This is a genomic window from Litchfieldella rifensis, from assembly GCF_042646605.1.
Classification (GTDB): Bacteria; Pseudomonadota; Gammaproteobacteria; order Pseudomonadales; family Halomonadaceae; genus Litchfieldella; species Litchfieldella rifensis.
Genome location: NZ_JBHRUG010000050.1, coordinates 27,321 through 71,631, shown reverse-complemented (window position 1 = coordinate 71,631; position 44,311 = coordinate 27,321). Strand labels below are relative to the sequence as shown.

The window sequence follows — 44,311 nt, the reverse complement described above, 5'->3', positions numbered from 1 at the left end:
AGCCAATCACGATGTTGAAACCATCGACTGGAGAGCCGTGTGCGGGAGAACCGCATGCACGGTTCGGAGGGCGGGGAGGCTATGCCTTCCCGACCCCTATCCTCGGTATTGAACATTGATGGAGGAATTCGAGATGAACCATTGCCTACGCATCGGCGTCGGTGGCCCGGTAGGCTCCGGCAAGACCGCACTGCTGAAACAGCTCTGCCTGGCCCTGCGCGACCATTACGATATTGCCGTGGTCACCAACGATATCTATACCCGCGAGGATGCCGATTTCCTGCTCAAGCACGAGGCGTTGCCGGCGGATCGTATTCTTGGCGTCGAGACCGGTGGCTGTCCGCATACCGCCATCCGCGAGGATGCCTCGATGAACCTTGCCGCCATCGACGATCTTCAGGCCCGGCACCCCGATCTGGAACTGGTGCTGGTGGAATCCGGTGGCGACAACCTCTCGGCCACCTTCAGCCCCGAGCTCTCCGATCTGACGCTCTACGTGATCGACGTTTCCGCCGGCGACAAGATCCCCCGCAAGGGTGGGCCGGGCATCACCAAGTCGGATCTGCTGATCATCAACAAGATCGACATTGCCGAGCAGGTTCACGCCTCGCTGGAGGTCATGGAGCGTGACTCGAAGAAGATGCGTGGCGAGCGGCCCTTCGTATTCACCAACCTCTACAACGGCGTCGGTGTCGAGGAAATCATCCGCTTCATCCTCGACCGCGGCATGCTGTCGGACCGCCGGCCCGAGGTGCAAGCCGCCGGCTGATCGCTTTCCGCTACGCAACTACCACGACCAATGGCAAGGAGAAACGCATGCAAGCTCTCGAAACCTTCACGACTTCCCGCGTCACCCGTGTGGCCGTGGCGCTGGCGCTGCTGCTGGTGGCCGGTGCGGCCCTGGCCCATCCCGGCCATCAGGGAACCTCTCACAGCGGCTTCGCTTCCGGCTTTGCACACCCGCTATTGGGGCTGGATCACTTGCTGGCCATGGCGGCTATCGGCCTCTGGAGTCTGCGCCAGTCCAATCCGATGCGCCGCGGGACACCTTGGCTGGCCGCCGCTGGCATGCTATTCGGTGCGGGCCTTGCCTGGGGAGGGTTGGTCGTGCCCAGTGTCGAGACCGGCATCGCATTATCGGTCTTGCTGGCCGGTGTGTTGATCGCCGCTGTGGTCAAGTTGCCTACTCTCCCGGGTGGCCTCCTCGTCGTGGTCTTCATGCTGTTCCATGGCCATGCCCACGCTAGCGAGATTCCCTACGGCGCCTCGATGATGGCGTATCTCGCCGGCTTCCTGTCGGCGACCCTGGTCATCACCTATGCCAGTCGTGTGCTGGGCGGCTATCTGATGGCGCGGGAAAACCGCATCGTTCGCGCTCTGGGGGTGGCGATTGCCTTGGTGGGTGGTTTCTTCACTTTGGCTTGACTTGGTTACGCCTTACTTTCATGGTCAATGGTATTAATATAAGCATAACGCGTGATTCTTACGCTGTTGATACCAATTAGGGTGGCATCCATTGACCTCTCCCATCGACGAGCCTGAGGAAAAGCGCTCACGCGATCAGCAGATTGAGGGCCTCAACCGTGCCCTGGCGTTTGCCTGCCGCTGTAACGATTCCCTGATCCATATGCGTGATGAGGTTACCTTGTTGCGCGATATCTGTGCTCTGGCGGTAGAGGTGGGGGGCTACCGCATGGCCTGGGTGGGCTTCGCCCAGGACGATGATGCCAAGACCATTACCCCGCAGGCGCATGCCGGTGCCGAACTGGGATATCTCGACGAGGTGCAGGTCAGCTGGTCGGAGGATATCCCCAGTGGGCAGGGAACGGCCGGCATGGCCATCCGCCAGGGCAAGCCACAGATCATCACCGACCTGAATGACGATCCCTGTTTCCAGCCTTGGATCGAGGCGGCCAACCGTCGAGGGTACCGCGGCATCGTTACCTTGCCCTTGAAGGATCTGCAGGGGCCCTTTGGTATCCTGACCCTGTTTCAGGAAGAGGTAGACCCGATCACCGACGAGGAGCTCAAGCTGCTCCAGGGGCTGGCTGATAACCTGGCCTTCGGCATCGTCACCCTACGTACACGCTGCGAACAACAGCGGGTGCAGCAGGCGGTCTTGAGCATTGCCACGGCCGTTTCGGCACGCAGTGGCGATGAGTATTTCGACCAACTGATGCGCCACATGGCATGTGCGATCGGCGCGGATGCCAGTTTTGTCGCCTTGCTCGACAAGAAGACCCCTGATGTGACGCATACGCTGGCAGTCCTGATCGATGGCCAGGTGGTGGACAGTTTCAGCTATCACCTGCCCGGCACGCCCTGTGAACAGGTGATTCTTGAAGGTGAATGCATCGTCAAGGACCGCGTGGCCGAGCAACTTGCCGGCGTCTTTCGCGAGCCGCTGAACTGGGCCAGAGGATATGTGGGAAAGCGGCTGGCCAATGTCGACGGCGAGCCGACCGGCCTGCTGGTGGTCATGTTCCGTGAACCGTTGCTGGAAGTGGACTTCGTCCGTTCGGTCCTGCAGATCTTCGCTGCCGGCGCCGCCGCCGAGCTCGAGCGCCAAAGCGGCGAAGCGCAAGTGCGTCGGTTGGCCTTCTATGACCCGGGAACGGGATTGCCTAACCGGACCTTTTTCATGCGGCGGCTACGCGCTGCTATCGACGATGCCGATCGGGATGGCACCAAGCTGGCGTTGATGTTCCTGGGCTTGAACCACTTCCGGGATATCAACGAGACGCAAGGACATGACATCGGTGACAAGGCGTTGGTCAGTGTGGCCGAGCGCTTTGCCACGACCCTGCGGGGCGATGGCTTTCTCGCTCGGCTGGGTGGCGACGAGTTCGTGGTGATGTTCGAAAATGCCTATGGCGCACGGGTCGAACGCACGGCGCTGCGGTTGCGGCATTCGTTGATACAGCCGCTGGCCGTTCGTGGCCAGTCCTTCAGTCTCGGCGCGAGTGTCGGAATCGCTTTCTATCCCGAGCATGGCCGTACGACCAGAGAGCTGCTCAAGAGCGTCGATATCGCCATGCGCCGCGCCAAGGAGAGCGGGGAGGGACACTGCTTCTTTGCTACCAGCCTCGGCGAGAGGGTGTCGCGGCGCCTGACATTGGCCAAGCGTTTCATTAACGCACTCAATACCGGACAGTTGCAGCTCCACTATCAGCCTCAGGTCGACTTGAACAGTGGTGCCATCATCGGGGCCGAGGTCCTGTGTCGATGGCACGATCCGGAATGGGGGTGGGTCAGTCCCGTCGAGTTCATCCCGGTGGCGGAGGAGCGCGGACTGATGTCGGCACTCGGTGCCTGGGTCACCGAAGAGGCGTGTCGCCAGCTACTCCTCTGGCAGCGCCAGGGGCATCCCTTCTCGGGGTTACTGGGGATCAACGTTGCCGCTCAGCAACTGGAAGACATCCGTTTCGCCGAGCGTCTGCATACCGTCGTCTCCTCGGCGGGGCTGGCGCCTGAGACGATCGTGCTGGAGCTGACCGAGGGCGGCTTCATGGCAGATCCTGACCAAGCCATGTGGCTTATGCGGGAACTCAAGCGGGTCGGATTTGGCCTGGCCATCGACGACTTCGGTACCGGCTACTCCTCGCTGGCTTATCTCAAGCGCTTCTCCGCGGATACGCTCAAGATCGACATGTCCTTCGTGCGCGATATGCTCACCGACAGTCATGACCACACCATCGTCACCACCATCATCGCCATGGCCAAGAGCCTCGGTATGAATACCGTGGCCGAGGGCGTGGAAACCCGAGCCCAGGCCGAGGCGCTGTGGGCCCTGGGATGCAGCCAGGGACAGGGCCATTACTTCGGGCGCCCCACGGATGCGGAAAGCTTCGCCAGGCAGTGGCTGAGGGCATCTCCCCTAGCGAAGCGCTGAGAGTCGGGCGTCAGCGGTGAAGTCGCACGATCGACTCGAACTTGCCGCTGTCGCTATAGCTCAACCGATAGACGCCATCGACCCCATCGCGACCGACGATGCGTCTCAACGCTGTGGCGGGAAATATCACCCGCCGACCATCCAGGCTATGAGCCAGCACGTTCTGCGCCCGGCCCTCATAGTGGGCCAGGCATTCTTCCTGGGTCAGTCTGATGACCACGTCGATACTGGGCATGAGTGGGGTACGTTTCCGATCTTTTCTAAAGGGTACTTCTCGGGGAGCCGGGACGCGATGCCTTTCCTAGCGTATCGAGACATGCAGCCGGTTTTCAGGTGGCTGTTTCTCAGCTATAATTGACCATGGTTATATGACTATGGTCGTTTGCCGAGACATCTACTATATGAAAACCGAAATATCCAAATCGAAATTCAAGGCCCACGCCTTGGAGATCTTCCGTGAGCTCGAAGCCAGCGACGGCGAAGTGATCATTACTGACCATGGGCGCCCCAGCCTGGTGGTCCGTAAATACAAGGCGCCTACTAGCCAGTCGCCTCTCGAGCGCCTCAAGGGCGCGGTGCTTCACTACGACGCGCCTTTCGAGAGCGTAGCTGAAGGCGACTGGGAAGCGCTTACATGATCGTGCTCGATACTCACATCCTGATCTGGTGGGTGAATGGCGATACCAGGCTGTCACCTACTGCTCGGCAGGCCATCGAACAGGAAATCGACAATCAGGGCGATATCCTGATCTCCGCGATCTCGGTGTGGGAGATCGCCATGCTGATCGAAAAAGGGCGCCTTGTCCTCAGCATGGACCTTGACGAGTGGCTAGAAACGGTGGAGCGTATCGATAGGGTGGCGTATGTGCCCATTACACCGCATGTCGCCGTGCAATCCACTCGCCTGCCGGGAAGCTTCCATCCCGACCCTGCGGATAGGCTGATAGTTGCACTGGCGCGGGAACTCAATGCCTGCCTGCTGACGGCAGACGGCAAGATCCAAGCCTATCCGCATATCAAGTGGCTGTGGTGAGCATCTTCCTTCTTCCAGGCGCGTCGCGCCGCTCTTCTACCTTCCCGCTAGATTTTTTCCCTTTCACCCTAAAGCTTCGCTGACAACTTCCGATAGATAGGGTAACGGCCAACGGCGCCGTTGTGGCAGGCCCCCCTCGCGGTCCGCCAATGGAGCCCTCAAAAATAGGAAGGACATTATCATGTCAGTGATCAATACCAACATCACCTCGATGATCGGCCAGGCCAACCTGCAGAAATCGCAGAACTCCCTGGCTACCGCCATGGAGCGCCTGTCCTCCGGCCTGCGCATCAACAGCGCCAAGGACGACGCCGCCGGTCAGGCCATCGCCAACCGCATGACCAGTCAGATCACCGGTCTTTCCCAGGCGCAGCGTAACGCTAACGACGGTATCTCTGTGGCACAGACCGCTGAAGGCGCGCTCAACCAGGTCAACGATAACCTGCAGCGTATCCGCGAGCTGGCAGTTCAGGCGCAGAATGGTACCAACTCTCAAGATGACCTGAACTCGATTCAGGCAGAAATTGGCCAGCGTCTTTCAGAAATCGATCGAATTTCCGATCAGACCGACTTTAATGGAACCAAGGTCCTAGCTAGTGATCAAGGCTTGAAAATCCAGGTTGGCGCCAATGATGGTGAATCTATCACTGTCAACCTTGAGGAAATCACTGCAGCCACTTTGGGAGTTAGTACTTTCAATGTTTCTGGTCCAGCTGATACTGATACGGTTACTGCCGGGCTTCAGTTAATTGCACAGACGGGTGGGCCTACCGCTGCGATGAAGGAAGCATATGGCGAGTCTACTTCCGTTACCGATACCGCTATGAATAACTTTTCAGCGGATCTTCAGGATTCACTGGGTTTAAGTGGTAATGGTAGTGTCACTATTGCTGATACTTCAACTAATAAGGCCCAAGTCGACGCTAATGGCAATTGGTATGCTGAAGTAAGCATTACTCTTGCAGCAGATGCAGCAGGTGAAGCAGCTGCTCAGACCTTGGCAAACCAAGGTATTGAGATTGAAGCTGATGGTGCTGCTAAGACGTTTTATGTTGCTCTTGATCCGCAAGAGGCAACAATTGCGGCCGGTGTTGCCACATTTGCTGTTGATGGCACTGAGCTTACCGCCGATAGCTTGAAGTCTGGTGCTACTAGCAATCCTCTTGAGAATCTTGACCAAGCTTTGAGCAAAGTCGATAATCTTCGCTCTGATCTGGGTGCCGTCCAGAACCGTTTCGAGTCTGCTATCACTAATCTGCAGACCAACGAAACTAACCTCTCAGCCGCTCGTTCGCGCATCGAAGACGCCGACTACGCAGTGGAAGTGGCCAACATGACCCGCGCGCAGATTCTGCAGCAGGCGGGTACTTCGGTTCTGGCCCAGGCCAACCAGGTGCCGCAGAACGTGCTGTCTCTGCTGGGCTAATAGGCAACATGGCAGAACAGGGTTGAGGGAATTAGCGGCAAGGTTTTCCCAGACCCTGGAAACGAACAGGCTCCCAATTGGGGGCCTGTTTTTTTACCGCAACCAAGTGAAGGTGATGGCTGACGACAAGATATCCGCTCGCGAACTTGTCCACGATCTGCTTCCCAAGCTGCAAGCCACGGAGGATCTTGCCCACAACACACTAGGCGAACTGGTAAACCAGGTAGAATCCGAGGAAGAACGCAACTATCGAAGAAATCAGCAGATCGAATTCGAATTGGAAATCACCATGATCCAAATGAATTTTGACCATCTTCTGAAGCGCTACGCCAGGGAAGTAGAAGAAGCGCTCACTACTAGTGGACGTGCTGGCGTGACACTGAAGCTCGATCAGCATGAGCGCTTCGCAGTCGAAAGCGCTAAACAGCTTTATCGCCGTGCTCAAGTGTTGCAGATATAATAGTGCATGAGGTCAATTGATTCAGAAAATCGGTCATCGAGGAGCGTACTGATATGATGGAGGTTGAACATCAACAAGTGATCGATGAGCTACAGGGTGTGATCGACGACGCCCGTGCGACCATGGAGCGCTTCGAAGCCACCGACATGGATGAGCGGATGCCGGATGACTACGACAAGCTACATGAAATCTATGCCAAAGCAGTGAGGGACCAGTGGCACTATACGCAGGCGATGTTGCAGGGAGGTGAGTGATACTTAACTACGGTCGAAAGATGTCGATTTCCAATCCATCGATATGACGATAATGTCGATCATTGGCGGTAATCAGAATATCGCCTAGGTGCAGGGCAGTGGCGGCAATCAAGGCATCAGCCATTTGCATTCCATGGCTCAAGGCATGCTCTTCCACCAGAAACATCGCTCTAGCGGAAATATCGCGCTCGATGGCGATGATCTCTGCTTCCCAAAAGTGCAATGCCTGCCGCAAGGCACGCATCTCTGCTTTATCACGCAGCCCTTGCAGTAGCTCCATATAAGTGACAGCAGAAATCGAAAAGCCGCGGTGTTCGTCAAGCAGGACGGCCGCATTGTCGTTGCCGCGCAAGTTCCAGATCAGGACATCCGTGTCGATCAACATCAGGTGTCATCCTGTGGCGTGAAGTGGCGCGGTTGGCGTAATTTGCGCACTTCGTCGTTCACGCTGGTTTCATTCCGGTCACGCCAGAGGCCAAAGGCGGGGTTGCGTTGATGGTGCGAGATGCGATGCGTGGTGGCTTCCTCGTAGGCTACCAACTTGACGCAACGCTTGCCCCGATAGGTAATCACGACTTCTTCACCCCTGGCCGTGGCGGCGAGCAACTCACGTGTGCGAAGGCGCAAATCCTTGGTCGTGGCTTGCATGATCTGTCTCGTCGTGGTGTAGGTTACACTTAAAAGTGTAACTTCCGATTGGTGAGTCAGCAAGATGAGCCGAGCCATTGACTGGCGAAATGCTCGGCGGATTGCGGGCGCGAGAAGAAAAACCCTTGTGCCTGGTGGCAACCAAGCGCCTGCAAGGCTTCGACCTGCTCGGCTGTCTCGATGCCCTCGGCAATGGTTTCCAGGTCCAGGTTCTGTGCCATGGCGATAATGGTCTTGACGATGGCGTGATCGCTGGGATCCGTCAGCATGTCACGAACGAAGGACATGTCGATCTTGATCTTGTCGGCAGCGAAACGCTTGAGGTGTGCCAGTGAAGAGTAGCCGGTGCCAAAATCGTCGATGGCCAAGCCGAACCCATGCGACTTGAGGGCATCGGTCATGGAGATAGCTTGCTCGGGGTCGGTCATGAAACTGCTTTCGGTGAGCTCCAATGACAATTGGCGTGGGGCGATATCGTACTTTTTCGCCGCCTGAGTCAGCGTGTGCATCAAGCGTTGATCGTCGAGCTGTTGGGTGGCGACATTGATCGCCAGTTGTCCCGAGAGATGAAGGCCCTGGTATCGCCAGGCGGCGAGCTGTCGGCAACTGGCTTCGATGACCCAGTTGCCGAGACGTCCAATCATGCCGCGCTCTTCGGCCAGGGGAATGAAAACGCCCGGGCTGACCCAGCCGAGTTCGTCATCATGCCAGCGACACAGGGCCTCCGCGCCGATCAGGTCTCCGCTGACCAGGTCCACTTGGGCCTGGTAGTAAAGCTGCAAGCGGTCCTGGTCGATGGCGTCGGCAAGGCGTCTGGCCATGCCTAGGCGAGAGGCCATATTGTGGCCCATGACCGGTTGGTATTGGCAATAGCGGGAGGCTTGTTGCTTGGCTTGGTGCATGGCGATATCGGTGTGTTGCAACAATTCGCTGGCAGATGACGCATGATCGGGATAGAAGGCGATGCCGATGCCGGCTTCCAGGCTGAAGGCTTGATCCCTGACGATGAAGGGGGGGACAAGCGCCGCTTGTAAACGGCGTGCGCATTGAATAGCCGCTTGCGAATCGGTTTCCGTGAGCACCACCACGAATTCATCGCCACCCAGCCGGGCGAGAAACTCGTTAGCCTCCAAGCTGTGTTTCAAGCGCTTGGCGACGTTGGCCAGGATGAGATCGCCGACGTCATGTCCGTGGATGTCGTTGATTTCCTTGAATCGACTGAGATCGAGCAGCAGTAAGGCCAGCTGGTTTGGGGCTTGTAGTAAGGCGCTATCGAGATGTTCCCGGAAAGCCATGCGATTGGGTAGCTGTGTCGATGCATCGGTGTAGGCTAGACGCCTTATGTGAGCCTCGCTGCTCTGACGCTGCAATTCGGCAGCGGCACCCGCGGCGAATATCTGCAGGATCGAGGTGACGAATTCGATGTCTTCGATAGGTTTGCGGAACAAGACCGTCAATAAGCCGATGGGTTCTCCTGAGGAATTGTCGAGACGTTGTCCGGCGTAGGCCTTGACCCAATGCAATGCGTCCCGTGAGGAGGACGACACGTCCTCTACAGAACAGCTATTGACCAGCAATGCACCGTCGCGAAGCGTTCGCTCACAGAGTGTGCCGGTCAGATCGTAACAGGTGTTCTCCACTTGCTTCCCCTCGATTATCGCAGCCAGTGGCTCGACCGCTTGGGGAGGAGAGGCGAGGATGCGGGCCATGAAGCTGGCATCGGCACCCAGCGCACTGGCCATATGCTCGCAGAGCTGAAGGAAGTAGGCATCGCCGCTGCGTGGCGTCACGGCGGTGGAGATCTGCACCACCGCGTGTTGAATGCGCTGTTGCCGCTGTCGTGCACGCAAGATGTCGATACCGAAGGCAAGATCGTTGGCCAGTTCGCTGAGCAAGCGGCGTTCGTCGTCGGTGATGGGATCGGTCGCAGCCTGATACAGCACCAGTACACCGAATGTCGAATCCGAGTTCTTGAGTGGCAGGCTGATGATGCCGTGATAGCCGTGGGATAAGGCGGCATCGACCCAGGGAACGCAACTGGGATCGTTGGCCAGGTCGTCAACGAACTGAGGTTCGCCACTACGTATGGACTTGCCTGACGGCCCTTGGCCATGGGGATGGGTTTCGGACCAGCTCAGGGAAATCCCGTCCAGGTAGTTGTCGACGGCACCAGCACTGGCTCGGGGGGTGATGGGCCTGTGGCCATCATCCTGAGCGTAACCGACCCAGGCCATGCGGTAACCGCCGATGTCCACAGCCAGCCGGCAGATATCCTGCAATAATGTGTCTTCATGATCGGCATGGACGAGCATTTCATTGCAGCGGCTGAACAGGGTCAGGGCACGGTTGCTGGCGACCAGCTCTCGCTCATGGCGTTCGCGCTGTTTTTCGGCATCCTGGTGGGCCAGTTCGGCTCCGCCTCTGGCTGCCGCGATGCGCAGCACTTCCTCGGCGAGTCCCGCGTTATCCATGGGCTGGTCGTTGAGAATCGCCAACAAGCCATGGGGTTGGCCATCCGGGCCAAACATGGGAATGCCCAGGTAGGCTTCGGCCCCCAGTTCCAGGAGGATGGTATCATGGGGGAAGTGTTCGCAGACCCTGCTGGGAAAGAAGCAGGCGCGCTTGCCGATTACCTGCTCACAGGGCGTGTTGGCCAGGGGATAAGTGAAATTGTCGCACTGCTTGTTATGGGACCATACCGCGAGAGTGCTGGCGTGATGCCCGTCGGGCAGTATGCGTGCCACCAACGCATGGTTCACGCAGAGGATGTCGGCCAGACGCTCCACGAGGTGGGCAAAGAAGGCCTCACTGGACTCCAATGTCATGCAGTCGGCCAACGACCGAAACGCTTCCTGTGCTGTCATGTGCATCGCGGGCAATGGCGCTCTATCGGTTGATCGAAGCTGTGCCCTCCCGGGCATCGTAACCGTCATATCGGCGGCTGGTCGGCAAAGTTGAAGATATTCAGCAGGCATTGCCGTCAGCCTATGCTGTGTAGTTAAACATTTTCGAATAAGTGCCGATAATGCCTTATAGCAGTGACAAAGTCTTCGTTCGTTAGCCGTGCCTGCCGCTATCGTCAAAGTGTTGCCATGGTCATGCCGATTGCAGTGGGCTGGACGTCGAGGCATCTCGATAGGAGAGAGCCATGAAAAAGTTTGCCTATGTTCTGGGAATCGCAGTGCTTGCGGCTGTCTTGTTCAGTCTCGCCAGTCAGCCCATGGCAATGGAGGAGCGACTGATACGCATCCAGGCTGCCGAGGCGTTGCCCGGTTATGCCGGGCAGCTCGAGCGTGAGCCGTTGGAAGTGCAGGCAGTGTTGCTGGATTATCGCCATGACGACTTGTTGCGTCTGAAGGCGGAGGCGGCATTGGTCGAGTTTCCTGCCTTGGCACGCGAGATCTTGTCGTTATATGGGGCCGAACCTGAATTCCAGGACATTCTTCGTCAACATGGCTCGGCCATCCTGCCGCCGATCCATTATTTCTTGAATCACGATGTGCATACCCTGGCATTGCGAGAGGCGGCGGCGCATCAATGGCGTTCGGTAAAGGTAGCAGCACAGCGCTGGTGGCAGGACAAGGCCTCGGACAATGGCACGCCAAGGTCGGCTATGGGTGCCGTTGATGCTTCGCCTACCCTGACACCTGAGCAGCGCGGCTGGTATGCAGTCAATCTCATTCGTCGCGAGGGGCATGGTGTTCTGGGCCAGTTCACCGTCGGTACCGAAGGCATGGTGAAATGGATCCAGAGCGAACGCCTGCTCGAGGCTGTCAACTCGCTGTTCGCGGGGGGGATTCGCCAGCTCGAGACGCGGGTGCAGAGCGGCCAGGCAGTGCGAGCAAGCGACATCGGCTGGGGACTCGCCGATGGTGCGGTCATGGTCAGTGCCGTGAAGTTGTTGCGCGTGGGGCGGTCGGGCATCGTATCCACTCGATCGGCCGGGATCGCCGGCCGAAGTGCGGCGTTGTCCGGTCGTTTCAGTACGGCAAGCGGACTGATAAGTGTCGGTCGCTATGCCAAATGGCCAGTCGCAGTTGCCGGTGCTTATCTCGTTGTCCGCCATCCTGCGCTTGTCAACGATACCTTGGCGGCGGTGGCCCGTACCTTGGGATATCCCACCTGGCTTGTACTGCTCCTCGGCTGGACCCTGATCTTGTTACCATGCCTTTATTTGGGCTCCTGGTTGTTGAGGTTGGTCGTGGGCCCCTCTCTCAGCTTGCTGTGCTGGAGTGTCAATGCCCTATCTTGGCTGGAGCGTAAAAGCCGGCATGGCGGCGAGCGCTATCTCTTTCGTTGACATGCCGTGGGATTTCGCAAGGCTTACTTGGGTGTTGTGGCAGGAAAGGAGAGTCTTAATTAAGTTTCGCTTCATTTATTAACATGACATTTTCTTAACATGACGATATAAAAGCATTTATAACAATGAATTAGCGAATTTCCGGGTGTGCTCATAGGGTGCGATGCTGCCCGGTACGAATTGCTGACGTAGGGAAGAAAATGAGATGTTTCAGCGCCAAGAACGCCGTATTCTTGAGGTTACGGTCTGGACGGTGGCTGCGGTTTTGGCACCTTACACGACATTCGTCATCAGTAAATACAGTGACACTGTCTTCATTGGTGCGCTGTTCCTGAATATATTGCTATTTGCCGCAGGCATGTTGTGTACAAGAATCAATAATACTCTGGATGTCGTCCTCGAAGATGAAGGGGCAGATCATCGCGAAGTCGGCGATGCAATGGCTCTCGAAACGGCTCAAGTCGGAGGGCTACGGGTATTGCGCGTTGCCGGGAGTAGCCCGTTACGAGGACAGGCCATGGAAAAGGGAATCATCCGCTCGATCAATGGCGGTTTTCCGACGTCAGCCGAAGAGGCGAACCAGTTGTTGGTGCCAGGCAAGAACGAGATCGAATGGGTGGCCCGAACCGGCAAGCCGATGACCTCGACCATTTTCACCAAGGAAAGTGACCTGCAGGTGCAGGTCGAGCAGATAACGCCTCGTAAAACCTGAATCGGCGGAGTGGGTCGGAACTTTCATAACGACCAGAGCCCAGCCTTGCAGACCGGGCTCTGGTTCCAAACACCCCCGTCAGCGCTGGGCGTGTTTCTTCTCCCCCTGCCACTCAGGAAGCATTCCCTTCTTGGGTATCAGCATCATTACCCTCGGCAGGATCGCGCTCATCGCCCGCTTGGGTGCCTTCACTGCCTTCGACGGCTGGAGCACCGGCCTCGCCGGGCTCGGCAGGATCGCGCTCATCGCCCGCTTGGGTGCCTTCACTGCTTTCGACGGCTGGAGCACCGGCCTCGTCCGGGGCGGGGTCCACCCTGGTACTGTCATCCGTACCTTTGCCACCTTCGCCCTGGTGCTCCTCTTCTTCCCACTTTGTTTCCTGCCCGGTGGTGGTGTCGATTGCCTCCTCCTTCTCGGTATCCTCGGCGAATGCTAGCGGGCTGGCCGTCAGGCCTAACACCACGCCTACTACCCCAATTCGCTTGAGAAACTCTCGAGACATCATGTCCAACTCCAGTTCGAGTGCGCCAACGCAACACTCTTTTCCGCGGTACGCCACGCTGCGCCGTACCGCTTCATCCATATCAGGCAACGCGGCGGGAGCGTTATCCACTCGTCCGGCGCCGGCGTTGCCACCTCATCCGCCACTTCCCGCACCCCATCTCGCGGTGGTGAAACATCAACGGCACAAGCTACGCTGTGCGTGGGCCAGGAGAGCTGGCGGTTTCTTGTTAGATGGTTCGTGGGCTAGTGAGTTTCTTGCGTAAGCGGGAGGAATCGGAAGAGGGGGCAGCATTCGTCGTATCGGATGGCGTGCCGCTGGAGGCGGTGAATTGGCCGGGTCACAATCCAGTCACAGCGGATAACCCAGTGTATCGAATCGACGAGGCGAGAAAGGAAAAATGCCTCAGAAATCAATTGGTGCGGATGGGGAGACTTGAACTCCCACGCCCGAAGGCACTGGAACCTAAATCCAGCGTGTCTACCAATTCCACCACATCCGCAATTCTAGATATCCTCTGCCTCGATTCTCATCTTGGCAGGCCGCCCATATTTTACGGATAGCCCCGGGCAAGTCAACGAGTTAGTCGGGTAGTCGCAAGTGGTCGGCGGCATGCCGGGCAAGGGCGAGGGAAGGCATGTCTCCAAGATAAGGCACGATGCCCAGGCAAGGAGCCGGCAGATGCCGGGCCAGGGTAGCCAGGTTGTCGTCAAGTGCGGCGATGGCCGGGTCGATCTGGTTGGCGACCCAGCCAGCGATATGCAGCCCTTGGGCGGCGATGGTATCGAACGTCAGGCGTGCGTGATTGATGGCCCCTAGGCGCAGGCCCACCACCAGGATCACCGGCAAGTCGAGTCGGGCGGCCAGGTCGCTGAGGTCTTCGCTGTCGTTCAGCGGGACGCGCCAACCACCGGCCCCTTCTACCAGTGTGAGATGGCGCCGTTCGGCCAGAGACGGCTCGAGGACGTTTGCTAGATCATCGAGTGTCAGGCGAATGCCGTCATGCCGAGCGGCGAGATGAGGAGCAATGGCCGGGGCGAAGGCATAGGGGTTGACGGTGGCATAGGCGACGGCCGGATGAGAGTGCGCCTGCAGGGCCAGGGCATCGGCGTTGCGCAGGCCAGCCTGCGTCGCTTCACTGCCTGAAGCCACGGGCTTGAGGCCCAAGGTGGTCAATCCCTGACGTCGAGCGAGGGCCAGCAGGCCGGTGCTGATCAGTGTCTTGCCGGCGTCGGTATCGGTGCCGGTCACGAAATAGGCGGGCATGGCGGGCGTCCTTTATCGAGAGAGCGTCAGCGTCAGGCGCTGATAGGTCACCGGCAGGCCGTGGCCTTCACGCAGGGTCTCGAAGCGCTGCGCGGCTCGTGCCAGGTCGTTGCGCGTCAAGGGCGCGCGGGGCCGGTTGGGAGCGAGTTGGGCGCCCACACCCTTGATTGAATTCATGACGGCGGCTAGGTCGGGATAGAAGAAACGTTCTGGTGCAGCGTCGAGCCGAACATTCCTGAAACCGGCCTGGTGGGCGAACCGCCGTAGCGTTTCGGGGGCCAGGAAGTCGAGTACGCTGGCGGGACGACCGGGGCGCGACCAGGCATAGTCGACTTCGGCAAGGGTGCCGGGGCCCAGGGTGTTGATCAGTGCCCGGCCGCCCGGGGTGAGGATTCGGTACAGCTCATGCATCACGGCGGCTTGGTCCGGGCACCACTGGATGGCGAGGTTGGAAAAGACCAAATCCTGGCTCCGGGGGGCAAGCGGTAGGCAGGCGGCGTCGGCACATAGCCAACGGGCGTGGTCACCGTGTCGACGATGGGCCTGGGTCAGCATGCCAGGCGCCAGGTCGACCCCCAAGGCGATGGTGGCGTAACGCCGTGAGAGTCTGGCCGTCCAGTGCCCCGGTCCGCAGCCAAGATCGAGTACCCGCTCTGCCTGTCCCGGTAGACGCGACCACAAGGCGCTGCCCATGACCTGCTGAGCATTGGCGCGCTCGGTGTAATGTGGGGCGGCACGGTTGAAAGCATGCGCCACTCGGCGTCGCCACCCATCCCGGAGTAAGGGCTCGGCGTGAGCCTGTGACGCCGTCATCATGATGTCTCCTCGGGCCGCCCAGCGGATGGCGCGTGGCGATAAGCGATATCGCTCAGATAGCCAACCAGGGCCACAGGTTGGGAAAGCTGCGGACAGTGCCCGGCCTCCTCAATGAGAAGCGCCGACCCCATGGTTGCCCACTTGTCGCTGTCCTGTCCGCCTCTTGCCTGTTCACGGCTGGCAAGCGGATCCCGTACCCCCTGGCAGCGCAGCATTGGACACGGGGGATTGGCAACGATGGCGGTGGCATCGAGCGTACCGAGCTGGACCAGTCCAGCCAGCAGGGTGGCGTGCGTGGCTGGCGGTACCTGGCCAATCAAGTCGAGTAGCCGCTCGAAAGCTGGCCTGGGGGCCGGTTCGCCGCTCAATTGCCAGCGCAGGAAGTGCTGCCAGGTCGATTCAGCATCGCGATGAAAGGCGCGCTGGAACGCCTTGAATTCGACGCGACTGACGGCGCTGTTGCTGTTATGGGAATCGCTGACGAAGCGTGGCCCCATGCCCAGCATTACCAACGCCCGAGGGGTGGGAAGGTAGGCCAGAAGATGCGCGGCCAGCAAGCCACCCAGCGACCAGCCAACCCACACGGCATCGGGGTCGAGGTCTGCTGCCATGGTGGCGGCCAGTGCTGCCAGGTCCTGCGGGTCGGCGAGTGGTTCGCGGTCGCCGTAGCCCGGCCAGTCGGGGGTGCTGACGGAGACTCCTTCAGGCCAATGGGATTGCAGGGGTTGCCAGATTCGCGCGTCGATTCCCCAGCCGGATAGCAGCACGAGCTTGCTCATGGTGTCGTGGCCTCCTGCGGCGGATAGGGTTCTCTCCTGGCCAGTTCGCCCAGACAGTCGAGCAAGGCATCGATATCGTCGTGCCGGTGATGCGCGCCCAGGGTCACACGCAGGCGTGCCTGGCCCTTTGGCACAGTGGGCTCGCGAATGGCGCCGACCAGAAAACCGTGGCGGGCCAAGGCGGCGTGCCATGCCATCACTCGTGCGTTGCTCTCCAGCAGCACGGGCTGGATGGGAGTGATCGACTCGACCAGCGGCAGGCCGAGTGCCGTGGCGCCACGGCGAAAGCGGTGGATGTTGTCTTGCAACCGGGCGCGGCGCTCCGGCTCCGTTGTGAGAATTTCCAGGGCCTTCAGGGTGGCGCTGGCGACACCCGGCGGCTGGGCAGTGGTGTAGATGTATGGGCGGGCGAACTGGATCAGGGCCTCGATCAGTGCCTCGTCGCCGGCCACGAAGGCGCCAGCCGAACCCAGGGCCTTGCCCAAAGTGCCGATCAGGATCGGTACCTGGCTGGTGGAGAAGCGTTGGCCGGCGCAGCCATCGCCATGTTCACCCAGCACACCCAGGCCATGAGCATCATCGATCATCAGCCAAGCGTCGTACCGCTGGCAGATCGTGGCCAAGCCATCGATATCGGCGATGTCACCGTCCATGCTGAATACGCCGTCGCTGACCACCAGGCGGCGACGGTCTGGCGGTGCACGTTCGAGCAGGCGCTCGAGATCGATGAGATCGCGATGGTGGAAGCGCCTCGATGAGGCGCCGGCAAGCTTCGCCCCATCGAGCAGTGAGGCATGATTCAACCGATCCTGATAGACCTGAGTCTGACGGTCGCACAGGGCCTGCAATGTGCCCAGGTTGGCCATGTAGCCGGTGGAGAAAAGCAGCGCCCTGGGCCGGCCGGTAAGCTCGGCAAGGCGCTCCTCCAACAAATGATGCGGGTCCAGGTGCCCGGTGATCAGGTGTGACGCACCGGCACCGGCGCCGAACTGCCTGGCGCCTTGGGCCTGGGCTTCGCTGAGTCGTACGTCACCGGCCAGGCCCAGGTAGTCGTTGCTGGCAAAGTTGCGCGAGCGGGTATCCGGCGTTGGCGTCACACTCAGGCGTTCGCGCCATAGGCCTGTTTCATGCCGCCTTGCCAGGCGTTCGCGCAGGTGCTCTTGCCATGCCACGGCGTGCATGTCAGGCCACCTGGGTGGCATCGTAGAACAAGGCCTGGTCGGTCCGTTCGGCCAAGGCCTCACCGAGCGCTGCCGCCTGCTGGGTATCGTCCTGGCACGTCTCGCGCGATTCCGGGTGCAGCCCCAGCTTGGCGAACAGGGCCCGGTCGCGCTCCACCTCGGGGTTCTCGGTGGTCAGCAGCTTATCGCCATAGAAGATCGAGTTGGCGCCGGCGAAGAAGGCCAGGGCCTGGGTCGACTCGCTCATTTGCTCGCGGCCGGCGGATAGCCGCACGTGGCTTCGTGGCATCAGGATGCGGGCCACGGCGATGGCGCGTACGAACTCGATGGGATCGAGGTCATCGGCATCTTCCAACGGGGTGCCTGGCACCTTGACCAACATATTGATGGGTACCGATTCCGGATGGGGTTCGAGCCTGGCGAGTTGCTGCAACAAGGCGGCACGGTCACGCGGGGCTTCGCCCATGCCGAGGATGCCGCCGGAACATACCTTCATGCCGTTGGCACGCACGTTGGCCAAGGTGTCCAGGCGATCGGCATAGCTGCGGGTGGTGATGATCTCGCCGTAGTACTCCGGCGAGGTGTCCAGGTTGTGGTTGTAGTAGTCGAGGCCGGCATGGGCGAGTTGACGCGCCTGGTTATCATCGACCATGCCCAGTGTCATGCAGGTCTCGAGTCCCAGGGCCTTGACACGCTTGACCATCTCCAGCACCACCTCGAGGTCACGCTGGCGAGGACTGCGCCAGGCCGCGCCCATGCAGAAGCGGCTGGCACCGGCGTCCTTGGCGGCCTGGGCCTGGGCGACGACCTTTTCGATCTCCAGTAGTTTTTCCTTGCCGAGCCCAGTGTTGTAGTGCCCTGATTGCGGGCAGTATTTGCAGTCCTCGGGGCAGGCGCCGGTCTTGATCGACAGCAGCGTCGAGACTTGCACGGCGTTGGCATCGAAGTGCCGGCGATGTATTTGTTGGGCGCGGAACAGCAGGTCGTTGAAGGGCAGGGAGAGCAGGGCTTCGATCTCGGCGAGAGTCCAGTCGTGGCGAAGGTCGGCGGAGGCGGCTAGGGTCATAGCAGGTGGCCCGTGATGGAATTTGGTTAACTTGATGGATGATGAAGGTTAACAGGGATGATAGAGCCTGAGGTAACACTGTCAACCAAGATCATGATGAGGGTTGACAGTTTGCTGCGTCACGCCTTGCCAGGGCACTGTGCATTCTGCCTGGGGACAGCGGAGAGAGGGGCGCCCTGGTGTGAGCCCTGCCTGATGGCGTTGCCGTGGAATCTGCCGGCCTGCCCACGCTGTGCAGAGCCGATGGCGGCTGGCGTGATCGAGGTGGCGAATGTCTGCGGGGCCTGTCTGCGCCACCCGCCGAGCTTCGCGCGGGCGCGGGTGCCACTACGCTATCAGGGTGACGTTGCCATACTGGTGCAACGCTTCAAGTTTTCCGCATCGCCACGGGCCGGCACGCTATTGTTGACCTTGCTGGAGACCGCCTTGCGCAGCGAGCTCGACCAGCCGGTAGACAGCGGCACCGCCTGGCCCCAGGCGCTGGTGAGCGTACCCTTGCATTTCCGCCGGGCGCGGCAGCGGGGCTTCGATCAGGCCGATTGGTTGACGCGTCGCCTGGCCAGGCACCTGGGAGTGCCATGTCATGGCGCACGTCGTTTGCGCATGACGCCAACGCAGCGCGGGTTGAAGCGCGAGGAGCGCCAGGCCAATCTACGTCATGCCTTCGAGGTAAGGGGCCCGTTGCCCTCGCGAGTGGCGCTGGTCGATGACGTAATGACTACCGGGGCGACGCTGGAGGCCCTCGCCCAGGCCTGTCTGGCAGCGGGCGCCGATGAGGTCGAGGCCTGGGCGGTGGCGCGAACGCCCAAAGGGTGATTTCTGTTAGGATGCAGCAAACGCCACTTCTGCAACAGGAAGCCACCATGGCCACCAACGCACATCCTTTCGAAAGCCTGTCACCGAAGCGAATCGTTGACGCTGTCGAGTCCTTGGGCCTGTGGCTGCCGGGCGAGCCCTTTGCGCTCAATAGTTACGAGAACCGGGTGTTTCTGGTCAGCGACGAGGAGCGTCGTCGCTGGGTGGTCAAGTTCTATCGGCCGGGACGCTGGAGCGATGCCCAGATCCAGGAGGAGCATGACTTCCTGGTCGAACTGGACGAGGCGGGTGTTCCGGTAGGAGCTCCGTGGCGCAATGCGCGCGGCGAAAGCCTGCATTACGCCGAGGGCTTTCGTTTCGCGCTATTCGCCCAGATCGGCGGACAGGCCCCGGAATTGGAGAATCCGGCCCATCTGTTTGCCTTGGGCGATGTGATCGGCCAGTTGCATGCGGTGGGCAAGCGCCGGCCGTTCGTGCACCGTCGAGTAATGGATGTGGATACCATGGTCAGGGAGAGTCGCGAGCAGGTGCTGACCGGGCCTTGGTTGAGTCGACGCCAGCGGCAGGCCTATGAGCGTATCAGCGGCGAGTTGCACGAGGCGTTGAAGGCATATGCCTGGCCGGCCGGGAAGACGATCCGGGTGCACGGCGACTGCCATCTGGGCAATATGCTGGGCCGTGACGAGTGTTTCAGCCTGGTGGATTTCGATGACTGCATGATGGCACCGGCAGTGCAGGACCTGTGGATGCTGTTGACCGCCCAGAGTGATCCGGAAGCGCATATGCAGCTGTCCGAGATTCTCGAAGGCTATGAGCAGCATGCCGACTTCGATCGTCGCGAACTGGAATGGATCGAGCCGCTGCGCAGCTTGCGGTTGATTCGCCACAGTGCCTGGCTGGTGGCCCGGTGGGAAGATCCGGCCTTCCCGCGAGCATTCCCCTGGCTGGCCGACGAAGGGTATTGGGACGATCATATCCGGACCCTGGAGCAACAGCGCCAGGCGCTGGACAAGCGTTCACCCTGGTTAGCCTAGGCTTCGTACGAAAGGCGCGCTGAATCTCAAGTATGGCACCACTCATCACTTGCTACTTCATGACCTAACCTGCGACTCACTCATTGTCCTTACGCTTTCCACAGAGCAGTCATTAGGAAATTCAGCTTGGGCGAGCTGAAATTTTATCTTAGCCTTACAAGGAAATTAACACTGAGTTACTAAAATAAACATTATGTTTACTTTTCCAGGGTATAGATGGGGAATGCAGACGATGAGTGGTGAGTGTTGTCAATCATCCCGGGTCCCGACGTGAATTCCCGATTTGGGTGTCAGCCCGGTTCAGTGCTCACGGTCGAGGGCGGAAGAGCGGCAGCAAGCGCTGTTGCGCTGGAGCCGGCGCTACAGCTCGTGCTGCTGTTGACACGACTGACATTGTCGGTGGAGCAGAAACGGGACGCCCTGACATTGTGCTCACGGATCGACGACTGGCCCCGAGTTGCACAAGAGGCTGAGCAGCGCTTTGTAATGCCGCTGGTCTATCGGCATTTGCAGCAACTGGCTCCGAAGAACCTCCCGCCGGAACAGCTCGAGGGCATGCGTTGCCAATGCCTGGCCATCGTCCAATACAACCTTTATCTAGCCGATACTCAACGGCAACTGGTACAGGAGTTACTGGATCCTCTGGGAATTCCTTACTTGTTCTTCAAGGGCCATGCGCTGGCAGCCCGCTACTACGATGAGCCGGCCATGCGCTTTTGTCGGGATATCGACCTGCTGGTGCCCCACGAGCGGATAGTCGAACTGCTCGAAGTGGCGCTGAAACAAGGCTATACGCCGTATTGGCCGCGGAATCTGGCGCCGGATCGGATCAGCCTGACTTTCGCCGCGCGGGTCCGGCCGGTCATCACCTTGCAGTCTCCTCAAGGGATTCCGCTCGAGATCCACAAGCAGATCGACAAGGCCGGCACGATCTATGACACTGCCAACCTTGTGGGCAACGCTGAAGCCCTGTGGGTTGATGACATCGAGATGTCGGTCATGCCCACCGCCGAGCTTTTCGTCTACGCCTGTTTGCATCATACCCGACACCGCTGGTCTCACCTGCACTGGCTGGCCGATCTCGATGCGATCCAGCGTCATCCGGATTTCGATCTGGCAGCGGTGCGCGCCTGTGCCGAGCAGCGCAATCTGACCGCCACCCTCGAAGCCTCTCTCGAGCTGTATCAGGCCTGCGCGATGCTGGAACCATGGCGCAACGAGACGATCAGCGATAACGGCAGGGCCTTGGTCGAAGCCTGCCTGATCAATCTGCAGGGGGGGCGCGAGGCGGAAGTGTCTCTGCGCAGTGAGAATCCTACGCCGGATTTCGCCTTCGCCTGGCAGACCAACCTGGCCCATCGACTGTGGTGGCGGATAAGGGGCTGGGTGAGCCTGTTGCAACCGAGCTATGCCGACTACCAGAGCTGGCCTCTGCGGCCCAGCTATCAGTGGCTGTACCTGCTGACTCGACCGTTCCGCGGGCTGATCAAGCGACTCGGTTCCCGCGAAGCGCAGTAAGAGAATGTCATTCTCTGCAAAAAAAGAAGCCCTTTTCATTTGGATAAGTGAAAAGGGACTTCTCCCATCACAATCGCCCTAAGGTTGTCACACCGTTACTTATGACTCGAGACCACCTGGGACATTCTCGGAAGAGTGAAAATTTGCCATCGTCTCAGATGGATTAGGCAGTAGCCCTGAAAGGGTCTGCTCAATGCTCATCCGGGACAGCTCGGGTGTAACCCAAGTGCTTTTTTTCTTACTGGATGGTTGTGTGCTGTTCATTATGGAGCCTCCCGCTTGGATTGGTTGCGGAACGAGTGATACCCCCACCTGCCATGCAATGTAAGGGTTTGTTAAGAATTGGTCGCTGTACCGTCGCTGTCAAGAAATTTAGGAAGGGCGCTTCTAAAAAGTCATAATGATTACTAAACAGCATGTCTTTTTCCACTGCTAGAAATGACTTACTGAACCCTGATCAATCCCTCATGCTTGAGCTGATCAAGAAACGCAACGACTTCTCGTGTGCAGGTGTCGCGATCGACCTCGTATTCCTCCAATAGCTTTTCGCAGATGGCGGAAACGGTAGTTTCATGCTCGATAAGCGACCAGATACGATTTCCCACCCTCGGGAGGCCGTAGTACATGCCATTCCGAGCGCTGAAAATGACCAGGTCGTCGTTCACTTGCGAGGCCAGCGGACCTTTCACGCGGCTTATTTTGTTAGCTAGATCCATGAAAATTCCCTATTTTAAAATTCCTAATAGAAAGCTTAGATATTTTTATTAAAATACTAATGCTGCGCCCGGTAAAATGTCGAAATGGAGACTTTTCTTGAAAATGAGTCTTTTCATTCGGGTCAAGGGACACTCAACAAATAGTAGTCCAACGTTTTAAGACTGTGTCGTCAGTAATTATGAGTCTAGAGTACCTGGAACGTGGGACGACGCATTACTCGAAGACATACTTTCTGATGGGTTGTTTCGCCGCCCTGAAAGTGTCTGCTCGAGGCTCATCAGGAGCAGTTCGGGTGTCACCCAGGCACTTTTGTTCTTGCTATCTTGGCTGGATGAATTTTTGCCGTTTTTCATGGGGTTCTCCCTCGTGGAGCCGGGCAGGGGAGTCGATCACACTTTCACATCCCCGGAATGTAATAGTTTGTTAAGAGTTGGCCACACTGGTGTCGATGTCAAGTGCTTTCTGGTAGGCCATCGGGGTTGCTCGACATAGGCGCTTCAGCCGGATACGCCGTACCGCCGCCATAGGTGCCATATCTGCAAGGACGAGGGAAGTGGGATAAATTTCAACAGGTTATGCGAAGAAACGCGTTCCGGTACATCCACGAGGCGGGCGCGCAGGGATTGGGTGTCCAACCAGTCGCAGCACTGCTGGAATTGACCTTTTGTCGCCTCGTCCGCCAGCAGTCGCCAACACTCTATCCGCAAGTCCATGCGTTTCTTTTCGTTGCTGATATCCTGTTTACCAAGATTGCGGGGCAGCATGTCCCTGAGCGCATCTCGATAGAGGCAGCGCGTGACTCCCTTGCGCCAGAGCAGGTCGGGGGGAAGGCCCAGGGTGAAGCGCAGCAGGCGGATATCCGTTAGCGGGTAGCGATAGACAAGGCCCTGTGGTGCGGACCAACTGGCCCATGTCGTCATGCGGCTGGCCAGGTGCCCGTTCTGCAGCAGCGTGGCCTGTATTTTCATTGGATCGGCATACTCTCGCCATGCGAGCCCGCGTTGACTCCAGACCTGGGGAAAGCGATCGATGAAATCCGGCTTGATGAACAGCTCGAGCCGGTCGGTCCGCAGGAAGGGCGTGAATCGGTCATAAACCGCATCGGGCATCAGTGGCAACAGGGTCGATTGCCACAAGAATCTGGCCATGCGCCTAACGTGGCGCAGGCCGCCGGCACTGGTGCGTGCCACACCGAACAGGGTCAACCACTGCCCATGCTTGAGCAGGTAGGCGGGGTAGCCCCTGGTGCTGAAGGTGGCGGATTCGTCGCCGCCCCAACCGGAAAGGAGCACCCGGGTGCCGCGCTGGCCGGCATGTGCCATGACCGGAAGTTCCTCGAACAGGTCGGCGGTGCCATCCACGGCGATATCCCGAGCCAGAAACTCATGGAAATCGCGGCCGGTGGCGGCTCCATAATGGCATGCCATATTTTCCTGCGTGCAGATATCCCCGATGATTCGGCGCTCGTCGCAAGGACTGTTGGCTAGTGGGTAACGCTCCGATACCGGAGGCGCCCAGGTATAACCCATGTCCAGCTCTCGACCCTCAGCGCGGAGAAGGCGGTTGGCGAGAATCGTCACGCCGGTGGAATCGAGTCCGCCGCTGATATGGGAGCCAACCGGAAAACGGGTCCTGAGCCGATCGGTCACTGCCGTTTCCAGCAGTTCCCTGAAATGCTCGCTGTACTCCTCGTGGCGTCGATAGCGGATGCTCGGCATATCCCGCGGGTGCCAGTGGGCCTGCTGTGCCAGATGGTCACGGTCCACAAGGAGGTAGTGCCCCGGCCGTACATGCTGGATGTGCTGGAAGAAGCTGTTCTCATTGGTATCAAGGGGCCAGATCAGAAACGAGGCCACGCGGTACTCATCGATGGCAAAACTGATGTCGCCGAAGGCCAGCAAGCCCCGGATATCGGTCGAGAACAGGAACCGATCGTTATCATGGTAAAAAAACAGCGGCCGCGAACCGATATGATCCCTGGCGCAAAACAGCACCTGATGGCGTGCGTCCCAGATGGCGAACGCGAAGTCGCCCACCAGGCGGGAGACGCATTCTCGCCCCCAGCGGCGGTAGGCGTGCAGTATGATCTGACTGTCGGGGATGGCGGCACGCCCACCTTTGTCGAAGGATAACTGATCGCACAGCTGATGGCGGTTATCGATGATGGCGTCGGCGACAACGACTATCCCGTCGTGCGCCAAGGGTTGTACCTCGTGAGTCGACTCGGGGCTGATTTCGAGATGCTGATAGCCCAGCGCGACGGGACCTTCGATCCAGGTACTGGAGCCTTCTCGTCCATAGCTGTCCAGGGCAGCCATCGCCTTCTGGAACCCCAGTGGATCGACCGGTCCGTGGGAAAAGTGGAGACGTCCGAGAATGGCGCTCATCGTGTCTCAGCCATCAGCATGACGGCGGTAGGTTCGAACAAAGCTCGAAATCGCCGTGTATTGGCCGCCATGGTGGCCCAGTACGATTCGCGCGCCCACCCTTAGCCAGGCATGTGCCTGCATGGTGAGCCGATTGTCAGCGCCTTGCTCGGTGCGCGTACCCAGTACCAGGCTGCTGGAGATATGGCGCCTGTTCAGCATCCACTGAGCCGTCATGGCCAGCATCAGACAGGTGAATCGATCGCCGGCTGCTTGGTTGATGGCCACAATGGCCCAGCAGATATCCCGCGCTCGTTTATCAACGGCGGCGACCGCGGGATCGGCTTCTCCCGGTGTTGGCTTGCCCAGTCCTCGTGACCAGAACCGAAACGGAAGGGTCCTCACCAGGATCCATGCCCATGGCAGCAGGAAAGCGGCTTCCATGAGGATGATTTTCCGAGCACGGGGGAGGCGGTGGAATTTTCTGAGTGTTCTCATGGCCTCCAGTATAGTCACAGGTCCGCATATGTATTGCCCAACATGTGATCGAGGTCGTGGAGAACGGGCTCGGGCATGGTTACCAACAGTGCCTGGCGATCAGTCCTCGTCCGGGTCAGGGCGGTTGCTGGGGATCGGGTTGGCGATCCCCTCGCCATCGGCCTGCCGGCGTTGCTCGTTGATACGGGCGGCGGGATTGTCCTGGGCTTCCAGCTCCAGTGCACTCCCCAGGCGCAACTGGAAGATATGTTCGGGGCTTAGCCTGGCGTGTTCACAGCTGTCATCGGCCGCTTGGAGGCAGGCATCGATGGCAAAACTGCCATCGTTCTCTATGGCCGATGCGGAGAGCGTGCCGCTGAAGATCTCGCTGCTGGTGCCTTGGGTGTCGATACAGGTCAGGGTCTTGGCCGCTATGCGCACTCGCTCATCGTCTAGCCGTGCATCGGCGGTGATCAGGCAGTGCTCGGGGAGCTGATGGCGGGCGTGCTCACTGGCTACCGGTTGTAACAGCAAGTCGGAGAGTTCGGCAGTGTCGCGGCTCAAGTTCACCTCGTCGATCACATGCACCTCGATGGTGGCATCGGCGGGTAAGCGTAATGTGTCGCTCATGGCCAATGTGGGTAGCGTCAGGCCGACCACCAGTATTGCCAGGCATCGTTTCATCATGGTCTGGATTCTCGACTATGGAACCAATCCCGCGGGGCGGGGCAAAATGGGGCATTTATTGTAACATGACGGCAATGCTGTGGCAGCGGGGCAGGATGTCGCGCCTTGACCGCTGATTCAGCCCTGCGTTGTGACAATGGATGGGCTAGAATTGGCGGTTGATATTACGATTTCATTGTACAAAAAAAGAAATGATGTATATATTTTGTACAAATAATGCTAGCGCCCTGATCTCGAACAATAGGTTTGAACGATGACCGAAGAACTCGCCAACCACTATCGCCAGATCATCAGCGGTCTAGGGGAAGACCCCGAGCGCGAGGGCCTGCGCGACACGCCAAAGCGAGCCGCCAAGGCCATGCAGTTTCTGACCCGTGGTTATACCCAGTCGCTGGAAACGCTGATCAATGGGGCGGTATTCGAGTCCGAAACCGACGAGATGGTACTGGTGAAGAATATCGAGCTGTACTCGATGTGTGAGCATCACCTGCTGCCCTTCATCGGCAAGTGCCACATCGCCTATCTGCCTAACGGCAAGGTATTGGGGCTTTCCAAGTTCGCACGTATCGTCGACATGTATGCTCGGCGCATGCAAATTCAGGAAAATCTCACTCGTCAGATCGCCGAAGCCGTGCTGCAGGTCACCGAGGCACGGGGAGTGGCCGTGGTCATCGAAGCCCAGCACATGTGCATGATGATGCGGGGAGTGGAAAAGCAGAATTCAAGCATGACCAGTTCGGTCATGCTGGGCGCCTTCCGGGAAAATCAGCCGACTCGCCAGGAGTTCCTGACCTTGGTTTACAATCGCTGAATGGTGGCTATTGCCATTCGAGAGGAAGACCTTCTATGCCGTTGCATGCGCTCAACGATCAGCATCTCGATCATGACCTGGCCACCATCCGCATCAAGAACCTGCGTCTGCGTACCTACATAGGGATCAAGGAAGAGGAGATCCAGAATCGCCAGGATGTGGTGATCAATGCCGTGATTCGCTATCGTGCGGCGCGTGCGCTGCAGTTCAACCATATCGATCAAGCGCTTGACTATCGCACCATCACCAAGCACCTGATCGCGCATGTGGAAGACAATCGCTTCCTGTTGCTCGAACGCATGACCCGCGAGGTGCTGGATATCATCATGTCCTACGAGCAGGTGTTGATGGCGCAGGTGGAAATCGACAAGCCGCATGCCCTGCGCTTTGCCGACTCGGTTTCCATCACCCTGTCCGACTCGCGAGAGACACTCCGGCCTTGAGCTTGTCGGCAAGCATCCCGTCCCCGAGCCATTAGGGTTGGTGCCATGCCCCAAATCGGCTTAGCATGAAAGTTAGAATTAGCGTGAGCCCTTTGCCGGCTTCGACACGATGGCCAGTGTCCCGGCCGGTGTGGTCCGATCCTTCGCCGCTCGGGAACCATCACTCGAGCACGGCGGGGCTCATGAAGCGAATCCGCGAATCCCAGTCACGGCAGCTATGGCGTCGATACCATGGCTGCCACCCTGAGCGGCGCCCGGCGCCGTCATCCCGGGAAGGAGAATGCTATGCAATCCCTGCAAGACAATCCGCTGTTCCGGCCTTTTGCCTATATCGATGGCGGTTGGGTGGCCGCCGACAGTGGTGAACAGATCGATGTCGTCAATCCGGCCGATGGCGAGATCATCGGCCGTGTGCCGCGCCTGGGTCGTGTCGAGACCGAGCGTGCCATTGCCGCGGCCGAGGTGGCCTTTCCTGCCTGGCGTGCCCTGACCGCCCTCGAGCGGGCCGATTGTTTGATGAAATGGCACGATTTGATGCATGAGCATCAACAGGAACTCGCGACCATCATGACCCTGGAACAGGGCAAGCCGCTCAAGGAGGCCGCCGGGGAGGTCGCCTATGCGGCTAGCTTCCTGCGCTGGTTCGCCGAGGAGGCGCGTCGGATCTATGGCGAAACCGTGCCCGCCGCCAAAACCAACCAGCGCATCGTGGTGACCAAGCAGCCGGTGGGTGTAGTAGGGGCCATCACGCCTTGGAACTTCCCCGCCGCCATGATCACCCGCAAGGCGGGGGCGGCACTGGCTGCCGGTTGTCCGATCGTGGTCAAGCCGGCCAGCCAGACCCCCTTTTCCGCGACGGCGCTGGCTCTGCTGGCCGAACGAGCCGGTATTCCACGGGGCGTGTTCAACGTGGTTCCCGGACGTGCCAGCGAAATTGCCACGACGCTGACCGAGTCGCCGGTGGTGCGCAAGATTACCTTTACCGGTTCCACCGAAGTCGGCAGCAAGCTGATGGCCCAGGCATCACAGCACATCCAGAAGATCTCGCTGGAGCTGGGCGGCAACGCGCCTTTTATTGTGTTCGAGGATGCCGATCTGGACGCCGCCGTGGATGGCGCCATGACCGCCAAGTTCCGCAATACCGGGCAGTCCTGCGTGGGGACCAACCGCTTCCTGGTGCAGTCCAGCGTGGTCAACGCTTTCTGTGAGAAGTTTGCCGTGGCCATGAATAGCGAACTGCACGTCGGGAACGGAGTCGAGCCCGGTATCAACATCGGTCCGTTGATCGATCAGAGTGCCGTGGACAAGGTCAACGAACACGTTCGCGACGCCATGGACCATGGCGCCGAATTGCTGTTGGGCGGCAATCCGCACCCGCAGGGGGGCAACTTCTTCACTCCGACCCTGATCAACGGCGCCACAGCCGAGATGAAGGTCGCCTCCGAGGAAACCTTTGGCCCGCTGGCGGCGGTCTTCCCCTTCGAGGATGAAGAGGATGCTGTAGCCATGGCCAATGACACCAATGCCGGCCTGGCTGCATATTTCTATTCTCGTGACCTGGCGCGCGTGTGGCGGGTGGCCGAAGCCCTGGAGTATGGCATGGTAGGAATCAACACCGGCTTGATTTCCAACGCTGCCGCCCCCTTTGGCGGCGTCAAGTCCTCGGGCCTGGGTCGCGAAGGTGGGCACCAGGGACTGGACGAATTCGTTGAGACCAAGTACCTCTGTATCGACCTTGGCTGAGCCTCGCGCTCGACCCCATGCGCTACGGACAACGGGCAGCCGCAGGGCTGTCCGTTGTCGTTGAGGAGCGCAAAAATACTGTTGACCTAAAGTAAGATTGAGGTAATAAGCTCCCGGTTGCCCGGTCAGTGCAATGGAGTCGCTATCGCCATGTTCCACTTCTTCGAGACATTAGTGCACCCCTATCCGCAGGAGGCGTCTGGCACACCGCCGCGTGGCCTGTTGGCTTTCCTTTATCATTATTCGAAAGCGGTGTTGCCACTGCTGGCGATGATGTCACTATTGACGGGCCTGGTGTCGGCCGCCGAGTTGGTATTCTTCAGTTATATGGGAGACTTGGTCGATTGGCTGGCCGATGCCGAGCGGGATGGGTTCTTTGCCGAGCATGGCTGGTCCCTGGCCGGCATGGCGCTGCTGGTGATATTCGGCTTGCCACTATTGGTGCTGGGGCAGTCGCTGCTCAAGCACCAGAGCATTTTCGGCAACTATCCGATGATTGGGCGTTGGCTCGCGCATCGGCATATCCTCGGCCAGAGCATGCTGTTCTTCCAGGACGAGTTTGCCGGTCGTGTGTCGCAGAAGGTCATGCAGACGGCACTGGCTGTCCGCGAGACGGTGATGAAGCTGACCGACCTGTTCGTCTATGTCCTCGTCTACTTCACCGGTGCCATGTTCCTCGTGGGACGTGCCGACCCCTGGTTGATGCTGCCGCTGGTCGTCTGGCTGGCGGGTTATGTGGGAATCATGATCGTCTTCGTGCCGCGCTTGCGCCGGGTATCGATGGCCCAGGCCAATGCCCGGGCGCAGATGACCGGGCGTATCGTCGACAGCTACACCAATATCCAGACCATCAAGTTGTTCGCCGATACGTTGCGTGAACAGGAATATGCCCGCGACGCCATGGACATGTTCATGCAGACAGTGCATCGCCAGATGCGTCTGGTGACCGTGATGACGGTATGCCTGACGGTGCTGAATTCGCTGTTGTTGGCCTCGGTGGCGGCGATCGCCGTCATCACCTGGTACTTCGCGGCCATCTCGCTCGGCGTGATCGCGGTGGCGATCGCACTGGTGATGCGGATCCGCTTCATGTCGGACTGGATTCTATGGGAAGTGGCCGGCCTGTTCGAGAACATCGGCACGGTGCAGGATGGTATCAACACCATCGCTCGAACACCGACGGTAACCGATCGGCCCGGTGCCAAGGAGCTAGTCGTGCCGCGTGGCGAGATCCGTTTCGAACACCTGCATTTCCACTACGGCAAATCGCGCGACGACGAGCGCCAGCCGCGGGTCATCGAGGATCTCTCGCTGGCCATCCAGCCGGGTGAGAAGGTGGGGATCATCGGCCGGTCCGGGGCAGGAAAATCGACCCTGGCCAATCTGTTGCTGCGCTTCTATGACCTGGAGGAGGGGCGCATCCTGATCGACGGTCAGGATGTCGCTGGTGTTACCCAGGAGTCGCTGCGCCGGCAGATCGGGATGGTGACCCAGGATACGTCGTTATTGCACCGCTCGATCCGCGACAACATTCGCTACGGCAGTCCGCATGCCAGCGATGGACAGGTGATGGATGCCGCGCGGCGCGCCCATGCCGATACCTTCATCGAGACCCTGAGCGATCCGCAGGGGCGCCGGGGGTTGGATGCGCATGTCGGCGAACGTGGGGTCAAGCTCTCGGGCGGGCAGCGCCAGCGTATCGCCATCGCTAGGGTGCTGCTGAAGAACGCGCCGATCCTGGTGCTCGACGAGGCCACCTCGGCGCTGGACTCCGAGGTCGAGGCGGCGATCCAGGAACAGCTCTATGCCTTGATGGAGGGCAAGACCGTGATCGCCATTGCCCACCGCCTGTCGACCATCGCCATGCTGGACCGGCTGGTGGTCATGGACAAGGGGCGCATCATCGAGGCTGGCACCCACGAGGAGCTGCTTCGCCACGATGGTCTCTATGCCGCACTATGGCGGCGTCAGTCCGGCGGCTTCCTGGGCGAGGACATCGAAACGGACACTCAACAGAAAGTTCCCGACGAAGCGTAGCGGCTATGCAATAAAGCGGGGAAAAATCCCACGCGCTGTTCCGCGTGGGATTTTCCTTGTCTGTCAGAAGGTTATTCTGTTCTTACAGCTTACAGCTTACAGCTTACAGCTTACAGCTTACAGCTTACAGCTTACAGCTTACAGCTTACAGCTTACAGCTTACAGCTTCAGTGCCTAAAATGGCGCATGCCGGTGAATACCATGGCGATTCCCGCCTCGTTGGCGGCATCGATCACCTCCTGGTCGCGCATCGAGCCGCCGGGCTGGATCACTGCGGTGATGCCGGCCGCGGCGGCGGCGTCGATGCCGTCGCGGAACGGGAAGAAGGCATCGGAGGCCATCACCGAGCCGGGTACGGCGAGTCCCTCGTCGGCGGCCTTGATGCCGGCGATCTTGGCCGAGTAGACGCGGCTCATCTGGCCGGCACCCACGCCGATCGTCTGGCCGTGCTTGGCATAGACGATGGCGTTGGACTTGACGTACTTGGCGACTTTCCAGGCAAACGCCAGGTCGCGCGTCTCCTGCTCGCTGGGCACCCGCTCGCTGACCACGGTAAGGTCATCGCGGCCGACCATGCCCAAGTCGCGGTCCTGGACCAGCAGCCCGCCGGTGACGCGCTTGAAGTCATGTGCGTGCTCACGCTTACCGGGCCAATGGGCACCGACGTCGAGCAGCCGTACGTTCTGTTTCTCGGCGACGGTGGCCTTGGCCTCGTCGCTGATCCCCGGAGCGATGATGACCTCGACGAACTGACGATCGATGATGGCCCGCGCCGTCTCTCCATCCAGAGGTGCGTTGAAGGCGATGATGCCGCCGAAGGCGCTGGTGGGGTCGGTGGCGAAGGCCTTCTCGTAGGCCTGCAGTGCATTCTCGCCGACGGCCACGCCACAGGGGTTGGCATGCTTGACGATCACGCAGGCGGTCTCGGTGAAGGCTTTGACGCATTCGAAGGCGGCATCGGTGTCGGCGACATTGTTGAACGACAGGGCCTTGCCTTGTAGTTGCTCGGCGGTGGCGACGCTGGCCTCCGAAGCCTCAGGCTCGACATAGAATGCCGCCCCCTGGTGCGGGTTTTCGCCGTAGCGCATCGATTGCTTCTTGCGGAACTGCAGGTTGTAGGTGCGCGGAAAGCCACCTTCGCCGCCGGGGACCCGCTGGCCGAGGTAGTCGGCGATGGCGGCGTCATAGGCGGCGGTGTGCTCGAAGGCCTTGACCGCGAGATCGAAACGGGTGGCGTCACTGACCCTGCCGTCCTGAGCGGCGATTTCGTCCAGCACCCGGGCATAGTCGCCGGCGTCCACCACGATGGTGGTGTGGGCATGATTCTTGGCGCAGGCACGTACCATGGTCGGGCCGCCGATGTCGATGTTCTCGATGGCGTCCTCCAGGGTGCAGTCGGGCCGGGCGACGGTGGCGGCAAAGGGATAGAGGTTGACCACCACCATGTCGATCGGCGCGATATCGTGCTCCACCATCACCGCGTCGTCGACACCGCGGCGGCCGAGGATGCCGCCGTGGATCTTGGGATGCAGGGTCTTGACGCGACCGTCCATGATTTCCGGGAAGCCGGTGTGTTCGCTGACTTCACGCACCGCGATGCCATTGTCCTGGAGCAGGCGGAAGGTGCCGCCGGTGGACAACAGTTCGACACCGCGTTCGGCCAGGCCGCGGGCGAAATCGACGACGCCGGTCTTGTCGGAGACGCTGATCAGGGCGCGGCGTACTGGCTGGTGAGGAGGGGGAGTCGCTTGATTGGCCATTCGGTTCCACTCTTGATGCTGGAGGATAGAAGATTCATCCGTGCCTGGGAGGAGAGGCACGAAAAGGGGAGCCGCATGCGGCTCCCCTTCGGTGTCATATCAGGGCGTATTGCTTGAGTTTCTTGCGCAGTGTGCCGCGATTGAGCCCCAGGATTTCGGCGGCACGGGTCTGGTTGCCGTTGACATAATCCATCACCGACGTCAGCAAGGGGGCTTCGACCTCGGCCAGCACCATGGCATAGAGATCGGTGACCGTCTCGCCGTCGAGATGGGCGAAATAGCGTCGCATGGCCGCATCGACCGCTTCACGCAGCGGCTGCTCCTGAGGCGTTGCTGGAGAGGTCGCCCGCGAAGACACCGTGGGTGCACCGGTGATCTCCAGGGGATCCTGGTGGGCGGTCATGCCATGATTGGGAGTCGCTTGCCTGCTGGTCATGCTGCACTGATTCCATCCGTCGTCATGTGGCGGCCGCCATGAGCCGTCGCATGACGAAACAGTTCGTCCACGAAGTGAAGTTGGTCCCGAGGCCGCTCCAGCGCATTGAAGATGGCCCGCTGTGACTTGACTGCCTGGGGGGCAAGATGCAGGCGGCTGGCAAGATACCATCCCAGATGCTTGCGGGCGATACGGACTCCCATGTGATCGCCATAGAAGTCATGCAGCGCCTCGAGGTGATCGCGCATCACGCGGGCTCGCTCGTCATTCGTCGGCGGCGGCAGGTGTTCCCCATGCTGCAGGTAGTGATCGATTTCGCGAAAGATCCAAGGATTGCCCTGGGCACCACGACCGATCATTACCGCATCCGCACCAGTATAGTCGAGCACAGCGACGGCCTTGGAAGGAGAATCGATGTCGCCATTGGCGAAGACCGGAATATTCACCGCGCTCTTGACGGCGGCGATGGTGTCGTATTCGGCCTGGCCATGGTAGCGCTGTCGACGGGTGCGGCCATGCACCGCCAGGGCGGCGATGCCGGCTTCCTGGGCAAGGTGAGCCACGCGTACCGCATTGTTGCTGTTTTCGCACCAGCCAGTGCGGATCTTCAGCGTCACCGGGATGTCCACGGCGGCGACGACGGCATCGAGAATCTCACCGACCAACCCCTCGTCGCGCAATAGCGCCGACCCGGCCGCCTTGTTGCAGACTTTCTTCGCCGGACAGCCCATGTTGATATCGATGATCTCGGCGCCCTGGTCGGCATTCAGCCGTGCCGCCTGGGCCAGCATGTGAGCATCGCCGCCGGCGATCTGGACCGAACGTGGGCCGGGTTCACCACGATGATCGAGGCGCAGCCGCGACTTGCGGGTATGCCACAGGCTGGGATCCGAGGTGACCATCTCCGAAACGACCAGCCCCGCACCCAGACGCCGGCAGAGCTGGCGGAAGGGGCGGTCGGTGACGCCGGCCATGGGGGCCAGGATCACGCGGTTAGGAAGTCGATGCGGCCCGATGGCGGGCGGCATCCGCTGGTTGTGATGGAACATCGTCGCTCGGTGCGTCCGTTCGGCTGTCATTGGGCAAGGGGGCTTATCATACTCATGGACAGCGTCCGGGTGAAGGCGGAAAAGGTCGCAATGACGGACTCAACCCCGTGACCGGTGTCCGCTCAGGCGTATCCAGCCATCGCGCTCGGCGGGATCGTCCATGATCAGGCCCTGGTCGCGATAGGCATCCAGTACCTCATCGGCCTGGGCGGCGAGGATGCCGGAGAGTGCCAGGCGTCCCCCGGGCGCCACGTGATCGGCGATGGTCGTGGCCAGCTCCACCAGGGGGCCTGCGAGAATATTGGCGATCACTACCGGGAAGGGGCGGAACTCGAGCTGTTCGGGATAGAGCAGTTCGAGTCTTGAAGCTTCGATGGCGTTGCGTTCGGCATTGTCGCGACTGGCCAGCAGGGCCTGAGGGTCGATATCGGTGCCGGTGGCGTGTGCGGCACCGAGCTTCAAGGCAGCAATGGCCAGAATGCCCGAGCCACAGCCTACATCCAGTACGTCGCGACCTTCGAGTGCACCCGTCGCGGCCAGGCCGTCGAGCCACTCCAGGCACAGTGCCGTGGTGGGGTGAGTGCCGGTACCGAAGGCCAAGCCTGGATCGAGCAGCAGATTGACGGCGTCGGGGTCGGGGGCATCGTGCCAACTCGGTACGATCCATAGCCGGCTGCCCATGCGCAGGGGGTGAAAGCCGTCCATCCATTCGCGCTCCCAATCCCGGTCGGCGAGCAGTTCGAACTCGATCTCCGGGCACGGCTCCTCGGGAATTTCCGCGGCCCAGGCCTGGCGCACGCGCTCGAGCATGGCCTCGATACCTTCCAGATCGTCGTAGAGGCCGGTGAGGATGGTGTCATGCCATAGTGGGGTGGTGCCGCGCTCAGGCTCGAAAACCGGATCGTCGTGGGCGTCCTGCAGCGTAATGGCTGAGGCCCCCTCGGCAAGCAGCAACTCCTCGAGGAGGTCGGCTTGTTCCGGTGCGATATGCGCCTTGAGTTGTAACCAGGGCATGATGATCTCTCGTCGTCAACGTGGGAGAGGAAAATGCGAACGGGGCGGCTTCGACGCCACCCCGTGCGGGCATTCGATTCGGCCTTGCCTGAAAAACGGCTTGTATTCGTCGGCTTTTCAGGCACCCCCGGTCCGTACTTGCTCGGTCACTCCGACAGGGCATTACAGACTGAGTTTCTTCTCCAGGTAATGGATGTTCACGCCGCCATGCTGGAAGTGGCCGTCACGCACCAGGTCCTTCTGCAGGTCGATATTGCTCTTGATGCCTTCCACCAGCAATTCGTCGAGCGCATTGCGCATCCGTGTCAGGGCCGTCTCGCGGTTTTCTCCCCAAGTGATGAGCTTGCCGATCAGCGAGTCGTAGTGAGGAGGCACGGTATAGCCGGTATACAGGTGCGAGTCCATGCGCACGCCCAATCCCCCGGGGGCGTGATAGAGAGTCACCTTGCCGGGTGAGGGCATGAAGGTGCGTGAGTCCTCGGCATTGATGCGGCACTCGAAGGCATGCCCGGCGAGCTTGACGTCTTCCTGCTTGATCGACAGGGGCAAGCCGGAGGCGATGCGCAACTGCTCCTTGACGATATCCACGCCGGTAACCATTTCGGTGACCGGGTGTTCCACCTGCACGCGCGTGTTCATCTCGATGAAGAAGAACTGCCCATCCTCATAGAGGAACTCGAAGGTACCGGCACCACGGTAGTTGATCGTCAGGCAGGCATCGGTACAGGCTTTGAGCACTTGGGCACGCGCTTCCTGGTCGAGGTGCGGTGCCGGTGCCTCCTCGAGTACCTTCTGATGGCGTCGCTGCAATGAGCAATCGCGATCGTAGAGATGGACGGCGTTGCCCTGGCCATCGGCCAGCACCTGGACCTCGACGTGACGTGGGTGTTCGAGGAACTTTTCCATGTACAACGTGCCATCGCCGAAAGCGGCGTTGGCTTCGTTCCTGGTGATGCTGACCGCCGCTAGCAGATGGGCCTCGCTGTGTACCATGCGCATGCCGCGACCACCGCCACCGGCGGCGGCCTTGATGATCACCGGATAGCCGATGCGCCGAGCGATGCGCATGACTTCGGCCTCGTCATCCGGAAGTGGGCCATCGGAGCCAGGGACAGTGGGAACCCCCGCCTTCTTCATGGCCTCGATGGCACTGACCTTGTCGCCCATCAAGCGAATGGTTTCGGCGCGTGGGCCAATGAAGGTGAAGCCGGAACGCTCCACCTGTTCGGCAAAATTGGCATTCTCGGACAGGAAGCCGTAGCCAGGATGGATGGCGCTGGCGTCGGTGACCTCGGCGGCGCTGATCAACGCCGGAATGTTCAGATACGATTGTGCGGAGGGCGCCGGCCCGATGCATACGGCCTCGTCGGCCAGGCGTACATGCATCAGTTCGCGGTCGGCCTTGGAGTGCACCGCCACGGTCCTGATGCCCAATTCCTTGCAGGCACGCAGGATGCGCAGGGCGATCTCGCCGCGGTTGGCGATGAGTACCTTGTCCAACATCATTTATCCGCCCATGTTGTCATTGAAATCCCCCTCAGGCGATGATCAGCATCGGCTGGTCGAATTCGACCGGCTCGCCGTCCTCGACGAGAATCGCTTCGATCACCCCGTCCTTGTCGGCTTCGATCTGGTTCATCATCTTCATCGCTTCGACGATGCACACCGGATCGCCTTTCCTGATGCTCTGACCGATTTCGACGAAGGGCTTTGATCCTGGGGCCGGCGAACGGTAGAAGGTGCCGACCATGGGGGAAGACACGGCATGCCCCTGCGGTTCTGCAGGTGCACTGGGTTCCGGCGCGATCGTTGGGGCAGAAGAGGGGGCCGCCGGTGCTGGCGCATAGCCCTGGGGATAGCCTTGGGGGTAACCCTGGGGCATGGGTGCGGCGGGGTAGCTTGCGCCATCGGGATGACGGCTGATACGTACCGACTCTTCGCCTTCCTGGATTTCGATTTCGCTGATGTTGGATTCTTCCAGCAGCTCGATCAGTTTCTTGACCTTGCGGATATCCATGAGCCTGTCTCGATCGGATGAGTAAAGGATGGGAGCTGTTAACCTGCTCAAAATTTGTCCAGATCCCGGCATGATCTTGCAAGATGCCGTCTCTAGAGGCCTTATAAGGCATGTGGGCGGAGTTTGCCGAAAAATTTCAGCATTGTCCAGTTCGTGCAGAATTCGGAATGATCGTCGCTTTTAAACGATGATTTGGCGATCTTCAGGAGACTGAGGGCAGACTGTTGGCCGAACGAGTGGAGAGCCATTGCAACAGTTGTTGCAGATGGTCGGCAAAGCCGTCGCGATCCACTTCGCCCTGAATGCGAGCGGCGCGGACTTCCTTGCCGTCAACGAAGAACAGCAGGCTGGGTGGGCCAAACAGGTTGAAATGCTCGAGCAATGCCCGGCTGTCGTCATTGGTGTCGGTGACATCGACCTGGATGCGGGTAAAGGCCGACAACGGTTCCGCCACCTGGGGGCTGGGATAGACCGTGCGCTCCATCTGCTTGCACGAGATGCACCAGTCGGCGGTGACATCGACGAACGCCGGCCGGCCCTGGTCAGCGGCTTTTGCCAGCTCGGCGTTCAGTGCCTCCAGCCGAGAGACGGTCGCCACTGGCGAGCTGGCGAACCGGGGCGAGTCGGTAGCCTCGTTACCGGCCAGCGGGGCCAGGGGCCGCAATGGATCATGGGCACCGCGGGCGGCACCGATCACCAGTGCGATACCCCACACCAGTAACAGCAGGCCAGCCCCCTGGCGTAGGCGGGGCCAGCCTTGGACGGTATTGGTCTGCAAAGCGCCAAGTGCCAGGGCCGTACCGATGGCCAGGGCCGCCCACAGCAGTAGTGCCAGCGAGGCTGGCAGCAGGCGCTCGATCAACCAGATGGCGATCCCCAGCAGCAGGATACCGAACGCGCTCTTGACGCCATTCATCCAGGCGCCGGTACGTGGCATCAGGGTGGTACCGAAGGTGCCGACCGCCAGTAACGGGATCCCCATGCCGAGGGCGAGAACCAACAGGGTCAGTCCACCCATCCAAGCATTGCCGGTGGTGGAAATGAAAACCAGGGCGCCGGCCAGTGGCGCCGAAACGCACGGTGACACCACCAGCACTGACAGGGCGCCGGCCAACGCCAGTCCTGCTGGACCGCTTCGCTGGGCACGGTTTTGCCAGGCCTCCACCCGGGTGGCCAGGGCTGGTGTCAGGCGCAGGTTGAAGATCCCGAACATGGCCAATGCAAAGACCACGAACAGGATGCTGAAGGTGATCAGTACCGGTGCGGACTGCAACCGCGCCTGCAGGTTGAGACCGGCACCGAACAGCCCCATCAGCACGCCAATGGCGGCATAGGTAAGAGCCATTCCGGCGACATAGCTGGCCGAGAGCATGAAGGCTCGTGGGCGGCTGGGATTCTGGCCGATGATGATCGACGACAGGATCGGGATCATCGGCAATACGCAGGGCGTGAAGGTCAGTCCCAGGCCGGCAAGGAAGAACAAGCCCAGCACCAGCGCCGGGCTGGCATCGAGCAGCAGGGCGCTGAAGTGACCATCCTCGCTTTGCAGGTCGGGAGCGACAATGGTCGGGGGGCCGGGTGGCGTCCGCTGGCCGGCGCCTTCCTGCGCTGCGTTGTTGTCTGGCTCCCAACCGGCGAAGGCGGCAGGTGCCGAGCCGGGCAGGGCGTCGAGGGTGATGCGTTCCGGTGGATAGCACAGCCCTGCATCGGCGCATCCCTGGAAGGTCAGGGCGAACGGCAGCTCTCCTGCAGCGTTGCCTTCGAAGGGGACCTCTAGCACCACCCGGTCGTAGAAGACGTAGACGTCTCCCAGGAATTCATCGCTCTTGAACTCGCCCGGGGGCAGCACCGGGTCGCCAAGGACGAGGCTCTCGTCAAGGCTTTCGACGCTGAAGCGGTGGCGATAGAGATAATAACCCTCGGCATTCTCGAAGCCGACGTAGAGAGTGTCGTCGTCGTGCCAGGCACTGGCCTGGAAGGCCTCCAGCACCGGCAGGAACTCCTTATCCGAACTGCTGGAGAACCACTGGGCCTGCGACGTGCCTGATATCAGCATCAGCAGGCTGCACAAGAGGAGAAATAGCCGGTGTTTCAACGCCAATACTCTTATCCGATGAATGACCGAGTGGCTATAACCTACGACCAAGGGAGTGTTTGCGATACTCCACTGATTGCGAATACACCCCAAGGTGCATGCTAGGATAACCCAATTATCGCCCGTTTTGTTGTCGCGGCAGCACTGGCAACCCTTTCAATGACTTTTCGCGCAAGGATGTCGACCATGTCAATCTTCGGCAAACGCAAGGCCGGACATTCCCCTCGCAGCACGGAAGTGCTCGAACGTCCCGAGTATGGCTGGATCTGGAAGCCACTGTTGATTCTGGTGGTGCTGTATCTGCTGGTGACCATTGTCCTGGGCATCTGGTGGAGCCGACCGCCGGCGTCCTTCGACGTGGCGCAAGCCACGGCCGTGCAGCGCGACGAGAATGCCGAAGAGGGGGCGCGAGCCGCCAACCCGTCAGCGGCACGTGGTGCGGTTGTCACGGCGACTCTGATGACCACGGTCGATACCTTGCTCGACAAGCCTGGTGGCTATCTGCGCAATGACATGCTGCCCCCGGGGTTGTGGCTCGACAATATGCCCAACTGGGAATATGGCGTGCTTCTTCAGGCCCGCGATCTGGCACAGGCGTTGGCGGAGCGGGACATCGGGGCGAATTCAGCGTTCGAGGAGGCACATCAGCAACTGATGGTCGATAGTCGCGATTGGCTATATCCCTCGGCCGAGCAGCGTCTCGAGCGGGCGGTAGAGGCGTTGGGCGGGTACCTGCACGACTTGTCTGCCGGGAACGGGGCCAGCTTTAACGCCAACGGCGATGGCCTGGCGCGCTGGCTCGACCGGGTCGCAGGCCGTCTCGATGTATTGACGCAACGGCTCTCGGCCAGCGTCACCGAACGCGAGACGCTACGCAATCTGGATATTGATGCCGAGGAACTCACGGCCACTCCCTGGTATCGGATCGACGATGTCTTCTTCGAGGCACGAGGCAGTGGCTGGGCCTTGATGCATCTGCTCGAGGCCGTGGAGCGCGACTTCGCCGCGGTACTCGATGCCGCCGGTGGCAATGAGACCCTGCAGCGCCTGGTCGCTGAGCTGGACATGACGCAACGCCGGATATGGAGTCCGGTGATCCTCAATGGCTCCGGTTTCGGGATCTTCGCCAACCATTCGTTGGTCATGGCCAATTACACCGCGCGGGCTCGAGATCTTGCGGCAGAGCTATCGGCCAACGTCAGTGGCGTCAGCGTCGATGAGCCATCCCCGGCAGGTGGGGGGCAGGACGCCTCCGCTGACCAGGAGGCCCCGGAAAGCCCGATGACCCGCGAAGAGGGCACTGCCCCCGGCGATGCCTCTGCCGAGGAGCCGGCCGCCAGCCAGGAGGGTGAAGCGCAAGGAGCCACCCCCGAGGCGGGGGATGCTTCCGGGTCAGCCGGCGGGAACGAGCCTCCCGGTGTTACGGAAGAAGAGGCTAGTGCGCCTGCCAGCGAAGGATAGGGAGTGTTGAACGAATCGACGGGCACCCCATCCAGGGTGCCCGTCGTGTCTGCGATGCGGAAGAAAGGTGTCGATCAGGCCTTGGTATGGGCGGCCGCCGCCTTCTCGATCGCCTTGCGTGCGGCATCGGCACCTTCCCAGGATTCGACCTTGACCCACTTGCCCTTTTCGAGATCCTTGTAGTTCTCGAAGAAGTGGGCGATCTGCTGGCGCAGCAATTCCGGCAGGTCGGTCACTTCCTGGACATCGTCATAGAGGGCGCTCAGCTTCTGGTGGGGCACACACACCAGCTTGGCGTCTTCACCGGCTTCATCAGTCATGTTGAGAATGCCCACCGGGCGGGCACGAATCACGCTGCCGGGCTGTACCGGATAGGGGGTGACCACCAGCGCATCCAGCGGGTCGCCGTCGTCGGCCAGGGTGTTGGGGATGAAGCCGTAGTTGGCCGGATAGAACATCGGCGTGGCCATGAAGCGATCGACCAGCAACGCATCCATGTCCTTGTCGATCTCGTACTTGACCGGTGCATGGTTGGCAGGGATCTCGATGGCGACATAGACGTCGTTGGGGAGGTCCTTGCCGGCAGGAATCTTGTCGAAACTCATTGTGCAGTCCTTGAAATGGCAGATGGAAGCCGTGGAATCCGCCGAATTATACGAACAGCCTCGCTCGATTACCAATGCGACAAAAGGGCCCCTGTCCGGAGGGCGGCTTCCCTTTGGTCGACAAGGCGTTGTCGCATAAGGGGTGTATGATGGACGCTCGTCACGAACGTCATGAGTCGAGGAGAGTCGCGTTGGCGGATTCCGAGTTGTCGCTGAGTGTGGGACAGGCCTTCGTTGCTCCTGAGTGGCGCCATCACCGTAGTTCGATGTCGGTACGCATTCCCGATAGCTCGCTATTGCGAGTCAAGGGGGCCAGTGCCGTGATCAGCGACTCGACCTCGCGCAATGCCATCGCCAAGCAGGCCGGCGATCTCAGTGTGCGTGGTTTTCTCGCCGACTATTTCTCGACGCCCGATCACTGGGACGTCAAGACCTCGGCGACCCGAGTGCTGCGCGCCCTCAATGGCTGGTGTCATAGCCAGAGTGGCCATGTGCCCGATGGCAGCTATATTTCCTCGCTGTCGGCGATGGTCTATCGCGGGCGCGAGGCACACCTCTTCCATATGGGCGATACGCTGGTGTTCCGCCTGCGTGGCGCCGAGTTCGAGCAGCTCTCCCGTGACCATGTCACCGACCTGGGCGGTTACCGTTATCCCTCGCGGGCGCTGGGTCTGGATGGCAGCATCGATATCGACTACATGAGCATGCCGCTCAAGCAGGGCGATATCTTCCTGTTCACCACCCAGGCCGTGCGCGGCACCCTGATGCCGTCGGATTATGTACACCTGATTCGTGCCGATGTCAGCGATCTCGATGCTGCCTGTGAGCGGCTGGCGGATGCCGCTCAGTCACGCGCCCAGGAGCGTGGTTACGGCGGCGAGCAGTTCTGTTTCCAGTTGGTGCGGATCGATCAACTGCCCGAGCAAGAAAACGATCACCCCGGCAAGCTGTATGGTGACCTGCCGGTGCCGTCGGAGTTGTTGCCGGGTGACCGTGTGGACGGCCTGGAAGTGCAGGAAGTGCTGTCACGCACCGCCCAGTCCCGAGTCTACCGGGTGCGCGACACCTACAGCGAGCGTGAAATGGTGATGAAGGCGCCGAGCCCCGAGTTGTCGAGCCGCAATGCCTATCTGGAACATTTCCTGCTGCAGCAATGGGTGGTGGAACGGGTCAACTCGCCGTTCGTGGCCAAGGTCATGGAGTCCTCGCGTCCGCGGCGCCATCTCTATTATCTGATGGCGTACGTAAAGGGCGAGCGCCTCTCCGACTGGGCGCGACGTCATCCCCAGGCCAGCCTGGCACAGCGCCTGGACATTGCCCGTCAACTGGGAAAGGCCGTGCAGGCATTGCATCGTCGCGATCTGCTCCACCAGCAGATTCATCCCGACAACATCCTCATCGACAGCCACGGCCAGGTGGTGCTGGCCGACTTCAGCGCCTGCTGCCTGCGCGAGGGTGACGGCCACAAACGGTCGCGCGAGCTGGCGCGGCAACTGGGACTGACCGAACACAGCGCGCCGGAATATGCCCTGGACGACGATGTCGGCAGACGCAGCGATCAATATGCGCTGGCGTCCACCGTCTACTGGCTGCTGACCGGCAGCATCCCCTATGCGTTGCCCCCCCACCAACTGCGCAGCCATACCGACCTGGAACGGCTCGCCTACCGCAGTGCTCGTACCCTCAACCCCGAGGTGACCGCAACGCTCGACGATGCCCTGCGCCGAGCGTTGGACCCGCAGCGTGCGCTGCGTTTCCGGCGTCTGTCGGAGTTTCTCTATGCGCTGCGCGATCCCCACGGCGACAAGCAGACACGCACCAACCCCAGCATCCTGCGCGAACCGGCCAATTTCTGGCAGGGCGTGGCGGGTGTATTGCTGCTGCTATTGGTGCTGTCGTGGTTGTTGCGCTGACAAGCCTGGAATCCAGGTCAGCGGCGATAACGCCTAACAACGACTGGAACAACAACCATCGTCGGAGCGCCGCCCGGACTTAAGTCGCTCCTACGAACCCCGCCATGATCGCTCCCTGCGCAGGGGTAAGCCACGCCACCGCAGCAAAGGTAGGAGTGGCTTCAGCCGCGATCCGGCCGTCAGGCCGGCTTAGCGTCGTGTGCCACGGAGGCAGGCAACTATCCCACATCCCGTATTTCGGCACGGAACAGTGATGTCGGACATCGCCCGGGGTTGCCAAAGCCATCGTCGGAACGCCGCCCGGGCTTAAGCCGCTCCTACGAAAACCACCGTGGCTGCCTTCCGCGCATGGTGGTGGATATCGGCACGTATCCAGGTAGGAGCGGCTGTAGCCGCGATGTTAGCTGGCAGATATCGTTACAGCTTGAACTCCGGCAGTTTGCGCTCGACCCTGGCCAGCTTGAGCTTGGCCACTTGCGGCAGACCGTTGGCGAATGGCGGGAAGTCCTCGCCCTGGATCAGCGGTTGCAGGTAGCGACGGCAGGCGTCGGTGATCCCGAAGCCGTCCTCGCGGATGAAGTCGCGGGGCATGAACTTCTCGCGGTTGGCGACTTCCGCCAACGGCGCGGCATCGATGCGCCATTCGTAGGGCGTGTCACTGATGCGTTTGATGGTCGGCATCATGGAGTTCTTGCCTTCCAACGCCAGTTCCACGGCTTTCTTGCCTACCGCGTAGGCCTGATCGACGTCGGTTTTCGAGGCCAGGTGACGCGCGGCCCGCTGCAGGTAGTCGGCCACCGCCCAGTGGTACTTGTAACCCAGGTCCTGCTTGATCATGCCGGCCAGCGTCGGCGCCACACCGCCAAGCTGTCGGTGACCGAAGGCGTCGGTGTTGCCGGAATCGGCAAGGAAGGTGCCATCGGGATAACGCGCACCTTCGGAGACCACGATCACGCAGTAGCCGTAGCGCTTGACCG

Annotated in this window: 41 protein-coding genes, 1 tRNA gene and 1 pseudogene; 19 read left to right on the top strand and 24 right to left on the bottom strand. The window is 60.3% G+C overall.

The window, feature by feature from the left end; translation table 11 throughout:
- Nucleotides 1-133: 133 nt before the first annotated feature.
- The 3 genes from ureG (at nucleotide 134) to ACFOEV_RS22375 (ending at nucleotide 3,892) form a co-directional block, all read left to right on the top strand.
- A complete protein-coding gene (gene ureG / locus ACFOEV_RS22385) occupies nucleotides 134-769 on the top strand; it encodes an urease accessory protein UreG (RefSeq protein ID WP_386777339.1) in 636 nt (211 codons plus the stop codon).
- A 47-nt stretch (nucleotides 770-816) separates the two neighbouring features.
- Entirely contained in the window at nucleotides 817-1,425 is a 609-nt protein-coding gene (locus ACFOEV_RS22380) for a HupE/UreJ family protein (protein ID WP_386777337.1), read from the top strand.
- Between the two features lie 91 nt (nucleotides 1,426-1,516).
- On the top strand, nucleotides 1,517-3,892 hold the full coding sequence (locus ACFOEV_RS22375; RefSeq protein ID WP_386777335.1) for a bifunctional diguanylate cyclase/phosphodiesterase: 2,376 nt from the start codon (nucleotides 1,517-1,519) through the stop codon (nucleotides 3,890-3,892).
- Nucleotides 3,893-3,902: 10 nt separating this feature from the next.
- Here ACFOEV_RS22375 and ACFOEV_RS22370 read toward each other — a convergent pair whose 3' ends face one another.
- The gene (locus ACFOEV_RS22370) at nucleotides 3,903-4,127 is read right to left on the bottom strand and encodes a DUF2835 family protein (RefSeq protein WP_386777333.1); all 225 of its coding nucleotides are present in this window, start codon (nucleotides 4,125-4,127) and stop codon (nucleotides 3,903-3,905) included.
- Between the two features lie 166 nt (nucleotides 4,128-4,293).
- Here ACFOEV_RS22370 and ACFOEV_RS22365 point away from each other — a divergent pair, with 166 nt between their 5' ends.
- From ACFOEV_RS22365 to ACFOEV_RS22345, 5 genes are all read left to right on the top strand, one after another.
- On the top strand, nucleotides 4,294-4,530 hold the full coding sequence (locus ACFOEV_RS22365; RefSeq protein ID WP_386777331.1) for a type II toxin-antitoxin system Phd/YefM family antitoxin: 237 nt from the start codon (nucleotides 4,294-4,296) through the stop codon (nucleotides 4,528-4,530).
- Nucleotides 4,527-4,925: a type II toxin-antitoxin system VapC family toxin gene (locus ACFOEV_RS22360; RefSeq protein WP_386777329.1), complete on the top strand. Its 399-nt coding sequence runs from the start codon at nucleotides 4,527-4,529 to the stop codon at nucleotides 4,923-4,925. Before ACFOEV_RS22365 ends, ACFOEV_RS22360 begins: the two co-directional genes overlap by 4 nt.
- 181 nt (nucleotides 4,926-5,106) lie before the next feature.
- Complete coding sequence (locus ACFOEV_RS22355; RefSeq protein ID WP_386777328.1) at nucleotides 5,107-6,351, top strand: FliC/FljB family flagellin; 1,245 nt, start codon at nucleotides 5,107-5,109, stop codon at nucleotides 6,349-6,351.
- Between the two features lie 115 nt (nucleotides 6,352-6,466).
- Nucleotides 6,467-6,811, top strand: coding sequence for a hypothetical protein (locus ACFOEV_RS22350; protein WP_386777326.1), 345 nt, complete (start codon nucleotides 6,467-6,469; stop codon nucleotides 6,809-6,811).
- Between the two features lie 53 nt (nucleotides 6,812-6,864).
- Nucleotides 6,865-7,065 (top strand): hypothetical protein, encoded by a 201-nt coding sequence (locus ACFOEV_RS22345; RefSeq protein ID WP_386777324.1) that lies wholly within the window; start codon nucleotides 6,865-6,867, stop codon nucleotides 7,063-7,065.
- 7 nt (nucleotides 7,066-7,072) lie between these two features.
- Here the strand turns inward: ACFOEV_RS22345 and ACFOEV_RS22340 are convergent, their stop codons facing one another.
- From ACFOEV_RS22340 to ACFOEV_RS22330, 3 genes are read right to left on the bottom strand one after another with little or no spacing between them, the layout of a single operon-like run.
- Nucleotides 7,073-7,450, bottom strand: a complete 378-nt coding sequence (locus tag ACFOEV_RS22340) for a type II toxin-antitoxin system VapC family toxin (protein WP_386777322.1) — start codon at nucleotides 7,448-7,450, stop codon at nucleotides 7,073-7,075.
- On the bottom strand, nucleotides 7,450-7,713 hold the full coding sequence (locus ACFOEV_RS22335; protein WP_386777321.1) for a type II toxin-antitoxin system Phd/YefM family antitoxin: 264 nt from the start codon (nucleotides 7,711-7,713) through the stop codon (nucleotides 7,450-7,452). Before ACFOEV_RS22335 ends, ACFOEV_RS22340 begins: the two co-directional genes overlap by 1 nt.
- 56 nt (nucleotides 7,714-7,769) lie before the next feature.
- Nucleotides 7,770-10,577, bottom strand: a complete 2,808-nt coding sequence (locus ACFOEV_RS22330) for a bifunctional diguanylate cyclase/phosphodiesterase (protein WP_386777319.1) — start codon at nucleotides 10,575-10,577, stop codon at nucleotides 7,770-7,772.
- A gap of 284 nt (nucleotides 10,578-10,861) precedes the next feature.
- Here ACFOEV_RS22330 and ACFOEV_RS22325 point away from each other — a divergent pair, with 284 nt between their 5' ends.
- The gene (locus ACFOEV_RS22325; RefSeq protein ID WP_386777317.1) at nucleotides 10,862-12,013 is read left to right on the top strand and encodes a hypothetical protein; all 1,152 of its coding nucleotides are present in this window, start codon (nucleotides 10,862-10,864) and stop codon (nucleotides 12,011-12,013) included.
- Between the two features lie 205 nt (nucleotides 12,014-12,218).
- Nucleotides 12,219-12,725, top strand: a complete 507-nt coding sequence (locus tag ACFOEV_RS22320) for a hypothetical protein (RefSeq protein WP_386777315.1) — start codon at nucleotides 12,219-12,221, stop codon at nucleotides 12,723-12,725.
- Between the two features lie 112 nt (nucleotides 12,726-12,837).
- Here the strand turns inward: ACFOEV_RS22320 and ACFOEV_RS22315 are convergent, their stop codons facing one another.
- The 7 genes from ACFOEV_RS22315 to bioB all read right to left on the bottom strand — a co-directional run bounded on the left by ACFOEV_RS22315 (nucleotide 12,838) and on the right by bioB (nucleotide 18,335).
- On the bottom strand, nucleotides 12,838-13,230 hold the full coding sequence (locus tag ACFOEV_RS22315) for a hypothetical protein (RefSeq protein ID WP_386777313.1): 393 nt from the start codon (nucleotides 13,228-13,230) through the stop codon (nucleotides 12,838-12,840).
- A 414-nt stretch (nucleotides 13,231-13,644) separates the two neighbouring features.
- Nucleotides 13,645-13,729, bottom strand: a tRNA-Leu gene (locus tag ACFOEV_RS22310).
- Nucleotides 13,730-13,809: 80 nt separating this feature from the next.
- Nucleotides 13,810-14,493 carry a dethiobiotin synthase gene (bioD, locus tag ACFOEV_RS22305; RefSeq protein ID WP_386777311.1) on the bottom strand — a complete coding sequence of 228 codons (684 nt, stop codon included), beginning with the start codon at nucleotides 14,491-14,493 and terminating at the stop codon, nucleotides 13,810-13,812.
- 12 nt (nucleotides 14,494-14,505) lie between these two features.
- Nucleotides 14,506-15,309: a methyltransferase domain-containing protein gene (locus tag ACFOEV_RS22300; RefSeq protein ID WP_386777309.1), complete on the bottom strand. Its 804-nt coding sequence runs from the start codon at nucleotides 15,307-15,309 to the stop codon at nucleotides 14,506-14,508.
- On the bottom strand, nucleotides 15,306-16,088 hold the full coding sequence (locus ACFOEV_RS22295) for an alpha/beta fold hydrolase (protein WP_386777307.1): 783 nt from the start codon (nucleotides 16,086-16,088) through the stop codon (nucleotides 15,306-15,308). Before ACFOEV_RS22295 ends, ACFOEV_RS22300 begins: the two co-directional genes overlap by 4 nt.
- Nucleotides 16,085-17,269 carry an 8-amino-7-oxononanoate synthase gene (gene bioF, locus ACFOEV_RS22290; protein WP_386777305.1) on the bottom strand — a complete coding sequence of 395 codons (1,185 nt, stop codon included), beginning with the start codon at nucleotides 17,267-17,269 and terminating at the stop codon, nucleotides 16,085-16,087. Before bioF ends, ACFOEV_RS22295 begins: the two co-directional genes overlap by 4 nt.
- Nucleotide 17,270: 1 nt before the next feature.
- Entirely contained in the window at nucleotides 17,271-18,335 is a 1,065-nt protein-coding gene (gene bioB, locus ACFOEV_RS22285) for a biotin synthase BioB (RefSeq protein WP_386777303.1), read from the bottom strand.
- A 57-nt stretch (nucleotides 18,336-18,392) separates the two neighbouring features.
- Here bioB and ACFOEV_RS22280 point away from each other — a divergent pair, with 57 nt between their 5' ends.
- From ACFOEV_RS22280 to ACFOEV_RS22270, 3 genes are all read left to right on the top strand, one after another.
- Nucleotides 18,393-19,151, top strand: a complete 759-nt coding sequence (locus ACFOEV_RS22280) for a ComF family protein (protein ID WP_386777301.1) — start codon at nucleotides 18,393-18,395, stop codon at nucleotides 19,149-19,151.
- A 47-nt stretch (nucleotides 19,152-19,198) separates the two neighbouring features.
- The gene (locus ACFOEV_RS22275) at nucleotides 19,199-20,185 is read left to right on the top strand and encodes a serine/threonine protein kinase (RefSeq protein ID WP_386777299.1); all 987 of its coding nucleotides are present in this window, start codon (nucleotides 19,199-19,201) and stop codon (nucleotides 20,183-20,185) included.
- Nucleotides 20,186-20,455: 270 nt separating this feature from the next.
- Entirely contained in the window at nucleotides 20,456-21,703 is a 1,248-nt protein-coding gene (locus ACFOEV_RS22270) for a nucleotidyltransferase family protein (RefSeq protein WP_386777297.1), read from the top strand.
- A 443-nt stretch (nucleotides 21,704-22,146) separates the two neighbouring features.
- On the opposite strand, the gene ACFOEV_RS22265 is transcribed toward ACFOEV_RS22270, so the two are convergent.
- From ACFOEV_RS22265 to ACFOEV_RS22250, 4 genes are all read right to left on the bottom strand, one after another.
- Nucleotides 22,147-22,419: a lasso peptide biosynthesis PqqD family chaperone gene (locus ACFOEV_RS22265; protein ID WP_386777295.1), complete on the bottom strand. Its 273-nt coding sequence runs from the start codon at nucleotides 22,417-22,419 to the stop codon at nucleotides 22,147-22,149.
- A gap of 498 nt (nucleotides 22,420-22,917) precedes the next feature.
- A complete protein-coding gene (locus ACFOEV_RS22260; protein ID WP_386777293.1) occupies nucleotides 22,918-24,807 on the bottom strand; it encodes an asparagine synthase-related protein in 1,890 nt (629 codons plus the stop codon).
- A 6-nt stretch (nucleotides 24,808-24,813) separates the two neighbouring features.
- Nucleotides 24,814-25,230: a lasso peptide biosynthesis B2 protein gene (locus ACFOEV_RS22255; protein WP_386777291.1), complete on the bottom strand. Its 417-nt coding sequence runs from the start codon at nucleotides 25,228-25,230 to the stop codon at nucleotides 24,814-24,816.
- Between the two features lie 153 nt (nucleotides 25,231-25,383).
- Nucleotides 25,384-25,950 (bottom strand): hypothetical protein, encoded by a 567-nt coding sequence (locus ACFOEV_RS22250; protein ID WP_386777289.1) that lies wholly within the window; start codon nucleotides 25,948-25,950, stop codon nucleotides 25,384-25,386.
- Between the two features lie 253 nt (nucleotides 25,951-26,203).
- Between ACFOEV_RS22250 and folE the strand changes: the two genes are divergently transcribed.
- From folE to ACFOEV_RS22230, 4 genes are all read left to right on the top strand, one after another.
- Nucleotides 26,204-26,761, top strand: a complete 558-nt coding sequence (folE, locus tag ACFOEV_RS22245; RefSeq protein ID WP_386777287.1) for a GTP cyclohydrolase I FolE — start codon at nucleotides 26,204-26,206, stop codon at nucleotides 26,759-26,761.
- A gap of 35 nt (nucleotides 26,762-26,796) precedes the next feature.
- Nucleotides 26,797-27,204 (top strand): dihydroneopterin triphosphate 2'-epimerase, encoded by a 408-nt coding sequence (gene folX / locus ACFOEV_RS22240; RefSeq protein ID WP_386777285.1) that lies wholly within the window; start codon nucleotides 26,797-26,799, stop codon nucleotides 27,202-27,204.
- Nucleotides 27,205-27,489: 285 nt separating this feature from the next.
- The gene (locus tag ACFOEV_RS22235; RefSeq protein ID WP_386777283.1) at nucleotides 27,490-28,947 is read left to right on the top strand and encodes an NAD-dependent succinate-semialdehyde dehydrogenase; all 1,458 of its coding nucleotides are present in this window, start codon (nucleotides 27,490-27,492) and stop codon (nucleotides 28,945-28,947) included.
- 150 nt (nucleotides 28,948-29,097) lie between these two features.
- Complete coding sequence (locus ACFOEV_RS22230; protein ID WP_386777281.1) at nucleotides 29,098-30,984, top strand: ABC transporter ATP-binding protein; 1,887 nt, start codon at nucleotides 29,098-29,100, stop codon at nucleotides 30,982-30,984.
- 167 nt (nucleotides 30,985-31,151) lie between these two features.
- On the opposite strand, the gene purH is transcribed toward ACFOEV_RS22230, so the two are convergent.
- The 7 genes from purH to dsbD all read right to left on the bottom strand — a co-directional run bounded on the left by purH (nucleotide 31,152) and on the right by dsbD (nucleotide 39,361).
- Complete coding sequence (gene purH, locus ACFOEV_RS22225) at nucleotides 31,152-32,744, bottom strand: bifunctional phosphoribosylaminoimidazolecarboxamide formyltransferase/IMP cyclohydrolase (RefSeq protein ID WP_386777279.1); 1,593 nt, start codon at nucleotides 32,742-32,744, stop codon at nucleotides 31,152-31,154.
- 94 nt (nucleotides 32,745-32,838) lie between these two features.
- On the bottom strand, nucleotides 32,839-33,180 hold the full coding sequence (gene fis / locus ACFOEV_RS22220; RefSeq protein WP_386777277.1) for a DNA-binding transcriptional regulator Fis: 342 nt from the start codon (nucleotides 33,178-33,180) through the stop codon (nucleotides 32,839-32,841).
- A complete protein-coding gene (gene dusB, locus ACFOEV_RS22215) occupies nucleotides 33,177-34,229 on the bottom strand; it encodes a tRNA dihydrouridine synthase DusB (RefSeq protein ID WP_386777275.1) in 1,053 nt (350 codons plus the stop codon). The genes fis and dusB overlap by 4 nt, the downstream gene beginning before the upstream one ends.
- Nucleotides 34,230-34,328: 99 nt before the next feature.
- Nucleotides 34,329-35,243 carry a 50S ribosomal protein L11 methyltransferase gene (prmA, locus tag ACFOEV_RS22210; protein ID WP_386777273.1) on the bottom strand — a complete coding sequence of 305 codons (915 nt, stop codon included), beginning with the start codon at nucleotides 35,241-35,243 and terminating at the stop codon, nucleotides 34,329-34,331.
- A 162-nt stretch (nucleotides 35,244-35,405) separates the two neighbouring features.
- The gene (gene accC / locus ACFOEV_RS22205) at nucleotides 35,406-36,746 is read right to left on the bottom strand and encodes an acetyl-CoA carboxylase biotin carboxylase subunit (RefSeq protein WP_386777343.1); all 1,341 of its coding nucleotides are present in this window, start codon (nucleotides 36,744-36,746) and stop codon (nucleotides 35,406-35,408) included.
- Between the two features lie 34 nt (nucleotides 36,747-36,780).
- The gene (accB, locus tag ACFOEV_RS22200; protein WP_386777271.1) at nucleotides 36,781-37,260 is read right to left on the bottom strand and encodes an acetyl-CoA carboxylase biotin carboxyl carrier protein; all 480 of its coding nucleotides are present in this window, start codon (nucleotides 37,258-37,260) and stop codon (nucleotides 36,781-36,783) included.
- 202 nt (nucleotides 37,261-37,462) lie between these two features.
- Nucleotides 37,463-39,361, bottom strand: a complete 1,899-nt coding sequence (dsbD, locus tag ACFOEV_RS22195) for a protein-disulfide reductase DsbD (RefSeq protein ID WP_386777269.1) — start codon at nucleotides 39,359-39,361, stop codon at nucleotides 37,463-37,465.
- A 180-nt stretch (nucleotides 39,362-39,541) separates the two neighbouring features.
- Between dsbD and ACFOEV_RS22190 the strand changes: the two genes are divergently transcribed.
- Complete coding sequence (locus tag ACFOEV_RS22190) at nucleotides 39,542-40,816, top strand: DUF2333 family protein (RefSeq protein WP_386777267.1); 1,275 nt, start codon at nucleotides 39,542-39,544, stop codon at nucleotides 40,814-40,816.
- Between the two features lie 74 nt (nucleotides 40,817-40,890).
- Here ACFOEV_RS22190 and ppa read toward each other — a convergent pair whose 3' ends face one another.
- On the bottom strand, nucleotides 40,891-41,421 hold the full coding sequence (gene ppa / locus ACFOEV_RS22185; protein ID WP_386777265.1) for an inorganic diphosphatase: 531 nt from the start codon (nucleotides 41,419-41,421) through the stop codon (nucleotides 40,891-40,893).
- A 266-nt stretch (nucleotides 41,422-41,687) separates the two neighbouring features.
- Between ppa and ACFOEV_RS22180 the strand changes: the two genes are divergently transcribed.
- Nucleotides 41,688-43,334, top strand: a complete 1,647-nt coding sequence (locus tag ACFOEV_RS22180; RefSeq protein WP_386777341.1) for a protein kinase domain-containing protein — start codon at nucleotides 41,688-41,690, stop codon at nucleotides 43,332-43,334.
- Between the two features lie 417 nt (nucleotides 43,335-43,751).
- Here ACFOEV_RS22180 and ACFOEV_RS22175 read toward each other — a convergent pair.
- A pseudogene (locus ACFOEV_RS22175) lies at nucleotides 43,752-44,311 on the bottom strand (diphosphate--fructose-6-phosphate 1-phosphotransferase); the annotation flags it as partial.

Coding starts and splice junctions, on each gene's coding strand:
- ACFOEV_RS22350 (WP_386777326.1), top strand. CDS start 6,467: ATGGCTGACGACAAGATATCCGCTCGCGAACTTGTCCACGATCTGCTT.
- purH (WP_386777279.1), bottom strand. CDS start 32,744: ATGGCCAATCAAGCGACTCCCCCTCCTCACCAGCCAGTACGCCGCGCC.
- ACFOEV_RS22255 (WP_386777291.1), bottom strand. CDS start 25,230: ATGGAAGCCGCTTTCCTGCTGCCATGGGCATGGATCCTGGTGAGGACC.
- ACFOEV_RS22360 (WP_386777329.1), top strand. CDS start 4,527: ATGATCGTGCTCGATACTCACATCCTGATCTGGTGGGTGAATGGCGAT.
- ACFOEV_RS22260 (WP_386777293.1), bottom strand. CDS start 24,807: ATGAGCGCCATTCTCGGACGTCTCCACTTTTCCCACGGACCGGTCGAT.
- bioD (WP_386777311.1), bottom strand. CDS start 14,493: ATGCCCGCCTATTTCGTGACCGGCACCGATACCGACGCCGGCAAGACA.
- ACFOEV_RS22345 (WP_386777324.1), top strand. CDS start 6,865: ATGATGGAGGTTGAACATCAACAAGTGATCGATGAGCTACAGGGTGTG.
- fis (WP_386777277.1), bottom strand. CDS start 33,180: ATGACCAGCAGGCAAGCGACTCCCAATCATGGCATGACCGCCCACCAG.
- ACFOEV_RS22355 (WP_386777328.1), top strand. CDS start 5,107: ATGTCAGTGATCAATACCAACATCACCTCGATGATCGGCCAGGCCAAC.
- ACFOEV_RS22365 (WP_386777331.1), top strand. CDS start 4,294: ATGAAAACCGAAATATCCAAATCGAAATTCAAGGCCCACGCCTTGGAG.
- ACFOEV_RS22280 (WP_386777301.1), top strand. CDS start 18,393: ATGATAGAGCCTGAGGTAACACTGTCAACCAAGATCATGATGAGGGTT.
- accC (WP_386777343.1), bottom strand. CDS start 36,746: ATGTTGGACAAGGTACTCATCGCCAACCGCGGCGAGATCGCCCTGCGC.
- ppa (WP_386777265.1), bottom strand. CDS start 41,421: ATGAGTTTCGACAAGATTCCTGCCGGCAAGGACCTCCCCAACGACGTC.
- folX (WP_386777285.1), top strand. CDS start 26,797: ATGCCGTTGCATGCGCTCAACGATCAGCATCTCGATCATGACCTGGCC.
- ACFOEV_RS22340 (WP_386777322.1), bottom strand. CDS start 7,450: ATGTTGATCGACACGGATGTCCTGATCTGGAACTTGCGCGGCAACGAC.
- dusB (WP_386777275.1), bottom strand. CDS start 34,229: ATGTTCCATCACAACCAGCGGATGCCGCCCGCCATCGGGCCGCATCGA.
- ACFOEV_RS22370 (WP_386777333.1), bottom strand. CDS start 4,127: ATGCCCAGTATCGACGTGGTCATCAGACTGACCCAGGAAGAATGCCTG.
- ACFOEV_RS22230 (WP_386777281.1), top strand. CDS start 29,098: ATGTTCCACTTCTTCGAGACATTAGTGCACCCCTATCCGCAGGAGGCG.
- ACFOEV_RS22250 (WP_386777289.1), bottom strand. CDS start 25,950: ATGATGAAACGATGCCTGGCAATACTGGTGGTCGGCCTGACGCTACCC.
- accB (WP_386777271.1), bottom strand. CDS start 37,260: ATGGATATCCGCAAGGTCAAGAAACTGATCGAGCTGCTGGAAGAATCC.
- ACFOEV_RS22265 (WP_386777295.1), bottom strand. CDS start 22,419: ATGGATCTAGCTAACAAAATAAGCCGCGTGAAAGGTCCGCTGGCCTCG.
- ACFOEV_RS22180 (WP_386777341.1), top strand. CDS start 41,688: ATGTCGGTACGCATTCCCGATAGCTCGCTATTGCGAGTCAAGGGGGCC.
- ACFOEV_RS22335 (WP_386777321.1), bottom strand. CDS start 7,713: ATGCAAGCCACGACCAAGGATTTGCGCCTTCGCACACGTGAGTTGCTC.
- ACFOEV_RS22295 (WP_386777307.1), bottom strand. CDS start 16,088: ATGAGCAAGCTCGTGCTGCTATCCGGCTGGGGAATCGACGCGCGAATC.
- ACFOEV_RS22300 (WP_386777309.1), bottom strand. CDS start 15,309: ATGATGACGGCGTCACAGGCTCACGCCGAGCCCTTACTCCGGGATGGG.
- ACFOEV_RS22380 (WP_386777337.1), top strand. CDS start 817: ATGCAAGCTCTCGAAACCTTCACGACTTCCCGCGTCACCCGTGTGGCC.
- bioF (WP_386777305.1), bottom strand. CDS start 17,269: ATGCACGCCGTGGCATGGCAAGAGCACCTGCGCGAACGCCTGGCAAGG.
- folE (WP_386777287.1), top strand. CDS start 26,204: ATGACCGAAGAACTCGCCAACCACTATCGCCAGATCATCAGCGGTCTA.
- ACFOEV_RS22330 (WP_386777319.1), bottom strand. CDS start 10,577: ATGACAGCACAGGAAGCGTTTCGGTCGTTGGCCGACTGCATGACATTG.
- ACFOEV_RS22315 (WP_386777313.1), bottom strand. CDS start 13,230: ATGATGTCTCGAGAGTTTCTCAAGCGAATTGGGGTAGTAGGCGTGGTG.
- bioB (WP_386777303.1), bottom strand. CDS start 18,335: ATGACCCTAGCCGCCTCCGCCGACCTTCGCCACGACTGGACTCTCGCC.
- ACFOEV_RS22235 (WP_386777283.1), top strand. CDS start 27,490: ATGCAATCCCTGCAAGACAATCCGCTGTTCCGGCCTTTTGCCTATATC.
- prmA (WP_386777273.1), bottom strand. CDS start 35,243: ATGCCCTGGTTACAACTCAAGGCGCATATCGCACCGGAACAAGCCGAC.
- ACFOEV_RS22190 (WP_386777267.1), top strand. CDS start 39,542: ATGTCAATCTTCGGCAAACGCAAGGCCGGACATTCCCCTCGCAGCACG.
- ureG (WP_386777339.1), top strand. CDS start 134: ATGAACCATTGCCTACGCATCGGCGTCGGTGGCCCGGTAGGCTCCGGC.
- ACFOEV_RS22325 (WP_386777317.1), top strand. CDS start 10,862: ATGAAAAAGTTTGCCTATGTTCTGGGAATCGCAGTGCTTGCGGCTGTC.
- ACFOEV_RS22320 (WP_386777315.1), top strand. CDS start 12,219: ATGTTTCAGCGCCAAGAACGCCGTATTCTTGAGGTTACGGTCTGGACG.
- ACFOEV_RS22275 (WP_386777299.1), top strand. CDS start 19,199: ATGGCCACCAACGCACATCCTTTCGAAAGCCTGTCACCGAAGCGAATC.